This is a genomic window from Anaerococcus sp. NML200537, from assembly GCF_026131715.1.
GTDB lineage: Bacteria > Bacillota > Clostridia > Tissierellales > Peptoniphilaceae > Anaerococcus > Anaerococcus kampingae.
Window position 1 is genome coordinate 1 of the sequence record NZ_JAMXSL010000015.1, and the last position, 46,811, is coordinate 46,811.

Below are 46,811 nucleotides of genomic sequence, written 5' to 3' on the forward strand. Positions count from 1 at the left end.
CTTCTACACTAGTATCTTGTATTTGTAATTTTCTTTTATTAGCAGGTAATCTTTCAATTATCGAATTTTCTTTACTGATATATTATTTTTCCCATAAAAATATTATAAAAATCAAATCTTTAATTATTTAAATTCATATTTGAAATAGCCTTGGCTTGCATTACTAAACCTACCATTATCATAGTAAAATCTACAACTGGTTCTGCCCACCAAACAGCCCCTGCTCCAAATATTCTTGGCAATATAAGTAAGGCTGGAACAAGTAGTATTAACTGTCTTAGCATTACAATCATTCCAGCTTTTTTCCCATCCCCAATCGCTTGAAAAAAAGTTATTGTCATAATCATAATTCCATAAAGAATAAATACTGAATAGAATATTCTGAAATTATTAACTCCGCTTGAAATTATATCCTGACTTACTTTAAATAAACCAAGTAACTGTTTTGAATATACTTGTGCTGGTAACCAAAAAATTGCTGCAAGTACTGTTCCTCCTATAGAAAATATCTTCATAGTTTCCTTTACTCTATTGTATTGTTTTGCTCCAAAGTTTGTGCCAATAATAGGCTGTAACCCCTGACTCATTCCCCAAATTGGTATAAATGAAAACCCATAAAATCTCAAAGTTGCTGACATCAATATTGCATTTGGATCTCCACCATATTTAAAAGCTTGTTTATAAAGTAATGTTTGTTGAACCATGAAAAATACTTGCATGATCATAGCTGATACTCCTACTCCAAACATTTCCTTTGATATATCTTTTTCTTTTTTTATTTTCCCTATTTTTACATTTTCACTTTTATTCTTAAAATAATAAAGAGTAATAACAGCTTGAATTATTTGTGCTGTTACAGTTGCTATAGCTGCTCCCTCAATGGCATAATCACCCATTGCTTTCATTAGTATTGGATCAAGAACTATATTGATAAAGGCACCGAGTCCCATGATACTCATTGCTCTTTTCATAAGCCCTTCACCACGCATAACCATATTGGCTGACTGGGTAAAGTTTACAAAAATTGAGCCTAGAAATATTATTCTTAAATATCTTATACCTAATGCCTTTATTTCTCCTGTTGCTCCAATTAAATCTAAAAAATATGGTCCTAGAAGTATTCCTCCTATGGTTATAATCGTTGAAAAAAAGATAACCCAATAGATAAGATTTCCCATAAGTTTGTCTATAGTATCTTTATCACCTTTTCCCATGGCTCTTGATAAAATCGATGCCGAACCTATCCCTATAAGCGTTGCAATCCCATTATTAAAAAATGTAAGTGGCATGGCTATTGAACAAGCTGCCATGGCATTTTCCCCTATTATCTGTCCTGCAAATATTCCATCCATAAGTGGATATAGGCCTATAACTACCATCCCAATTACTGCTGGTATAGATAATTGAAACATTAAAGACAATGGCTTCTTGGTCAACAACTGTTCTTTCATGTTTTGTTTCATTTTTAATCCCCTCAATATATAAATTCTTCTGCTAATTTCGTTTTTTCTAATAAATTGTTATACAATTTTGATTCTTCTATCAGTTCTTTGTGATTGCCTCGGCTTTCCACATGTCCATTTTCTATGACTATGATTTTATCTACATTTTCAATAGATTTTAATCTATGGGAAATAATAATAACTGTTTTATCCCTTATTAATTTATTCAAACTTTCTTGAATTTTCTTTTCATTGTCCACATCAAGGCTTGCTGATATTTCATCTAATATAAGAATTGGTGCATCCTTTAAAAAAGCTCTTGCAATAGAAAGCCTTTGTCTTTCACCACCAGAAAGCTCTGACCCATTTTCCCCTATAACTGTATCTAATCCATTAGGAAGTTTATTAATAAAATCCATACAATTTGCAAGGGTAGCTGCCTTGATAACTTCTTCATCGCTGGCATCTTTTTTACCTATACGAATATTTTCTAATATAGATGAGTTAAATAAAGTAACATCTTGAAAAACAATAGATATTTTCTTAAATAAAGAATCTGTGGAAATGTTTTTTATATCCTTTCCATCTATTAAAATTTGACCTTTATCATAATCATATAATCTTGATATTAATCTTAATATACTTGTCTTTCCAGAGCCAGAAGCTCCAACTAGAGCCGTTACCTCTCCCTGTTTCGCAGTAAAGCTAATGTCCTTTAAAACCTGATTATCATCATAAGAAAAAGCTACATTTTTAAAGACTATATCAAACATATTCAGTTCTACATCTTTACCCTCTTGAATTTTTGTTTCCTTAATCTCCCTAATCCTTTCAACACTTGGATCTATAGAGAACACTTCTAATAATCCTTCTTTTGATAAATCGAAAATATCTTTTATCTTTATGGCAGACATTAAATACCCTAAGAGATATAAAATGTCAATCTCCCCAGATAGAATAAGGCTAATACCAACATAACTAACTACTGCTATACTTACGAAAGAAAACATAGTAGATAAACCTAATGTTATAATAGAACTCTCTTCCACTTTTAAATGTATTTTTTCACTTTCATCCATCTGTTTATAAAGTGATGTCTTCACTTCATCAGATAAGTTGAAACTATTTATTTCTTGTTGAAGTTCAATAGTTTCTTGGAATTTTTCTGAGTTTTCTCTAAGTACCTTGTGATATTTCTTGTTTCCTTTTACCTGCGACTTTTTAGCAATAGGTATTAGTATAAAACTTAAAATAGTTGGGATCATTACTGCAAGCCCCATCTTAAAATTACCTATCATTAACATAATTCCAATTAGTGGGAAAAATAAAACCATTCCTCCTACTTTAGGTATTGAATGACTCATAGCGTGTTCTACTTTTTCCACATCTGCCATAATCGTTTGAGATATATCTGATAAATTATGTTTTGAGAAGTAGGATAGGGGAAGTTTTGATAGAGTTTCAGCAATATCTATTCTTAAATTAGCACTCTCTTCATAAGTTGTAGTATAAAGATCATCATATTCTTTGGCTAACAAAACATACATTATTACTAATGTAACAACAGAAACGCCAAAATATAAATAAGGGCTTTTAACATTTTTCAAAAGAAGCTCATCTGTTAACATCATTAAAATAAAGGCAGGAACCATATTAATACAGTAAACCAAGAAACTCGATATAGTAGATTTAGTGAGATCTTTAGCTCCTTTATCAGTCAGACAAAAGCGTTTTTTATAAAATTTCCTCATCTTTAACCCTCCATTGATTTGCACTGTCATAAAGCTCTAATAATTCCTTATATTTTCCACCTTTTGAAATAAGTTCTTGATCACAGCCTCTTTCAATTATTTCTCCATTCTCTAAAACTAAAATTTCATCAACAGAACGAATACTACTCATCCTATGGGCAATCATAATTACTGTTTTATCTTTCATAAGGTTTTTAAAGGCCTTTTGAAGCTCATACTCATTGTCTGGATCAATAGAAGCACTAGCTTCATCCATAATTACAATTTTAGATTTCTTGAGCATGGCTCTCGCAATAGCAATTCTCTGTTTTTCTCCTCCTGATAAATAGACTCCTTTTGAGCCGATCATGGTATTCTCCCTTTCAGGAAACTTATTTAAAATAACATTACAACCTGCAAGTTCCATAGCCTTCATAACTTCTTCCCTACTTGCCTTTCTATTAGCAAGAGCAACATTTTCGTAAATAGATGTCTTAAAAAGTTTGCTATCCTGAAAAACAAAAGAAATTGTGTTTATTAGAGCATCCTTACTATAAGATTCTAGGGGTCTCTCTCCAATCTTTATACTACCACTATCTACTTTGTAAAATCCAGATAATAGCTTTACAATAGTCGATTTACCTGAACCTGAATGTCCAACTAATGCATATTTTTTTCCCTCTTGTAATTTAAATGATAAGTTTTCTAATACCTTATTTCCATTGTAGCCGAATGTTACATTATCAAACTCTATATTATAGTTTTTGAAATCACTAATCTCTCCATAATTTAATTTATCTTCATTCATTTTTTTATATAAGTCTTCTAAAGTATCTACAGCATACCTAGCGTTAAAGATGTTCATACTAGCCCACATAATTTTCATAAATGAAACCATCATTACTCCACTTAAAAACAAAATCATGAATAGTTCAACAATAAGCAAATTAGCATTATTAACTTTATTTATGGTAAAAACTAAAGGGATAGACAAAATTGCAATAATTCCAAAAAATATCCATTGATATAGTACATAAGGTTTTTTAGAACTAATTGAGTAATCAAGAGCATACTTAGAATAATCCTTAATCGCCTTATAAAGAGTTTTAAAAGACTCTACAGTAGCTCCGAATATTTTAACAACTTGCATGCCTCTGACATATTCAACTGTTTCACCACTTAAAATTTCTAAGGATTTTTGGTAGTATTCCATGAACTCTCCTCCACCCATCATGTTCTTTAAAATAAGAGCCCCTACTATTGTTAGTATAAGAATAACTATTCCCACTCTACTACTAATAGAAAAGGCAAGTATTAAAGATAAGACTGGAATTAAAAAAGCTTGTGAATTATCTGGTATCATATGTGCTACTGCCGTATGAGTTTTAGCTGCATTATCATCAATAGTTTTTCTTATAATTCCAGATGGATTTAAGTCATAAAAACGAAAACTTGCTCCTGTAAGTCCATCTATCCCTTTCTTTCTCAAATTAGTTTCTAAACGAAATCCGAGCTTATGGGAAAATAAACCTGATAGTAAATATACCAAAGCTCCCAACGTCAAACTCAAAACAGTTTGAATAGACATTGCTCTAGCAACTAATAAATCCTCCTCAACAATTGAACTTCTTAAAAATTTATACAATAATGAATATCCGTACACCATCAGAAACGCAGATAGTGCTGATAAGAAAACTGCTATATATCCATTATGTTTTCCCTCAGGCACATAGGAAAAAAGCCTTTTGTAAATTTTCATATTTACCCCCTTAATAATATTTTGATAAATTTCAAATAAAAAATACGACTTACTTGATAACTTTTATCATAAGTATATTGTAAAATATTTTCGTTTGTTTTACAATATATATAGGTTTATATGTCTAAACGTGTTATTGGAGGTTTGTATGGAAAATTTTGAAAGTTTAATAAATGCTTATGTTTCATCGGAATTAAAAGACGAGAATTATTTTCATCCTCTAGGGAGGTATTATATAGCTAATACGAAATTATATAATGGTTATTACTGGTATTACGAAAGTAGCGACTTTATAATAGACATTCATAATCTTTTCATAAAAGAAGATTTTGTAGAAGATGGCGTTGAATCAATGCAAAATTATGTTACATTAATTTCCAATTTTGTAATGTCTGGAAACGGAGAATGGTTTAATCCCTATCAGTCAATTGAACCTTTTTCTATGTTTGTTATGGATCCAAGCGACAAAAAGAATAGATATCTTATACATAAAAATTCTAGATTGTGTCTTGTAGGTGTAAAATTTAAAAAAAGTTTTTTAGAAAAATACTATCCACCATATTCTTACTCAAATAATGTAGATGATTTAAAAGATATGTTTTTTCAATCTAAAAATTCAATTATTAATCCAATAAGTAAGATTGCTAAAGATATTTTGACTTGTAAACTTGAAGATACTGAAGCTAAACTTTTCTTTGAGGAAAAGGTAAAAGAGTGGTTTTATATAACTGTTGAGGCTAGTGAAGATTCGAAAAATTTTAAGCCTCTTTCAACCGAAGATGAAAAACTTATTGAGAATGTAGAAAGATATATTAGCGATCATTATTCTAACAACATACCTCAATCACTTCTAGAAAAAATCGCTTGTATGAGTGGAACAAAGTTAAAGGAAAGTTTTAAGAAAAAAAACAATTTGAGTATTACAGAATTTACCCAAAGAAAAAGAATGAATATAGCAGAACAATTATTAGTAACCACTGATCTTGAAATAAGACATATAGCTAAAACTGTTGGGTATACTTCAGCTAGCCGATTTAGCGAACTTTACAAAAGATATAAGGGAGTTTATCCTAATGAGGTTAAAATTATGATTAATTTAAATAAATAAATCTAAACCATATTCCTAAAAAGAGGACTAAGACGCCTCAATATGTCTAGTCCTCTTTTTAGAATTTTTAATACTATTAATTAACAATATAAATTTATATCTCATTGAAAATCATAGTGTAAAATATCTTGTGTAAACGTAAAGTTGTTCCTTGGATAGAAAAAGAGGGTCCAATCTTGTAAGATTAAGTTAACACAACTAAATCACATGAATATTGGAGAACCTCATAACAAATTTTAACAAAGAATTGATTGAAGTGCTAGCCCAAGGAGTAGATGTTACAGAAATATTTCGCTGTCAACCGGAAGATGCGATGAATCTTCTTCTAGAAACAGAAAAAAACGTTTTTTAGGATTTGAGCCCTGTGATACCAGTGAATACAACTCTGGGAATTCTAGAAATAGCTACTACACTAGAACCCTTAAAGGCAAATATGGTATATTACATCTTAAGATGCCTATGGATAGGAAGGGGCTCTTTTCTCAAAAACCCCTATCTTTTTTTAACGAGTCAAATTCTACTCTTGAAGATAACATTAAATTGTTCCACCAAAATGGTCTAACAACCAGAGACCTATTAGAAATGATTGAGAAAATGTACGGTCAGCAAACCGTATCAAATAGTTCGAAGTCCACCCTAGAGGAACTATAGCTTTTTAAAAAGAACTCCAGACAGGCCGTTGTCTACTGCTATGTTACCTTTCTCTCCATAAGACGAGATTCGGTTAGCAAAGAAGCTGTTCATGATATTATAGGAATCACAAAAGAAGGCCACAAAGAGGGTCTAAGCTTTGCTATTTATCCCATAGAATCTGCTTCTAACTACAGAGAAATACTCCAAGATCTTAAATCCAGAGGACTAGAAGATATCGTTCTCTTTGTTAGCGATGAATTAACAAAACTAAAGCATACTCTTAACGATGAATGTCCCTTATCAAAACATCGATCCTACTGGATACATATCATAAGAAATATAGCCAATAAAGTAAGAGTCAATAATAAGTCACCCCTACTGGAAGACTTAAACTTCCCTTAGAAAATTTGTTTGATAAATGGGCAGACAAATATCCTAAAGTAAAAGAACAATTTCCCCATGAAACATCTCTGGAAAAGTATGTGTATACCGATGTTTCAAAATACAACACGGCGTTTTCTTCTATGATCCATAAGGAATTTGGGATGGCACTATATGAACTAAGTAAACTGCTAAATAAAACATAAGGAAAGCGCCAAAGCAAAAATTTTTCATCCAATATATGGGATTAAGGTACAAAGCATGTAGCATTATCTAGTTAGGTACAATTTACTTAGTTTCACAAGAGGTTACACAATTTATTTAACACTACCTTGAAAACTCTATGCCTTAATAATTTTAAAGTGTAATACTGAACAATTATTAGTTAACTATAATAAAACAATTAAATTATCTTCTTATTAATGTGAATATTTTTTATAATTTCATTAAGATATCAAGTTAGACATATCTTATTTTTTCTAAATCCAATACACGATTGCAAATTAAACTTGCAAATTCAAAATCATGGGTAGCTATAAAAATAATTTTATCTTTTGAATGTGACTTTAATAATTCTACAGTTTTAATCATATTTTTATAATCAAGCCCACTTGTAGGCTCGTCTAAAATAAAAATTTCTTTGTTACACAATAGTCCACAAACTATGGCAAGTCTTTGCTTTTGTCCCCCAGACAAAGTGTTAGGGTGGCTATTTTTATAATTATATAAGTCAAAATCATTTAGCAGTTCATTAATTAAATCATCTTTTACGTTCTTTATTCCTAATTTACATTCAGCAAAGACACTATCTGCAAATAATTGATAATTTACGTCTTGCATAACCATATAAGATATTTGCTTTCTTGCTTTTTCATCAATTTCTTTAGATTTTAAAATAAACTCACCCTTATAATCAGTATAAAGTCCACAAAGAGTTCTTAAAAAAGTAGTTTTCCCTATGCCGTTAGATCCTAAAACAGCAATAATATCACCCTTGTTTGCAGAAAAACTAAGTCTATCTGTAAGGCATTTATCTTTCCTATAAATTGAAACATTATTTACCTGTAAATAAGACTTACCTATAATTGGTGATTTTTCTTTTATATTTAAACTAGGTTTGTTTCTTGTTCTTAAACCCATAGTCTTAATTTCATCTTCAGATAAACTTAAAAAATCTTTATTGGAAAAAATTTTATCAATTTTCCCATTCTTCATATAAATAATTCTATCAACTAAATCCATTATATAATAGATTCTGTGTTCAGATATAATAACTGTTTTACCACTCTCTTTCAACATGGATAAGTGTTTTTTTAATATATCTATTGTCGGTATGTCCAAATTAGAAGAAGGCTCATCAAGTAAATAAATATCTGGATTTGTTGCATAAACTGATGCAAAAGCAATTTTTTGTTTCTCTCCTCCAGATAAATGAAAAATATTTCTATTTTTTAGTTTATTTATTTCTAATTTCTTGCAGGTTTCATCTAATTTCTCTTCTAAAATTTTTGTTTCTACTCCTTGGTTTTCTAGTCCGAATACAATTTCACTATTTGTATCCACATTAAAGAATTGGGTTCTAGGATTTTGAAAAACACTGCCGACATTTTTTGAAAGTTCAAACATTTGATAGTCAGATAATGATTTATCATTTATTTTTACATCACCATTTAAATCTCCTTCATAATAATATGGTATCAACTTATTTATAAGCCTTGTAATAGAGGTTTTTCCAGAGCCAGAAGAACCACATATTAAAATAAACTCTCCTTTTTTTATTTCTATATTTATATTATCTAGGCTAATATCCTTAGAGTTTCTATATTTGAAACAAACTTCATTTAACTTAATCATAAAAATACCTCAAATATATTGTAAATGCAGTAATTACTACTCCAATTATTAGAGATAAATAATCTAAAATTCCAAAATTAATCCTTATAATTGAAGTTCGTTTATTTGGTGATTCAATTCCCCTCGTGATAGAAGCTATAGTTAATTCATCTGCGGCTTTTGACGCCATAATTATCATAGGAGAATAAATGCATTCTACGGTTAAAGAAGGGTTTTTTATAAACCCCAAAAAAGATGGAGAAATTCCTCTAAACCTCATTGAATCTTTTATATATAGCCAATCTTCTTTTATAGTTGGTATATACCTAAGCATTACTGCTAGGGGGATAGAAATTTTTTTAGAAACACCAACATAATCCATAGCAGATAAAAACTCCCCTACTTTCGTTGTGCTAAGTATTATCATAGAGAGCATACATACCGGATAAATTTTATTAACTAAACCCAAAAATGGCATAAATATGCTTCTAAAAGTATTACTTCCATATCTTACAATTAAAATACTAAGAAAATATACTAATAGATATATTAATATCCCAGTAAAAGCAATTTTGATTTTTCTATTTATAAGACTAAAAATAGCAATTAATGCTACAAAAGCTAATTCATATTCTATTGAGGGCAATATACTAGATATAATTATGCACAAAAATAGTAAAACTATTTTTGTGCATGGATTAATATGTGTATTCAATTCTCCTGAAATCATATAATACCCGCCTTTTCAAATTGCTTTTTCAAAAGTTTAGAACCTATAAAAGCACTAAATAAAGCAACTAAAAAAGTTCCAATCACAATAACATAAATCATCCAATCAGCAGCTGCTGCATTCATAGACTCTATATATGTTATATCTGTCCCCTTCTCTATCATTGCATTTGACCAAGACTTAGGATCCATAAAATATACGACAAAAGTCCCTATATCTCCAAGTGCAAATACTCCAAAAGAAAGGATGTTTGTTTTTTTACTTTTATATGACTTGCTTCCTGCTATAAATTCAGCAATTATCCCCATAACTAAAGTTCCAAGACCCATAGCCCAATGCATGCCAGTTGCAAATCTCAAAATACAAATTATTATTGCCAAAATAGCAATAGTTCCTCTTTTAGCCACTTTCGAGATCAGAAACATAAATATTATTCCTGATAAAAGGGCACTACCCATTGGCTGATAAAAGGTTAATACAGGATTCATTCCAAAAGGCATTCCCCCAATCATATTAAATATAAAATAGAGAGCTGTAAAAACCCCTATAGTAATCAAATCCTTTGTTTTTAGACCATTCATATTATTTTTATTCATTTTTTCCTCCTTTTAAATCATTAATTTTAATTGCATTTTTTTTATACGGTTGAATTATTTTACTTTGTCCAAGCTCTCTAGATAATTCACCCCATGTCTCTATCGCTGAAATCAAGTATTGTTGCTCCACTATATTAGCCTTTTTACTATCTATACAATTTATAAATTCTATAATGGACTTTGAAATAGAATTAACCCAACTTAATTTCATCATACTACTATAAGTTTCTTCGTTATCTTCAGCTATTTCAAATGTTTTTAATTTCGAAAACTCATTGCTTTCTTCTAAATTAAATTTTCCATTTTTATCATGTGGCTTATCCAAACAACTCTCCCATATTATAGGTCCATTTGTACCTGATAATGTCAAATTCCCTGAGTTCGTTATAAACATTATTTTATGCATTAATAACATGTAATTATCTGGATTTTTCGCAGTCATTTGATTTTGCACACTTATACATATAGGAATATCGTTTATATACCCTTCTATAATCTCAAAAGGTGATTCTATATTCTGCGTAGATATATTTCTAAATTCATAAGGTTTTAGTCCTCCCAAAGCTCTTCCCAAAATATCTATAAGAGGAAACAATACATGTACACTGCATTGTGCAGAAATAAATCTAATTTTCGACAACTTATTTAGCTTTTTAGATAAACTCAAAAATGTATCTACACTTTTTAAATTTGGATAAAATGTGTTAAGTTTATAAAAACAAGAATTTTCTCTTGATAATTTCAAAAACTCTATATATTCTTTTAAATGAACTGGTTGTTCCTGAATTACATTTACTCCATTCTTTAACAGTTGCTTAACCAAATCACTGCCTGCCCCACCTATCAATGTTGACCCTATAACAACACAAGCCAAATCTATTTCATTAAGATTCACATCATTTAAGGTTGTATATATTGGTATTTTATACTTTTTAGCATAACTTTGAGACAATTCACTACCTTTTGACAAAATGCCTACTATCTTAAATTTTTCATTCATATTTTCGATAGCTTTTATATAAAACTGTCCAAATCCTACACCACAAACCAATACTCTATATTTGTTTTGCATAACTTATATTTCCCCCCTTTCTTGGCTAACACAAATTTCATCTCTTATTGATTTGCCATTTAATTTAATATCTAAAATAGCTTTTCTGTATAGCAACTCTTCTAAAACATCTTTACTATCCAAAATCTCAAACGCCCACATTGTTTTATTTATGTCATCTCTATCCAACAACTCTTTTACACACATTGCTGTTAAATAACCGTTTATAAGATAAGTATCTCCACATATAACTTCTAAAAACTCCTCATATTCCCCAAACCCATAGTCTAGAATTATAGAACATTGATACTTGTATTGAAGTAAATTATCCTTAGCTTTTCTTTTACTTGATATTTGCTCATTAATGTAATCGGCAACTTGATATACTTTCTCCAAGGAATATTCTTTCTGGATTTCTGAAACACCCTGTCGTAGAATCTTATCATGCTCTGGGTTGAGATACACATTATTCCAATAAACTTCATTATTAGGAAATTTTTCAGAAACATTTAATAACTCTTTAGAAATATATTTTATACATACAGAATTCAAAGGTAAAAAATCAACATTATTTTGTTCTTTTAAATCAACTTCTCTGCTTATTTTTTTCTTTTCTCCTTTATAGATAAAACAATTGGTCTCAATATATCCATCTAATGAACTCATTAAAACATCAATTAATGCATTTAATGTCACTTTCTCATTTCCTCCAGCATACATGTAAATACGTTTTAAGTTTTTTGAATATTTTTCATTGAGCCACTTCAAAACAATTCCAGATAATCCTGGGAAATTTCCAGTACCTATTACAGATTTTGTATTTAAAATTATTTCATCATCCAATAAATTAACGCCAAATAAATCAACATATTTTAAATCAAGTTTTTTTATTGCATAAGCAATTTTAGGGCTTGTAACATATGAAGGTCCTGTCGCATTAACTATCAAGTCGCAATCCTTACAAAAAAGGTACAACTCTTTATCATTCAAAACATCAACGGATACGTGCTCAATATATTTATCTACGAGATCTTTTTTTATATATCTATGTCCACATCTTAACCTATACCCACTTTGCTTCAACTCCTCAAATACTATATTCCCGCAAAAGCCACTAGATCCCAATATACCTATCTTTTTTTTCATTGTTTTTTATCTCCAAAAATATTTTTAAATACTTCACTTGCCATTTTCCCATTTAAACATGTTAAGTGATTCCCTTTTATTTTTTGTAGCTTTATATCCCCTAAAGTTGCATTCTTCCAAAATTTTTCATTATCAATATTATCGAGCGGTAAAAAAGTAAATTTTTCATTATCACAATATAAAACTTTTACATCTCCTACATAATTTTCAGGCTCATATAGCATAGCAGCCTCAAAACTTTGAGAGAATATGTTAAATCTTTGCTTAATATTACTTAAAGTATTTATTTCATTAAGCTTTTCGTTTTCAATGCTATTTAACATCCTATTAAAACGCTCATTTTCATCTAATGTACTAAATTCTACATAACATTCTTTCACATTCTTAAATTTATCAATAGACTCTAAAAATAAATCATCCCTTTGCATTAATTTAAGATTATAATTCTTCGATAAGTATAGTAAGCTCTTTCTCACTTCTTCGTCTGAAACTGAATGACCAGCTTTATTAATATTCGCTCCTATGAGTTGTGCAAATGCCCTTTCTAATAGAAAATTATTTAGTATCATCTTTTTGCATATCATAGTATCTATTGTGGTCACCATATTTACCTTCAAACCTTTTTCTAATAGAACTTTACCAGTTTCAATAGCTATCAACCCACCCGTACAAAATCCTATTAATTCGAATTCTTTTTCTCCCGTCTGCTCTAATAGATTTGCATACTCGTATCCTAATGTTGATATCAAGTTATCTGGAGATATTGATAAAAAACTTTTTTCATCAATATTTCCTAATCCGTATAAATTATACTTATCACAATTTTCATTTATTAATGGTATCAAGCTCGAATATGGTCCCAAGCTTCCTAAACCATCATGAAATAAAACACATGCTGAATTCGTAGTCTTTTTCTCACTCAGTAAAATTATTTTTCCTATACTCTCATTATCTTCTTTTAGTTCTTCTTGCGAGTTAAATATAAAATTACTACACATTTCTCTTAAGGAATCTGATTGAATTAAGCCCAACATTATCTGATCCCAAGGAACTTCTTTAAACTCTGCTAAGTTTTGTTTCATTTTAGAGGCAATCTGTGCTGCTATTAAAGAATCACCTCCTAATTCGAAAAAGTTGTCATTAATGCTCAAACTTTCAACTTTCAATGTTTCTTTCCATATTTGAACTAAATTTTTTTCTAAATTAGTTGCAGGTCCAACTTCCTTCTTATTTATTTCTTTTATTTTTACTCTTTTATTAATTCTTTCCTTTAAATCATCTCTTAGTTTTCTTCTATTAATACAAGCTTCCCTTGTAAGAGGGATTGAATTAATAACATTAAATGTATTAACTCTAATAGGATAAGGCAAGAGTCTTAATATATTATTTAAAATTCTTTTTTTATCTAAATCAATAATACTTTCTCTAAATTTTACAATATATAAACATTGTCCCAAAATATCTCGTTCTCTGCTATTGTCTGGAAAACACTTCACCAAATCACCATTGCAATAATTTATGATTTTATTCATGTCATTCATTGATAAAAACACTTGATCCGTATCTTCTCTAAATCCTTTTATATGGTCTAAGCCTGCATGAAACTCCATTGAAGTTAATAACGCATAACTTCCGGGTAAACCTTCAAGAATTACTAGATGTCCATTTCTAGTAAGCATTCCCTTAAATTGTTCTAATACTTCAGATTCATCATTTGCATTATGAAATACATTATTGCAAATGATTAAATCAAACTCTGAATTATTCATTCCCTGTTCAAAATAATCTTTATTTATATCGTAAATTCCAAAATCTATATTATTATACTTTATAAAATTTTTTTCTGCTTCATTAATAAATGACTGAGAAATATCAGTAAATAAATACTTTATATTATAATTTTTAATTTGCTTCATTAAATCAATAGTGGTTCCTCCAACTCCTCCCCCTACTTCTAAAATCCTGAAATCCTTGTTAGGAAAGCGTTGATTAAAATCATCTATAATATCATTAATATATTTTATCGTTGCTTTATTCATTATGTTACTTATAGGATTGTTTTTATATGCTGCTAAAGCTACATCAAAAGAACCATTTGGGAAAAATAACTCAACTGGATTTATCTTTCCTTGTAGCAATTTAATTAGATTCACTCGTGATTCATAAAAATAATTCATCATTATATCGCTGTATCTAACGTGCAAATCTATCTCTTTCCATTTTTCCCATGCCTTTCCTATATTATCTACTCTACAACTATTTAATTTGTATCCTCTGTTTGCGTTGTATTTAATAATTCCCTCGGAAATAAGTGCATTAAGCCATCTTTTCAATAATCTTTTGTATATATCAACAACCTTTGTTTCATAATATATTTCTTTAATAGAATACCACTTGTTTTTATTAACAAATACTCCTAATTTTAAAAATGTTTGAAAAATATCCTCTATAGCCGTTTCGTTTGATGCCTGCATCCACCTTAAAAAATTATCCAAGTTAAAGTCATCCACATCTTTTATGTTGAACTCCGAAAATTTAATATTTCTGGTATCTTTGGTTGCTTCAGAAAAATTTGGTTGGACAAACACATCTACGCTACAATCATTTTTATTGGGGACAATTGCAGACTTATGAATATCTTTTAAAGAATTAATTTTACTTTCAATTTCATAAACATTAATATCGTTACCCTCTAATTTTACATCACCAGTACTATCATGGGTTACTATTATACTATCTGATGTATACATTCCTCTAAATTTTGTTTTCGCAAGAACATTTTTTTGATCAGTACTGTTATATATGTCACTACTTGACTCATCGTTCGATTTTTTGTTGACGAATATATCACCTACAACCCATTCTGGGCACATAGACAAATGCTGATCCAAAATAGAAACTTCACCGCTCGATAGATTCTTGTTAAATGAAAGCAAATTATCTTCATGATCCATCTTTACATACTCTTTACATAAAATCATATACTGCTCATTATCTTGAATTGTAAAATCATCAATCATAAATATAATTCTAAAACTTTCTAATAACTCTGAAAATTGATTTATTAAGCTCATAGAGTCAATAGCAGTTATAACAATTAAAGTTTTAGAAATTATTGATTTTATTTTTGATTTACGAATATGATTTTTACATAACACTTCAAGTTGATGCATATTGACCTGTATGAATTCTGAGTCCATTATCATTTTATTATATTTTTGTTGTGAAATATTTTTGCACAGGTTTAATGTTGATTGAGATAATAAGCATATTAATAAATTCGTAATTAAAACACGGCTATTGTTATTTTCACAAACTAGTAATTCATCAGCTTTTCTTACTTTCAATAAATCAATTTGTTTTCTGACAAAAGAAAATATGTTTTTAACCTTGATAGGATAAAATCTCATTTCACCTAATTGATCCATCTCCTTTGAAATGAGCGTAGCCTTTGCTATATCAGTTATTTCTAATTTATCTGGTTTTTCATCATCAAAATCTTCTATCTGTTCCAAAGAAATAATTTTTAAATTTTTATAAATCTCTCCATCTAAGCAAAAATCGTCAATACCATTAATTAGAGCAAATTTAATATCATACTTCTTGTTTAGCGACTCTATTTCTAATAAATCTTCCGTTTCATCAATAGGTAATGCTCCCCCTCCTATTGATAATATTGCTAAGATAGCTCCGACTTTTAAAAAAGCATCCGGTGAATTAATTAAAACAGTATCTCCAGCTTTGCATTTATTTATAATTAATAAATCTCTAATATTTCTTACTAGCAAACCTAATTTTTTATACGTATATTTTTGATCATAATTATTCAATATTATTTTAGAAGCCATTTCTTCTAGATATAGATTTCCAATAAAAGATTCAAAATTCATATTGTCATTAAACTCCGATGACAATATATGACTCTGGCCAAATGTTCTTAACACTTCTTTATCTTTGCTAGAGTTTTCTTTACGTCTATTTAGTATAATATCAGAGAATCTTGTAAAAGCTGATTCAATCATACCTTTAGGGAATATATTATCTCTTACATCCCATGTAATCAATATTCCACCCTTGTCTCTCATTACCTGACAATCAAGTATTACTTGTGGGGTCTGTGTTATTTTATAAACCAATTCCCCAAAATTACTTATACTGTTACTTTTAATGTTCTCTTGAATGCCTAAAGCACTTGTAAAAACATATGGATATATTATATTCTGTTTTCTTGATTTTGATACTTCTCTAAGAACTTCAATACCTGAAAAACTTCTATTATCAATATCCTTCCAAAGTTGAAGCTGGATATTTTGTGCATTTTCCACAAATTCATTTTCGTTTAAATTGCTTATTTCTAGTAAATTGATATCAGTAAAATCCCCTACAATAGAACTAATATTAGGATGAATATCATCTCTCTCCGAAATTGTGACATTTATACAAAATCTTTTTTCGCTAGACCAACGGCTTAATACTTCTGCATATGCTGTTAATATAAACGCTGTTAGGGTTATTTTGTTTCTTCTACAAATATCTTGTATTTCTAATTCTCTCTTTTCAGTTATACGAAGATTAAATTGTTTTATTGATACATTTCCTTCACTTGATTTGGTTGTTAATGTTGGTCCTTCAGGTAAATCTTCAATTTTTTTCAACCAATAATCTTTCGCTTTATTATAGTTGATTCGATATTCACTTGTTTTTTTGAAGTTTTCATCGAATACTATAATATCTCTAAATGTTATTCCTTTGTTTTCTAACTTAATATCTTCAAAATATGAGTCCTCAAGATCTCTAATTATAACTCCAATGCTTGTAAAGTCTGCAATCAACATATCCAAAGACAAATGAATTATACTGTAATCATCAAATGATGTTATTTCTATGTCATATAGTGGCCATTTCCCTAACTCATAAGTCTTTGAAGATAATCTCTTTCTAACATTTTCCAAATGTTCGTCATTAAAATGGTATTTTGAACACCTTTTAGTATATCTTATATCTGGAATATTATAATCCTTTAAGATTTTTTGTTTTCCATCATTGTAAATTACAGCATGTAACATTTCATTTGCTATTATTACATCAGTCCAGGATTTCTTAAATTTAGCTATATCAATTACAGGATATTTTATTTCACAATAAATTTTACAGTTTGTTTGTCCATATTTATATAGCTCCCCTTTACCTACTGTATAAGCTAATTGCATATTTGTTAAATCAAATTCTTCATTTAAATTTTCCTTGTCAATTATTACAGGAGAGCAACTTTTTGCAAGAAAATCTATTAACTCATCTCTTATCTTAGAAAGTTCCTCTTGAATTGCTTTATTCATAACACCTTTTGGGGAATTATAGCATAGTTTTCCATTTTCTAAAAATAACCTTATGCCTTGCTTCTGATATTTTAGAATAGTTTTTTCTATCGACATATGCCCTCCTATATAAAACCTATTTCATTATCATTGTTATTGTTTTTATTCCTGTTATTTATTTCCTTAAAGACAGCATTAGAAAAATCTTGGAGCATAGGATTTTCTAATATTACAACCATAGATAAATTAATATTAAATGTTTCGTTTACTAAGTTTGTTAATTGCACAGCATTAAGCGAGTTGCCACCAGATTTGAAAAAATCATCTACCAACTCTAGTTTCTCTACTTTTAATACATTTTCTACAATCCTGACTATCTCATTTTCAAATGTTTGTATACTCTCTTCTGACTCACTATTGAGGTTTTTATCATTCCTGTTGTTTGAAATTGATTTTTTAATAAGGTCTTTTTTCTCAATATGGTTTATTGTCAAATCCATTTCTGTGTCATCATTTGAAATTCTTATTAATTCATCCACTTTTTTGTTGCTTGATTCTAAAAAATCATTTATTAATTCTAAATATGCGTTGAAACATATATCTATCTCCTCATTTATGAATAAATTAGTTACATAATCCCATGTCAATATAAGGTCTTCATCTAATTCTATTACTTGATGATCTAACCATACTTGAGGCGTTTGGCTTATAGAGTAATTTAACTCACCGAGAAAATCTACATTTCTATTTCCTTTCATTCCTAAGCCACTTGTAAATATAATTGGAGCAATCATATCTGTATGTTTCTTCTCTCTTAAATCTCTTAAAAACTCTATTGAACTATATGATGAATGCATCATATCAGAAAGGAGTTGTTCCTGAATTTCCTTTGCATTTTCCAAAATAGTTTTGCTTTTATCAAGTTTTATTTCCAATAAACATAACTGAGTAAAGTCTCCCATAACTTTATGAATTTCAGGATGAATATCTTCCTTTATAAATTGTGTCACATTAACTACAAAATTATTGCTGTTACTATATTTGCATAATATTGTAGAAAATAATGATAAAAGTATAGTTGTTGGTGTTACCTCTACTTCAGTCGCTAATCTTTTAATTTCTATCCAATCGTCTCTCTTTATTCTAGCTTCTTTTCTTTTAAATCTTTGTTCAGAGTTATTTCCATCATTTTTCATAATGGATAATCTTGGCATGATAGGAAATGAGTCCAACCTGTTTATCCAATAATCTTTATCTCGTTCATAATGAAATCTGTCTTCTTGTTTTTTATATAAAACATAGTCTCGAAATGTTGGTTCAATAGTTTCCGAACTAAAATCTCCATCATATTTAAGCTTTATTTCTTTTAAAAACTCAAACATGCTCCAACCATCAAGTATTGCATTATCAATTCCTATAAATATTCGAAATAGAGTTTTAGTAATTTTAGTTACTTTAAAATCAAATGTAGGAAAATTACTCAAATCTATAATTCTATGCGAAAGTGATTCTCTCATTTGCAATAAAATATTTTCTTTAGCATCATCATCCAAAGTGCTTAAATCATTTATATTTAATAAATAGTATGGAACTTCTTTCAGAATTACTTGTTCTCCTGAATTTAATATTATTGTTCTTAAAGCAGGATTATATTCAATGATATCATTTAACGCTTTCTGTAGTTTATTGACATTTATATCCATACTATCGAATTCAAAATAACAATGTGTTGATACATTCCCTAAGTTATACGCCCCCTGTCTACCTATCCAATAAGCCATTTGTACATCAGTAAGTGGAAATGGCTCATATATGTTTTCTTTATCTGGCACTAAAGTTCGTATTTTGCTTCTATTGATAAACATTTTGTTTTTATCTATAAAATCCGACAAAGAAGCTACAGAGGCACTCTGAAAAATGTCTTTTATCGAAATTTCTATCCCCATTTTATTTTTGACTTTCCCGATAATGGATGCTGCTGTTAATGAGTCCCCTCCAACGATAAAATAATTATCATTAACTCCAATATTTTCATTGCATAAACATTCTTTCCAGATATTCAATAATATTTTTTCTGTATCTGATATGTCATTTGTTATTTCTTCTGAAATAACTCTAGAATGCTTGACATCCTTCAGTAAATCTTTTTTAAGCTTCTTTCTATCTGCTTTTCCATTCTTATTCAGTGGGATTTCATCCACATGATAAAAATAAGTTGGAATCATATAATTTGGAACTATTCCCAATAAATAGTCTTTTAGATCTTCAAATGAGATTTTATTACTTTTTAGTTTTTCGATAAAAAAAGTATTGAAATTAGCCTTGGATGACTCATTGACATTGCTTTCATAAAGAATTCTACTAATATCTGTTTTTAAATTAATGTCGTTATTAATACCTATGTTTTCTGGATTCAATATATCAGCTGTAATCAGAGAAAGTAAATTTAATTTATTAATTTCATTTCCTACAAGTAACCCATTTGGTTTCAATTTCTTTAATAGCTTCTTTAATGTCTCTCTTGAATCTCCACTCCTGTGAATTGAATTTAATGCTATTACCACATCAAAATAATCCTCTTCCAATCCATCATTTATTTCTTGATTAATAATAGAATATCTAAATTTACTATTTTCATTAATATCAGATAAGTCTTCTTTTAAAAACACAGAATTGTCTGCATAAACATATTCCTCAACATAATCTTTGTATTTATTAAATAATCTATTTGTCATTTGACTGTTTCTAGTTGAATATTCTATGATTCTTAATTTTCTGTCTGTATTCTTATCTATATAATTATTTAGAGAGTTTACTATACTATCTATAGATTCTTTATAATCTTCTATGGCTTCAGCAAGTCTTACTAAATTAAATTTTTTATCTTCTCTGTAGAAAACTTCTAAAGGATCTCTCCCTGTTTTTAAAATATCTATAAGCTCTGGTGTAATTTCTTTTGTGAATCTTTCAATTTCCTGTACTGATTCCACGTCTATTTTTATTTTAGAAATAGAGCTATCTTCTTTAAATCTTCCATCAACCTTTTTTAAAAGCTTAAAGTTTACTAGTGTATCAATCCATTTGTCCACTATTATTCTATTTGAACTTGACAAGTTTATATCTTTATATATTTCATTTAAAGAGTAACTTTTACTAGTAAAGTCAATCTTTAACCCATTAAATACATTTAAAATGGTTTTCAAAACTAGTTTGTCAATTTCTTTGTTTTGGTATATAGTTTCATCATTTGATGAAGGTATTTTAGGTTTTACCAAAAAAGAAGTATTAAAACCTTGATTTTTTGGCATGTTGTTAACTTCATATGAATTAACATCACTTTTAATAAAGGCTACTAACTTCTTGCTTCCTCCTCTTTCCATTAAATCAACAATTACATTTTCTACCCCAGCATACTTTGCTATAGCTTTCTCAATTTCACCAATTTCAATTCGATGTCCCTTAACTTTAACTTGAGTGTCTTTTCTACCAAGAAATTCTATGGTACCATCGTTCCATATTCTTCCGTTATCCCCTGTTCTGTACCACCTTATATCATCTTCTACAATGAATTTATTATCGGTTAATTCAGTATCTCCTCTGTACCCTTCAGCAACACCTACTCCTCCGATTAATAACTCGCCTTTAACATAATTAGGACAAGTTCTGCCAAAGTCATCTACCACCTTATATACTTGATTCTCTAGAGGCTTTCCATACGGTATCGAAACCCAATTGTTCGGAATTTCTTTAGGTACATTTAGATAGTTTGACCATATAGATGCTTCCGTAGCCCCACCCATGGCTACAACAACAGAGTCATTGCTCATATTATAAAATCTTCCGGGTAGATTTAAAGCAATCCAATCTCCTGATAACATAACAACTCTAAAAGGTAATTTTCTCTTTTTTCCTTCGGCCATTGTAACTAACATGTCAAATAATATTGGAACTGAATCCCAAATAGTAACATTATATCTATCAATTAATTCAAGCCATTCATCTGGATTCCTATAATTGTCTTCACTTGTGGTAATAAATGTACCACCATCATGTAAAAGTCCAAATATATCAAACACAGAAAGGTCAAAATCTATAGAAGACACCATTAAGACAGTATCATTAGTGTTAATGTTATATTTCTTATTCAGGTCTATACAGGTGTTGATAGCACTAGTGTGCATTATTTCAACGCCTTTTGGCACTCCTGTTGTCCCTGATGTCATAATAATGTAAGCACTGTCATATGGACTAACTTGAACAGGACTTTCTAATTTCTTATCGCTATTCATACCTTTATCTAAATCAATAATCTTAACTTCTTCGTTATTCAAAGAACAACTAATTATTGTTTCTTCATCACTTATTATGTGATTTATACCAATTTGATCATATATTTTACTTCTTCTTTCATTAGGCTGTGTAATTCCTATAGGTACATATGCTGCGCCGCTAAATAAAATTCCAAAAATAGCAAAAATTTGTCTGCATCCTCTTGGAAGTGTTATTCCTATATAATCACCCTTTTTTATGCCTTCTGATTGTAAATAAAAAGCAATTTTTAAAGCATTATCATAAAGTTCTCCATAACTTATCTCTTCACCTGTAGAAGAGTCTATAATTGCCACTTTACTTGGATTTAATATAACATTTTTAATAAATCCATCATAAATTCTTTCATCTGGATATTTTAGTGGAATAATAGCTTCAATTTCTTGCCTTCTAATTTCCTTTTGCCTTTGAGATAAAACATCTGTTTTCTTTTCCCAATTTTCTTTTTTAGTTAAGGAAATAAGGAGTTCATAAAAAGCATCAAACATATCATTTAATAATTCTTCTGGGTAAAGTTCTTCCACAGCATCCCAACATAAAATTAACTTTTCATCTGTTACATAAGTCTGAAAATCCAACCAAACACCTGGTGTTTGAGAAATCATATATGAAATTCCCCCAAGTGCTTCTCTTGACTTTTCCGTTTCTAAAGGATAATCAATATTACAAGCAAACACAATAGGAGCCACGTTATTATTGTTACCTATTTCTTTATACATGTCTCTTTGAACTTGGACACCAGAATATGAGCTATGCGAAACATTTTCTAAAAATACTTCACTAACCCTCTCTATAGTTTGTATCAATGTTTCCCCTAGTCTTCTCTCATAATCTAACAATAATAAGTTAGTAAAATCCGCAATCATATTACTTAAATTACTGTTTTCAGTATCCCTATTAAATAAAGGCATATTTATTAAAAACTTTTCTTGATTAGTCCATCGTTCTATTACAAGACCATAGCAGGCTAATAAAACCATTGATGGTGTTACCTTATGCAAAGAGGCTAGCCTTTTTATTTCGCTCCAACTTTCTTCATCTACCACTTTCCTTCTTCTAATAAACTTAGTTTCTTTAACCATTTCAGGTCTAATTTTTAGTGGTAAATTAGGTGCTTCCATAGGAAAGTCATTTTCAATTTTTGTCTTCCAAAAGTCCTTATCCTCTTCTAATTGTAATTGATTGTCTTTATTCTCTTCAATATAATCTTTGAAGGTATAGTCTATAGAATGTTTTTCACCTTCTCCTACATAATTTTTTGTTAATTCTTTAATCATAATGCTTAGACTCATAACATCTGCAACCAACAAATCAATATCTAAAAAGATTTTTGTCTTTCCCTCAGGTAATAAAGCAATTCCAAGACCTGCTACTTCACCTTCTTCGACCTTTAATTTCCTATGAGATATTTTTTCTCTAATTTCATTTAAAGAATTCTTAATTTCTTTATTATCTAGATTCTCTAATTTGTATACACTAATTTCATCTGTGTAAGGAAACTCCATGATTTCCTGAGTGCCATCACTGTTAAATTTTGCTCTCAACATCGGATGATCTTTTTGTAATTTTATCCATGCTTCATTTAATTTTTTAACATTTATATCTTTACCATCAATTTCTAGATAGGCATGACACCCTACGCCTCCCAAAACCTGATCATCTTCTCTACCAACCCAGTAAGCATATTGCACATCTGTTAACGGAAATTTAATACCAACATATTCTTTGTTCTTAACTATTTCCGCTTCTTTTAATATAAATTTATCGTTAATTTTTGCACTCTTAATTAACATTTCCCATTCATTAAAAGTTGGCTTTTCCATTAATTTAGAGAATGATATTCTAATACCTGATTTTCTTAACTTATTAGATATTTTCATTATCATAATAGAACTTAATCCTCTTTCTATAAGATTATCGTCCTTCTCAAAATCATCATTAATTTCCATGCGAATTTGTTCTTTAATGGACTGTATCGCTATGTTTTTTATATCATTTATCTCCATTACTAATTCCTCCTATAAGGCAGATTTTCTAAGTGTTTCCTTACTTATCTTGCCAACGCTTGTCAATGGCCAAGCATCAACCTTTTTAACTAAATCAGGTAATTTGAAATGGGCTACTCCATGCTCTTTTAGAAATGTTCTGATTTCATTTAGAGTAATCTCGTTATCTCCTGCAAGGACAAAAACTCCTATTTTTTCTCCTAAAATTTGATCTGGAATTCCTACAACTTGAACTTCTTCAATTTTATCGTGAGTTAATAGAATTTCTTCTAGCTCTGTAGGGGTTATTTTTTCTCCAGCTCTATTGATCATTTCTTTTAGCCTTCCTACAATTTGAAAATTACCATCTTTAAGCTTTCTAGCTTTATCACCTGTTTTGAAGTAACAATCTTCAGTTATACAGTTCTTATTAATTTCATCTAAATTATAATAACCATAAATTGTATATGGGCCTCTAACTATAAGTTCTCCATACTCCTCTACAGGTAATTCTTTCCCTTCTTCATCAACAATCAATACCTCATCATATTCACTTATTGGTTTACCTTGTGTATTGTATATAGTTTCACTATCATCATCTAAACTTGTAGTTGATATTAAACCTTCAGCAATTCCAAAAATTTGCTGAAGCTTACAAGAAAAACCTCTCTCGATTTTCTTGGCTGTAATTTTGTCTAAAACAGAACCACCAATCTGAATCAATTTTAAAGAGGATATATCATATTCATCCATTTCTAAAAACTCTATACACATATTAGCCATGGCAGGAACTAATCCAGTAATTGTAACTCTCTCTTCTTCAATTAACGGTATTATCTCATCAGGGCTTGTAGTAGGGCAAATCACTATTTTCCCTCCATAAAACAATGTTCCCATTATTCCAGGGCATCCTAAAGGAAAGTTATGAGACATCGGTAAAGCAGCTAAATATACACTTTCTTCAGTTAACCCACACCTTCGTCCCGAATACTCTGCTACATATAAGTAATCACAGTGTCTCCTTGGGATTAATTTCGGTATTCCTGTTGTTCCTCCAGATAACAATAGTAAACCTATGTCTTTATAATCAACATTCACATTTTCTTCAATAGGCGTATTTGCTTTGATTTCTGTTAGAGATCTGAACTCTTCATTATCTCCCTGAATAAAAACTTTTATATCTGTTCTATTTTCTTTAATAACTTCTCTAATCATTTCCGTATAAGAAAATCCTAAATACCTATCTTGTGCGATATATGCCTTTGCTTCTGATAATTCAATTATTCCACTAATCTCCGTCTTTCTATGAGCTGGTAAAGACATAATTGGAATTACTCCTATTTTAAAAAGAGCAAAAGCCACAAAAATCAATTCAGCACTGTTTGGTAGTTGTAATACAACTTTATCACCCTTTTTAAAGCCTTCTTTTAAAAATCCCTTTGCATATCTATTAGAGATACTTTCAATCTCTTTATAAGAATACTCGTTTCCATTTTCATTGATGGCTATTTTTTCACTATATTTATTGGAAACTTTAGTTAAAAAATCACCTAGAGATAAATGATTCCAAACCTCTTTGTCATAGAAGTCTTCTAATTTTTCTTTAATTTTTATATTCATTTTTCCTCCGTTGTGCAAATTGCCCCTATATACCCTGAATTATCTCTAATCATTCTAAGTTGTTTATTGTAGCCTTTACTATCTCTTAACTCAGCCCAATTCTTGCTAATATTTATAACTTCTATCTCCTTAGTATCTCTGATTAGACCAATACCATCACATTTTAAGTAAGCTTCCTTAATCGTCCATAATTCATAAAATTTGCAGAAATCCTTATCTATATATTCAATTTCTGAATCTGTAAAACAATTATTTACTATATCTTTGTACTCAAATCTCTTATTTATCCATTCTATATCTACGCCTATTTCTTCTTGAGAGAATCCAACTATTACAAGACCATCTGTATGGGAAATGTTGAACTTTATTCCTTTATTGTTTTTAACAAATGGTTTTTTGTACTTTCCATTTAATACCTCTATTTTTTCAACATCTTTTCTTAATATAAAGGAAAAAACTTTATTTACTACGCTTCGAGATACAATATAATTTATCCTTGCTACCTCTGATTTAAATCCTTGAGCATGTTTAATTTCTTCCTTTTTTAAAAATTTTTCTGTATAATATTTATCCTTAAATTCAGATGTGTTAATTGTTAATAAAGCTACTTCATTATCAAAAAACCTATCAACAATACAGTCGATTTCATCAAATTTAAACACTTGTAAAATTTTTGTATCCATTCTAATCGTTGATATATTTTCTCAATTCTTTAATTACATCTTCTTCAGAAGTGTTTATAAACATATGTTCTCCATCGATGTACTCATATGTGAAATTCTTTGTCGTATATTCACTCCACTTAGTCATCTCTTCTAAACTCATTTCCTTATCAATTGTTCCCATCAAGCCTAATATATCGCTATCAACTTTTTTATATTCTTCATCTTGATAGTCCTCATCTATGATAAAATCTGCTCTTAAAGTAGGTAAAAAAATACTAATTAAATCCTTGTTATCTAATATTTCATCAGGAGTTCCACCATATCTTCTCAATCCTTCTATAAATCCATCATCATCTAAATGGTAGATAGGATTTGGCTCTTTATAACATGGCGCCCTACCCGCTGAAATAATTAAGCCTTCAGGGTTTGGAAGCCCACTCTCTTTTATTTTCAATGCTAATTCATAAACTATCTTAGTCCCCATGCTGTGTCCAAATAAATAATACGGTGATGTAAAGTCAAAAACTGTTTTCATAGCTTTAAATAGTTCTTCAACTAATTCTCTGATATCCTTAATAGCTTTTTCTGAAAACCTATTTTCTCTACCTGGATATTGAGCAAAATACACCCCGCTATTTTTAAAATGTCTTCCCCAATTTTTAAAAGAAGAAGCTCCTCCTCCAGCATAGGGAAATATAAAAATTGTATTCCTACTCTCTTGTATTTCTATTTCATTGCCATGTACAAACCACTTACTCAAATTATTACCTCCTGAAAAATATTAAATATCAGTATCCGTTAGTTTAAGCTAACTTAATAATAGCATATATTGATACCGTTTTTCAATATCTTTTGATATTTTTGATAAAAATATATTTTACTATTTACAAAATCTAATTATAGTTTTCAAACTAGATACATCTATTGTTTGTTTTCCATCGCTCCAAGCATTTTCTGGATTTAAGTGAGATTCTATTATGATTCCGTCAGCACCTGCTGAAATTGAAGCTTTAGATAGGGGACCTATTAGTTCCCTCTTTCCTGTTGCATGACTTGGATCTGCGATTATTGGCAAATGTGTAATATTTTTTAAGAAAGATATGGCAGCTATATCCATTGTGTTTCTTGTATAATTTTCGTAAGTCCTAATTCCTCTCTCACATAAAATAACTTTTCCATTGCCACCAAGCATAATATACTCAGCACTTAATAAAAATTCTTTTATCGTTGCACTTAACCCTCTTTTAAGTAAAATAGGCTTATCTACCTTCCCTAATTCTTTTAATAGAGAGTAATTGTACATATTCCTAGCACCTACTTGTAAAATATCAACCTTATCTATCATATAGTCCAGTTCCCTGATATCCATTATTTCCGTTACTACAGGTATCTCAAGCTCTTTACCAATCTTATTAAGAATGTCTATTCCCTTTCTACCTAAGCCCTGAAAATCGTAAGGAGATGTTCTTGGTTTAAAGGCGCCTCCTCTTAATATACCTGCTCCTGCTTTTTTTATACCTATTGCTATCTTTCTTACTATTTCTTCTGACTCAACAGAACAAGGTCCTGAAATAATAACAGGTTCTTCTCCTCCAATTTCGATCCCTTTTACATCAATTATGGTTTTCTCTTTATATCTTTTTGTTACTAAATATCCATTCTCAATAGAAATATCTTTTGTATTTAGAAAAGCTTCTTCCTCATTTTCTATCTTTGAACATAAAGTATTATCAAAAATATTAATGATATAATAATCTTTAATATCATAATCTTGAAATAGAATATCTTCTTTTTTTAAGTATTCCACACATGCTTTAAAGTCTTTTTTTCCCTTCAAAATGTATTGCATTTTATCACCCCTTTTCTACTTTTTAATTAGGGATTCAATGGCTTGTAAATAACCTTCAAACCCCTTACCGTAGATTGTCATCTCAGCATGTTCTGAAATAAATGACTTTTTCCTATAATCCTCTCTATCCATTATGTCTGTTAAATGAACTTCTACCGTTCTTATTCCTACAGCTTTTAAGGCATCTAAAATAGCTATGCTGGTATGAGTATAGGCGCCTGGATTAATCACTATTCCATAATATCTACCATAAGATTTTTGAATTATGTCTATTATCTCTCCTTCATGATTAGATTGGAAAGTATCCACTTCAATATTTATCTTATTTGCATATTCTTTGATCTCCCTACACAAATCCTCATATGTTTTTACTCCATAGATTTCCGGCTCTCTAATTCCCAACATATTAAGGTTTGGACCATTAATAACTAAAATTTTTTTCATAAACTTTTACTATCTCCTCTACTGTTTCTAGAAGACTTTTATTATTTTTAACCCTATAATCTGAAAGTTTTTTATAAATAGGATTTCTTTTCTCATAGATATTATTCAATCTATCTATTCCTCCTTGCGAAAGAGGACGTCCCTTGGTGTCAAGTTGATCTAAATCTCTCTCTATATAAATAACTTGTGAATTGTATTTTAGATATCTCCAGTTTTCTCTATCCTCAATGACCCCTCCACCAGTAGAAAACACTTTTGAAAAAGATAATAGCTCTTCCCTTACTACTTCATTTTCAAGTTCTCGAAAAAAACGTATCCCATTTTTTTCAATTATTTTTTGAATAGTCATTTTATGAAGATTTTCTATACAATTGTCAATATCAACGAATTCCCTGTTGATTCTATGTGCTAACTCTCTTCCTATTACAGTTTTTCCACTACCTGGCATGCCAATCAATACGATATTTAATAATCTTTTTCTTATCTTTCTTTCTACCTCATCTATTAAGCTATCATCTATTTTCTTACTCAAGAATATTTCCGCAGCTTTTTTCCCTTGAGCAACTAGCATTGAAAGACCTGAGTTTGCCTTACACCCTAGTTCATTTGCTTCTATCATCAGCCTCGTGTTTAAAGGATTATAATTTAAATCAATGACATGCTTTAATTTAATCAGTTTTTTTATTTCTACAGGAAAGCTTTCATCAACAAGTGAATAAACTCCTATTGGTGTACAATTTATAAGTATCTCTGTGTCTTTAATAAGTTCTTCAATATTATGGTTTTTTATATCTTCTCTAGAAATTATTTTTATTGATTGACATTCTAAATCTTCTAGGACTACCTTACTCATCCTTGCTGTAGCTCCTGATCCAATGATAGAAAACGGACTTTCTTTCTTTATGGATTTTATCTTCTTAATCATGTGTAAAAAACCATAATAATCTGTATTATATCCATACAAACTGCCATTTTTATTTACTATCGTATTTACACAACCTGTCTTTCTTGCACTTTCATCTAGCTTATCACAATATTCTTTTGCCATTATCTTATATGGATTTGTAATGTTTAAGCCTTTAAATTTCTTTCCACTTAAAATTAATCTTATATCTTCTTCACTACATTCTACTAATTCATATTCACAGTCCCCAAAATACTTGTGTATCATTGGAGAAAAACTATAAATTAGTTTTTTCCCTAGTAATCCATATTCCATACTTGCTCCTCTAACTTGCTATCTATAATAAATAGTCTAATACTACTAAAGACACTATCGCCTCAACTACTACAACACCTCTTATTGCTATACAAGGATCATGCCTTCCTTTTATTTTTATCCTAGTATTGCTCATTGTTTGTATATTCACTGTTTCTTGTTCCTTCCCAATAGATGGAGTTGGTTTAAAGGCTACCTTTAAATTTATAGGCATTCCACTGCTTATTCCACCAATTATTCCACCAGCATGGTTAGTCTTGGTCTTTATTTCTTTTCTTTCATCAATATAGAAGTTATCATTGTTCTCTGAACCTAATTTCAAAGCACCCTCAAATCCAGATCCGAATTCTATTCCTTTAACTCCCGGTATGGCAAAAGACATCTTAGCAATATTATTTTCTAAACCATCAAATACAGGGTTTCCTACCCCAGGTGGTAAGCCAAATACAGAACACTCTACTATACCTCCTGTAGAATCCTTTTCTTTTACTAACTCCTGTAGGACCTTATCAATTTTTTCCATATTTTCCTCATTAATTATGGAATATCTATTATTCTCAGACTTCTCTACAGCCTTCTGTATGTTTTCTATATCATTATGTCTTGTGTCTTGAATTTCTCTAATTCTATCTAGGTGAGCAGATACGAGAATATTCTTGCTTTCAAGGATTTGCTTAGCGATACCTCCAAAAGCAGTTAAAATTGCTGTTAGCCTTGCCGAGAAATGCCCACCACCAATTAAATCTATATGCTCTCCAAATTTTTTCTTAGCTGAAAAATCAATATGTGAAGGTCTTGGAGTATAGGCTAAGGTTTTATAATCCTCCGGTCTAATATTATTATTCTCAATAATAACTGCCAGTGGATCTCCCATAATAATAAAATCCTTTATCCCTGATAAAAATTTTATTTCATCTCTTTCTTTTCTTTGAGTTACATATTTCCCAGAACCTGGTTTTCTTCTTGCCATAAATTTGTCTAGTTTTTCCATATCAACTTTTTGTCCATGGGGTAATCCATCTATTACTCCCCCAATAGCCAAACCGTGAGATTCTCCAAAAAGGCTTATTTTTATGTTTTCTCCTATACTAACTGATGACATCAAAGATCCCTCCTACTTTTTTAAAGTCCTCAAAAAAATTAGGATATGATTTTTTTACCGCTCCTGCATTTACTATCGAAACAGGTTCTTTACATCTAATAGATGCCATGGTTACTGACATAACAATTCTATGGTCATTAAAAGAATTCACAATTCCACCATCTAAAATTTCCTTCCCTTGAATAATCAGTCCATCCTCTCTTTTTTTTACGTCTGCCCCTAAACTTTTTAACATCTGAAATGTACTTTCTATTCGATTGCTTTCTTTAAGTTTTAGTCTTTCTCCACCTTTTAAAATACTTTGTCCTTTTGATAATGCAGCCACTACTGATAAAATTGGAAATAAATCAGGTGTTTCGGAAAAATCTACTTCAAAGGAGTTTAAATGGCTTCTATTAGAACTTATAAAATCATCAGAACAGGTGAGAATTGCTCCAGCCTTTTTAAGAATTTGAACTATCTTTTTATCCCCTTGACTAGATTCTAAATTTAAACCAGACATCTTTATTGAGTCTCCTAAACAACCTCCTACAAGAAAGAATGCTGCATTAGACCAATCCCCTTCGATTTGATATTCTTTAGGTGGGAGTATCTTGTCTCTCCCCCCATATATTTCAAATACACCCTCTTCTAACTCATTAACTATTATTCCAAAATCTCTTAATACTTTTATTGTTATATTTACATAAGCCCTAGATTCTAATTTAGTAGTAAGATATATTGAACTTCTTTGATCTAGTAGTGAAGAAAGCAAAAGCAAGCCACTGACATATTGAGAGCTAATATCACCACTAATTTTAAAAAAATCAGTGGTCACATTTCCTGAGATGTTAATTGGAAATCCCTTTTCCTTGAAATATAACCCTGATTCTTCTAACGTTTCGATTAATTCTCTAATCGGTCTTTTTCTAAGACCCTCAGAACAATCTACTGTTGCCTCTTTTGAAAATGTACTTACAAGTGGTAAAAGTAATCTAAGTGTTGTTCCACTCTCTTTACAGTGTAATTCAACTTTAGATTTCTTTATGTTTCCAAGGCTTGTAATTCTAATTGAATCTCCTTCCACCTTAGTTTTAGCTCCTAATTTTTCAATACAAGTAAGTGTAGCTTCTATATCTTCTGATATTGTATTTACCTGTTCTAATATGATTTCTCTGTCTTTTGCTATTCCACTTAATATAATTGCTCGATGTAACAGCGACTTTGATGGTATCGACTTCATCTTTCCCTTAATTTCATTCGGCTTAATTTTTACATTCATTCGATAACCACCTTTCATAAGCAATGTTTTAACACTTCTAATAGGTTAGACTTATCTACAATATCAATTCTGCAATCACCTATTAATTTTGGATATATAATATTTATCTTGTCTCCATTGCTTTTCTTGTCTTTTAAAATTTCGCTGTAAAGTTCCTCTGCACTATAACTACAATGTGTTGGTAGATGATATTTTCTAAGTATTTCTTCTACTTTTTTATAGGTTCTCTCATCTGTTTTTCCCATATTGTAATATCCTCTAGTTATCATTGCCATTCCAATTGCAACACCATAGCCATGTGGTAAGGTATAGTCGCTTAGTTTTTCTAAGGCATGACCTATTGTATGACCAAAATTTAAAAGTTGTCTTTCTTTTGTTTCTTTTAAATCCCTCTCGACAATTTCCTTTTTAATTTCAATGCTTCTTTTTACAATCTTCTTTATTATTTCTTCATTGTTTAAATCGCTTTCTATAATTAATTCGAATAGTTTTCTATCTTTTATAATCGAAGCTTTAATTGTTTCAGACAGTCCATTTAGAAATTCTTTTTGAGGAAGGTTTTTTAAGTAAGTAAAATCTATAAACACAGCTCTAGGATTATAAAAACTTCCGATTAAATTTTTCCCGTCTTCTGTATTGATTGCCGTTTTTGATCCAATGGATGAATCAACCATAGCTAAAAGACTAGTAGGTATTTGAATATAATCTATGCCCCTCATATAAGTAGAGGCCACAAATCCAGCTAAATCACCAACTACCCCACCACCTAATGCAATAATTAAATCATGCCTATCCGCTTTTATTGAGGTCAAATATCTTATTATTTTATAGTATGTTTCTATATTTTTGGACTTTTCCCCTGCTTCTATAACATACTTATAAAGCTTATAATTTTTTAAATTAAAACTGTTGCCTATAAAATGGTCCACATTGCTATCTGTTATTACTATAATGTTCTTGTACTGTTTTTTGCTTGAAATAAATTCATTTAAGTTTTTTAAAGCTACGCAATCTAAATATATTTTGTATTTAGATTGCGTAGTGTTAATAAATATATCCATCTCTTAATCTTCTATATAAACTAACTTGTCTAAAATGCTTCCTGCTTTTTCTTTAGTTTCTTCTAATTCTCTTTCTGCTTTTGATAATTTTACAATTCCAGCACCTACTCGAATCCATGTTTCTTTGTCTGTTTGAAATGCAGTTCTTAAAGCTAATGCCACATCCATTGTTCCATTTTGATCATAAGTTAGTACGCCTCCGCTATATAATCCTCTTTCGTCTTTTTCTAACCTATCTATAGCATCTATACACTCTGCTTTGGGTATTCCAGATGCGGTAACTGCCGGGAAAAGAGCAGTAAATGCATGCCATTCATTGAATTCTTCTTTAAGCGTCCCTTTCAACCTTGATGCTAGATGCTGAACTGAACCCCTCTCCAAAACCTCCATGAATTTAACTACCGATATACTATCCTTTATACAAACTTTTTCTAATTCTTCAAAAGCTAACTTAACAGAAACAGCATGTTCAGCAATCTCTTTAGGATCTTTTAATAATTCACACTTTAATTCCTTATTCTTTATAGGATCATCTGTTAATGCTCTGGTTCCAGCTAGAGGAAATGTGTATACTTTTTTTTCTTCATCCACCTCGACAACTGTTTCTGGACTAAAACCTATAACTTCAACATCACCAATTTTCAGACAATATGAACGTGCAGGGGTATTGTATTTTCTCCCTAATAAAAAACTATCTTTTAGCAAGATTTTTTTCTCTAACTTAATTTTTCTGGACAAAATAACCTTATCATACTTACCATTATTAATTTCTTCTATTCCTTTAGAAACAATCTCTTTGTAGTATTCACTATCTATTGATTTTAGCTTTTCTAAAGCAACTGGCGAAGTATTTTTTTTCAACTCTTCTTTAGTAGAATTTATTGCACATTTCTCCACTGCTGAAATTATTTCGTCGATATTATCAACAGATTTTACTTCTATTGAGCTTTCTAAAATTCTAATGTCAGTTCTTGGAATAAACATCTTTAACAAAACTTCCTTATCACTCACATTTTTCAAAAATGTATGCTTTGCATAATTAAAATCAGCGATTCCATACATTCTCCAGTCAGTAAAGTTTATATTTTCGAAAACCTTCTTCATGTCTTCACTTAGATCACTTACCTTATGTTCTACAGTATCGCCATTTTCAGTTATTAGGATTTTGTCTGTATACACTTCAATTCCAATATATTCTCCTATAGCAACTGATATTTCATTGAGATTTTCATACACCACATAAGGTTGAATTTCATTAGCTATATCTTCTATTATTTTTATCGCTAACACAAATGAATTCAGATTGTCATTATCTGAAGTATCTATAGTGGCCTTACCATAAGTTTCTCTGTTTATTTTAGGCATATTATCCTCCTTTATTAAGTTAGTCTTGACTAACTTAATTTTAACATATATATTTATAAAAATCAATATGTCACTTCAAATAATTTTAAAATTTGTAAAAAAGTATAAATTTCTACATAAAAAAACAATTCTAATTAAATCAACTTAGATTTACCTAATAATTTAATTAAAACTGCCTACCTGAAAATATTTGCTTATTTTTTACTGCTTTCTTCTATAAATGCTCTAATCTTTTTAAATGTTTCATTTGATATTACATGTTCAACACTACACGCTTCTTCATTTGCTTGTTTAGGTTCAACGCCTAATTCTAAAAATAGATTATAAAAATAAATATGTTTATTATATAATTCTTTACCTATTTTTTCTCCTTTTTCCGTTAGCTTTATTGACATAGATTCCCTGTACGCATACCCCTCATCTATTAAATTATTTATAGCCACACTAACTGATGGTTTGCTTAACTTCGTATAGTTAACAATGTCTTTATTATAAACATTCTCTTTTTCTCTCAATAAAACATAAATTACTTCAATATAGTGTTCCTTAGAAAAAACTTTTCTGTGAAGCTTACCTCCCAAAATCATACCCCTTTTCTTTTTTATATTTTAATGTATACCCCATTAAGATAATTATAAAATATATTCTCTAACATTACAAATATATTAAAATCCTTTAACACTTGTTCAGCAAGCACAGTAAGTGCATATGCACTTACTAAAAATGAAATAAGAATACTACTATTATATCGCTTATTTTTTTCCATTTTACTTGTTGGGGAATATCCCCAAACCCCTAAATTTATAATGATTAAATTAAGCAACAAACTCTTATAATAGCCCCAACACAAACTTGAATATTATCTCAAAAAGTGATAAAATATAAATACTAAAAAATTAAATCAGGAGATTTCCAGACGAAATATATAGAATAAATTAAACCTGTAAGTCAAGTTATCCTACTTGAATTTACAGGTTTTTCTTTTTTATTTCGATTAATAAATTTATTAAGGAGGTCAAATTATGACAAGTAGATTTAGAAATAACGGAATTTATTTAATGTTATCTGACGAGGAGTTAGAATTGCTAAATGAAAAACATAAAGCATCTAAGTGCAAAACTCTTAGGCAATTTATTATGAAATGTATTTTAGAAAAAGATATTTATGTATTAGATATGGATGTCTTTCGTGAAATGTCAACAAATATAAGTCGTACTTCAAATAATATAAATCAAATTGCTAAAAGGGTAAATACTACATCAATTATATATAAAGATGATGTAGAAGATTTAAAAAGCTTATTAGAAAATCAAGCAAAAGATATTTTCTCTATGCGTAAAAAAATATACTCTCTTACTAATTCTAATAGCATAAATACTGAGAAAGAATAATGGCAATTACTAAAATTCATCCTATAAAATCCACTTTAAAAGTAGCACTTGATTACATTATGAATAGTGATAAAACAGATGAAAAAATTCTAATTTCCTCCCTAAACTGTAACCCTATAACTGCTCATTTAGAATTTGAACAAACAAAAATAGAATGTAATTCTAAAGCAAAAGTTTTAGCAAGACATTTAATTCAATCTTTTTTTCCTGGAGAAACTACTGCTGAAGAGGCTCATCAAATAGGTATAGAACTATGCGATAAAATCTTAAAAGGAAAGTATGAATATGTTCTTACTACCCATATAGATAAGGGACATATTCACAATCATATACTATTTAATAATGTTTCTTTTGAAACTGGTAAAGCATATCAAAGTAACAAAAAAACTTACCACCAAATTAGAAATCATAGTGATGATTTATGTAGAAAATATAAGCTCTCTGTTATAGATGAAGATTATGTAGAATTTAAAGAAAAGTATAAAACCAATGGTAAATCCTACAAAGAATATATTGAATTTAATAAAGGAAAATCTTGGAAACATAAACTTCAAATTTCTATTGATCATGCTATTAATAAAGCAAATAGCTATGAGAATTTCTTAAAGCTTATGGAAGAATATGGCTATGAAATTAAACTTGGAAAATATCTTTCTTTCAGACATAAAAAACAAGGAGAAAAGGGGCGATTCATTCGTGCGAAGGAAACTACTCTTGGAAAAGATTATACAAAAGAGAAAATAAAAGAAAGAATTGAAAATAAGGTAAATGAAGATTACAAAAATAGTGAAATATATTATGCTAAGAAATCTTATAAGAAATTTGATAATATAATAGATATAGAAGGCAATGAAAAGGTTAAATCTTCCAAAGGTTATGAAATATGGGCAAGAAAACATAACATGAATACTATGGCAAATACCTTAAATCAGCTTAGAAAATATGGTCTATCATCTAGTATGGATTTAGAAAATAAACTTCAAGATGAGGCTGTTAATAGGCAAAAAATTTTAAATAAAATTAAGGATATAGAGAAAGTTATGAGCGAAATTTACACAGCTATTGAAGACATTAACACTATAAAAATAAATAAGGTTATCTATAAAACCTATAAAGAAAATCCAAATGATAAAAATTTTTATAGTGAATATAAGCCTCAAATTATCGCATATGAAAAAGCAATAAATACTTTAGAAAAGTGTCAATATAAAAATCCAAGTATAAAAGAGTTGTCAAAATTATATGATGAATACAAAAATAAAAAAGATATTCTTATGGATGACTACGCCAACGAGAATATCTTGATAAATGAATTGACTCAATTAAGAAAGAATACTGATAAGTATATTTATAATGAATTGTATAAGTAATTGGATCTATAAAAAAATGATAGGATAGTGTGGAAACTTTTCCACAGCCCCTTTCAAATATGAGCTCTCATTTTGCCTTTGCCAATAAAAATCGAGTAGGACTAAATATAACCCTCTCACACCATCGTACGTGCCATTCGACATACAAGTAGTTCAATGCAAATAATAATCAGAACAGCTTTAAAGTCCTCTCTTTTTGAGGATTTCTTTGTTTATATAGTACAATCCTGTTATGTTAGTTACAACTTAATAATAGTCGCCAAACCCCTAGGACTGTTTTCCATCTACAGTGGGACATTTAATTTTCTTTTAAACTTTTATAATGAATTCTCGTGTTCCCTAGCCTTCCAACTCTCTTTTCTTTTTCAGAATCCAAATCCTAAATATTTTAGCTTTGTTGGTTTAATAACTTTGAATTTTGTTGCATTTACTTTTAATCTTAACTTCTTTTCTATACATTTGGTTACTAAAACCATTACTCTGTTTGCCACTACACTGTTTGCTACTGTTAGTATACTTTCATCTAAACATCAAACCAACCTTAATATCATATTCCTGTTCGTCAAGTCATGTCGTTCCTCTCTTCCACATATCTCCATGTGAATTTCAGGATCGCTATGAAATTCGTCGACAACTACGCTATTTAGGAACTTTCACCCCAGTATTGGAACTTGCCCGTTATACAAAAAATTTTGATACTAATAATTTAGTTAATATCAAAATTTTAAATACCATTATATTTTAAAAAAACAATTAATACTAAACTTATAAAAATAGCACTAATAAAAGCTATCCAAAAAATAAATTTATCTACTTTAAACTTAGATTTAAATTTTTTTAAAGCTAAATTATATATTCCCACGCCCAATACACCACCTAATGTATTATTAATTATATCAGTTATATCAAATACTCCAATTGACAATGCGTACTGTAAAAACTCTATAGCTAAACTAAAGAAAAATACAAAAAGAATACTTTTTAAATTGTTTTTACGAAATAAAATAGATCTAATCATAATTCCCAAAGGTAAAAAAATGAGTATATTTGATACCATCTCATCAAAAATAACTTTAATATTAACTGTATTGTCATAATAAAATGGTAGTAAATTTATTTGTCGCTCAATCAATAAATTATTGATTGAAAATGTCATTTTAAATACTACAATAAAGATTAACCAAATTATATAGTATACAGTTAGCACTTTCATCCCAACTGAAATATATTGATTTTTCAATTTCATAATTAATTCCCCTTCAATCTATTAAAGTCACTTAAATTCCTTATTATACATTAACTTATATCTATTACAGTTTTCAATTAAATCATCGTGACTCCCATCACCTACTATTTTTCCATTATCCATCACAATAATTCTATCAGAATTCATCGCACATCTTATCCTATGGGTGATATATATAATAATCTTATCATTCAAATTATTTAAAATATTATCAAATATGATTTTTTCAGAAATTATGTCTAATGACGAGCTTGGTTCATCAAATAACAATAGACTTGATTTTCTATACATAGTTCGTGCTATTGCAATTTTTTGCCATTGTCCGCCTGAAAGTTCCTGCCCATTTTCAAACCAATTACCTACTACTTTATTAATATTATATTTACCATCATTTTTTAAAAATTTTGCATCAGCACTATTTAATGCTGTTAGAATCGAAAAGTCGTCTTCATTTCTATCAATTTGCCCTAATATAATATTCTCTTTTATTGTCCCCTCATATTTCAAATAATCTTGAAATAATGAACTAATCTGTGTTCTATAAGATTCTATTTCAATATCATCAAATTTCATCCCATTAATTAAAAACACACCTGAATCTGGACTATACAAACCAGCTAAAATTTTTAGAAGTGTACTTTTTCCCGAACCATTTTCCCCAATTATTGCAATGGATTCTCCTTTTTTTATCTTTAAAGAAATGTCTTGCAAAGCTAAACTATTATCATCATAAGAAAAGTTTATATTAGATAACGATATTACATTAATGTCTTTTATTGATCTTAGTATAGTTTTTGTCTCTTCTTTTAAATCGTCAGTTTTAAATTCAAGAAACTCTTTAAGTAAATTTATATATAAATTTGAATTAATAATATTGTATACACTGGTTCCTGTTTCATTAAGAGAACCTTGAAATATAACAATTGTGCTTATGTACACCATAGCAGTTCCAATTAAAAATTCTCCATTATACGTTTTAAATGCAAGTTCTTTAAAAATATATAAATTAATAAGAACTTGAAAAAAATTTATAACAATTATTAATAAAGCTTTCAATTTTTCAATGCTATTATTTTGATTAATAATAGTATCTGTAATTTCTTTATACTTACTAATAAAATAATTTTTTAACCTAAAAGTTTTTATCTCCTTAAAAGCAATATCGTGAGTTAATAAAAAAGAATAATACCAACTTTTCCTCTCTAAAGTACTTCTTCTATTTCTTATATTAAATTCTAATTTACCTATTCTTATTTCTCCAAACACTGATATTATGGTAACTGCAAACAAAAGAATAACCAAAAAATAATTCCATTTAATTAATACATACATAGCTATAATAGTTTGCGTTAAATTAAAAATCAAATTAATAACTGACATCAATATTTCATATGGCTTTAATGTAGCATCTTGCTCTATTCTGTTCAAAATATCGTAAGTTTTATTATCTTCAAGTTTTTTTAAAGGCAAATCAGCACATTTTCCCATTACTTTCCTCATAGAAGAATAAGTAACTTCATTACTTAACCTTTGTAAATAGTAGTTTTTAATATTATCTACTATTACAGATATAAATTGTAAAGATAAATATATAAGTATAAGTATTATAATATTATCAAATCTAGTGGAATGAATTTGAATTATATTAATTATTGTTTGTCCTAATTTAAGAACTAAAAACGGAAAAACACCACTTACAATTGACAATATTATAGTAATCGCAAAAGAATTTTTATCTACTTCATAAATCATCTTGAATGCTATTTTTATACATTCAAGATGATTTATTTTATCCTTACCCATATATTTATCCTCTACTTCCCATTAAAATATTTATTGCTCTATTTTGTTATATGATTTTATACTTAGCAATAAATACAGAGCAATATTAATTAAAGCCATTATTACTAGAAACTTTGGAATCCATAAAATTTTACCTGGCAACTTAACAAATTCAAATTTTTGATACTGTTCAATTAAGCTATTTTCTGTAGTACCTAATCCCAAAGACGGCAAAAAATAAAATATTGATTTAAACAAAGTTTTTCCATACAATAATGATGGAATAAAAAATAAAACACTCGATATGGCTGATGAAACCATAGAAACTTTTGAATTTATAGCGACAAATATTGACATCATTGAACTTGCAATAGTAAATAATATACTTAACAAAAATACACTTAATATAACTTTACCTATAGTTAAATTAGATATTGACAGTTGATTAAATAGTAACATTTGAAAAGATGAGTCTAAACCACTAGTGTAAATATATTTAATAGCGCCATAATAAATAGATATATTTAATATCAAATAAAGCGATATAATACTTGCTAAGGCAAGTATCTTGCTGCAAATATATTTATTTCTTCCATTTCTAGTTGTTCTAAAAATTGAATCTAGGTAATTTTCTTTATCTTCAACAATGCATTGTGATGAAATCAATATACATATTAATGATAATACTGTTACAAATATATTTACGAAAAATAGTGTATCTTCACTAAAATACCCTGCATAATAATATGGTTTATTAACCTCTTCATATTTTTTTAGAGCAAATTCTGTTATCTTGTCGTTGTTATATTTCTGTTCTATGTCTTTTTTCAACGCATCATTACAACTTTGATAAAAATTTAAATCTTTTTCTGTATCAAGTTCGTTTACATCAAGTAAACTTCCAGATTTTGTAATTGTATATGGGTATGTTATTACTCTTAATATAGGATCAAATTTCGATATATTTTTTTTGGCATCCTCTGATAAATTTTCTCTACTGTTTACATTTTCATTATTTAATATTTCTTTATAAGATTTTACTACTTTAGTTATTTTTTCTTCTGTCAAATAACCTATAGAATCTTTACTATCCTCATTAAAGTGTTCTATAGCCTCTTTACCAAAATAAGTAATTGTATCTCCAGAACTTATATCATCATATTGTATACTTACATAAGTAATAAATGATATCAAAAAAGTAAAAACTAAACCCATGCCCAAAAAGACTCTTACCGATTTTTTAAATAAAAATCTTTTAAGTTCCTGTATATATATATTCATAATCTATAAACTATACCTCCCTTACAGCTTTGACAAAGCAAACTAGTCTTATTATTTATAATTATTATAGAAGCCCACAAAATATAGACTAAAATTTCTATATAGTGTGAGCCTCTATGATTCATCATTAATATGATGCTCTTGGAGTTTTTAAAGCGCGAACTCTGTTACCAGTTCTATATTCTCCTTTACCGCCACAACCACAGCCACAATGAATACAACTATCATTGTTGCCACGATATCCAGCAAAACCTGTTGAACACATGCATGCTTGTGGTTGAGCTCCACTGCCCGGATGTCTTCCTATAGGATTTATAAATTTCACATTCTCACCTCCTTCTCAATTATTTAAATATATATATACATATATACTTATCTAATTCATATCATTTTTACTGAAACTCAATTTCGTTAAATTCCTTGAGTACATCTGGATTTTCTTCCAATATCTCATGATATTTTATCAAGCTATCTAATAAATATTTTCTTTCACTTCTACAAGAATTATGTCTATAAGAAAAATGTGTGCCATATTGATCATAGCAATTTACATAACATAAAGTACATAAATTAATAGCCCAACAGTCTTTGCAATATTTGCTAGATTCTTTAATAAAATCATCAAAATATAATTCTTTTATTCTTTTTTCATCAAACCCTTTATGTACATTTCCTATCTCTGGAATATCTCCTACCTTTTCACAAATTTTGAAATTTCCGTCTACTGTAACATATATTCGTCTTTCTCCAGGGACACAACAACCATTCATCCCATATTTTTTAACAGGCTTTTCAGATAATAATCTTTTGTGTATAATCATCATAGCCTTATCTACATCAGCATCTGTAAATATTTCATTAGTATTATCTTTATTCCTTATTTTATTTTTTTCATCCCACGATAAAATTGGATCATAATAATCTTTTAAAATCATTCTTTCTTCATAAGATTGTGGTCTTGTATATATGCTTTCATGTGGTCCATAATCTATGGAAGATGTTAATATGTTTATATTCTTAGGCAACCAATCGCATTCATTTAAATAAACTTGTATCTTATCATACTTATCCTCATAATCAGGTCCTTCGATTACCATGTTTAAGGTAATGTTTTCTTTATTATTATATTTTTCTGCTGATCTCAATAAAATTTTTAATCCATTAATAGTTTTTTCAAAACTTCCTTCCCCAGAAACAAACAATCTATTTTTGTTATGAAGCTCTTTATATCCATCTAAACTTACTATAATATTGAATTTATTCTTCATAATATAATCAGCAATTTCTTCATTCATTAAAGTAGCATTTGTTGTCATAGAATAAGTCATTTTATCAAATAACTTATTCGCATAATCTGTTGTTTTCTTTATAAGATCATAGTTTATTAAAGGTTCTCCACCATAAAATCCAATATGACGTTCATCAGAATTTTGTGAATGAGCTTTTAAAAAATCAACAGCTTTTTTTGCTACTTCCCAGTCCATATTCTTATGACCAAAAGCTCTGTATTCAGGATGAGATTCATTATAGATACAATATTTACATCTTAAATTACATTTCTCTGTAACCTCTAAGGTAACATTTTGTATCTTATTATCTATTATCTCATCAATTTGTTCATAAGTTTTTCCAGTCAAACAATTAAATTTAGTTGCTGAGAGTATACTTTCTTTATTAATCGCATCTTTTATTTCACTTATAGCCTCACAAAATTCTTGTTCAGACATATCAAGTTTTATAAAATCCAAGAAATTTTCGCTCTCTAAAAATTTAGTTAAGACTTTATACACGTTTTCGTTTATTTGTGCTACCTTACCAGTACCACTATCATAATAATAAAAATTACGTTTTGTCTTAAATGTTTTGCCTAATCTTCCTGGATATTCTTCCTTGCATAACTCTTTGTACTTATTTTCTAACTTTTCTTTTTCTAGGGTTATTAAGTCCATAATTACCTCCAATTTTTGAATACATCATTACTACTAAACTTGGTAAAATAATAATATATATTACAGCTGATATCATTATAAGACTTGATGAACTCATCCAATTTCCAAAAACATTTACAAAATTAAAATCAGCTATTTGATTTTGTAATGAATTGAGTAGTCCTACTCCTGAAGATGGAAAAATATAGTTTATAGCACTAATCATACCAATAGGAGAAATTATTGTTGGAAATACTGCTAATAAAATTGATTTCATTATGGATTCAACTTTTCTTTTACTTAATACAGAAATAATTAGTGTAGCAAGAATGGTTGAAATCAATATGATACTATTACAAATAAGCATATATTTATTAAACTGTCCAAAGTTCCAATTATGCAAACTTAAAGCACTAAACATCATCTGAACAGAAGTCTTTTTATACTCTGTTCCAAAAGCATAGTCTAATATAGAGCCTTGTATGAAGTTTCCTAAGAGCAAAGTTAATACCGAAATCGTAAGTATTGCTAGGATTTTATAGATGGCAAACTTTCTTCTGCCATATTTAGTTGTTTTAAATATATAATCTAAATCATTCTCACTATCTGACGAGAATATTGGAGCTGCTACTACAACCATTAAAATTATTATTATCGTATTATAAAATCCTCTATAATCATTTGCATCTGTACTATAATATCCATAATATTCATATGGAGTCTTTATTTTACTCAGTGCTTTTTCAGATTTTTCTATAATTTGATTCTGAGCTTTATTAGGATATTCATTTTCAATTACTTTATTTAGATAATCAAATACTTTATTGTAAAAATATTTGGTATCATTGATATCTATGCTTAAAACTGGAGGAAGGTTATTACTTTGAGAATCAGTGAATACTTCATTTACTTTCTTACTTATATGTTCTATAGGCATAAGCTCCTTTGTATTAATTTCAGGTTTTAATTCAGACCTATCAGTAACATTATATTTTCTTAGTATTTCTCTATATTTTTTTGTGCCATTATAAATTAAATCTTCTGTTATCTTTCCTGAATAAGGCTCTTTAGCTTTTTTAATATATTCTATTGCTTCTTTTCCTTTTAAATTTTTTACTTGATCTCCTTCTCCATAGGTAATTTTTGTAAAATTAATTGGAGCTATGGAAAGCAATATAGCAAGTAGTAATGAAAACAATATTATAATTTGATTTGATCTTATTGATAAAATCCTCTTTATCTCATTTAAGTAAATTTTCATTTTAATTCACCTTAAAACTTCTATCTTCTGGAAAGACCCATAAATAGAAGTCTTCTAGATGAGCTTTTGTTAATTTAGAATTATTTAAAACATCATCTTTATCTGATATGTATCTAATGAGTACGTTTCCATCATCTTGTTGTTTTACATTAACAACATTCAATTGTGTTTCTTTTTCTGCATATTCTCTATTTGATATAGATGCTTCGTATACCTTATTCTTAATTTTAGATATCAGTTCATCAGTTGTTCCAGAATATACAAATTTACCATCTTTCATAATTAAATTTGATGTTGATATATATTCAATATCAGAGACTATATGAGTCGAAAGGAGAACTATTCTATCTTTAGATATTTCGGTAATAAAATTTCTCAGCTTAATTCTTTCCCCAGGATCAAGCCCCGCTGTTGGTTCATCTAAAATTAATATTTTAGGATCATTTAAAATAGCTTGACATATTCCTACTCTCCTTCTCATTCCTCCTGAAAGCTTTACTACTTTTTTGTACTTGACATCAGATAAGTTTAATACTTCTAGGAGTTTATCAATCATTTCTTCTGTTTTGCTCTTGTCTATACCTTTTAAAGCAGCTACATATTGTAAAAATGAATTTACAGTAAACTCTGGAGCACAAATAAATTCTTGAGGTAAAAACCCTAACAAATTCCTATATTCTTCTCCTAATTTGTTGATTCTTTCCCCATTATATAAAATTTCGCCTTGACTCGGTGTACTAATTCCAGTGATCATTTTTATTAAAGTTGTTTTCCCAGCACCATTTGCACCTAAGAGTCCCCAAACACCTGGACATAACGTAGCTGATGCATTATCAACCGCTAATTTATCTTTAAATTTCTTACTTACGTTTTTAATCTCTAATTCCACTAAACTACCTCCCTTATCTTTTATGCTTCCTTATTAAAAAGTAAAAAATACATCTTCATGTTAGTGATAAAAATTTTACTCCTCTATGATTTTATTTTAATTGATACAATAAAAAAGTGTTTTAATATTCTATTGATTAATTCTTAAGATTTCATTAATTTTTAAAAAATAAAAAAACACCTTAATTATGTAGTTTTATACATAATTAAGGTGTAATCCTCATTTATTTTTTAATCTTACAATGACAATAACTTCATTATTAGAACTTTCTACCTCTATCTTACCCTCATGTAATTCAATAATTTCTTTTGCGATAGGTAAACCTAAGCCAGATCCCACTTTTTTTGAATTTCTTGCTAGATTTAATCTAGTAAATTTGTTAAACATATTTCTTATCTGCGCTTCTTCTAGTGTATCGGCCTTGTTAATAATTTTTAATATTACACACTTATACGTTTGATATATTTTAACTTTTATCTCTGTATTTGCATAAGAATATAAGATTGCATTTTTTAAAATATTCTCTAAGGCTCTTTTCATTTTATTTGGATCGACATTTACAAATATTGAGCCTTCACTTGAGATATTTATCTTATGATTATTCTCTTTCATCATAGGATAAAGCTCATCTCTTAATTGTATTAAAAAATATTCTAAATCAATTTTTTCTTTATGAATACTAAATTCACCATTATTTAATCTAGCAATTTCAAAAAATTGGTTTATAAGATCTTCTAATCCTAATGCTGTTTCTAATAATTGTCTAATATATTTCTCTCTTTGCTTATTAGGCAAGTCTTTCATTTCATCAAGCATTGATAAATATCCAATGATAGATGTCAAAGGAGTTCTTAAGTCATGTGCTAAGTAGGTGATTAAATCATTATCTTCATTTTCTCTTTTTTTAAGCGTATATTCTATCTCTTTTTGTTTAAATTTTAATCTATTTATGGAATCTTCTAAAGTTTTATAAGGAGTCGGGAAACTAACAATATTCTCATCCAAATCGTCTATTTTTTTGCATAAGTCAATATAATCT

At 28.9% G+C, this 46,811-nt stretch carries 32 protein-coding genes and 1 pseudogene; 4 read left to right on the forward strand and 29 right to left on the reverse strand.

The features are described 5' to 3' along the window. Positions 1-119: 119 nt before the first annotated feature. Genes NH288_RS05665 through NH288_RS05675 form a run of 3 tightly spaced genes read right to left on the reverse strand, consistent with a single transcriptional unit; the run spans position 120 to position 4,931 of the window. A complete protein-coding gene (locus NH288_RS05665; protein WP_265213797.1) occupies positions 120-1,463 on the reverse strand; it encodes an MATE family efflux transporter in 1,344 nt (447 codons plus the stop codon). 11 nt (positions 1,464-1,474) lie between these two features. Next, a complete protein-coding gene (locus tag NH288_RS05670) occupies positions 1,475-3,193 on the reverse strand; it encodes an ABC transporter ATP-binding protein (protein WP_265213799.1) in 1,719 nt (572 codons plus the stop codon). Beyond that, on the reverse strand, positions 3,177-4,931 hold the full coding sequence (locus NH288_RS05675) for an ABC transporter ATP-binding protein (protein ID WP_265213800.1): 1,755 nt from the start codon (positions 4,929-4,931) through the stop codon (positions 3,177-3,179). The genes NH288_RS05670 and NH288_RS05675 overlap by 17 nt, the downstream gene beginning before the upstream one ends. A 148-nt stretch (positions 4,932-5,079) precedes the next feature. Between NH288_RS05675 and NH288_RS05680 the strand changes: the two genes are divergently transcribed. Both NH288_RS05680 and NH288_RS11405 read left to right on the forward strand, forming a co-directional pair. Further along, positions 5,080-6,039: a helix-turn-helix transcriptional regulator gene (locus NH288_RS05680; protein WP_265213802.1), complete on the forward strand. Its 960-nt coding sequence runs from the start codon at positions 5,080-5,082 to the stop codon at positions 6,037-6,039. Between the two features lie 294 nt (positions 6,040-6,333). Then, positions 6,334-7,074 (forward strand): annotated as a pseudogene (locus NH288_RS11405) (transposase). A 438-nt stretch (positions 7,075-7,512) separates the two neighbouring features. Here NH288_RS11405 and NH288_RS05685 read toward each other — a convergent pair. From NH288_RS05685 to NH288_RS05770, 18 genes are all read right to left on the reverse strand, one after another. Further along, a complete protein-coding gene (locus tag NH288_RS05685; protein ID WP_265213804.1) occupies positions 7,513-8,907 on the reverse strand; it encodes an ABC transporter ATP-binding protein in 1,395 nt (464 codons plus the stop codon). After that, complete coding sequence (locus NH288_RS05690) at positions 8,900-9,616, reverse strand: energy-coupling factor transporter transmembrane component T (RefSeq protein ID WP_004837820.1); 717 nt, start codon at positions 9,614-9,616, stop codon at positions 8,900-8,902. Before NH288_RS05690 ends, NH288_RS05685 begins: the two co-directional genes overlap by 8 nt. Beyond that, a complete protein-coding gene (locus tag NH288_RS05695; RefSeq protein ID WP_002842343.1) occupies positions 9,613-10,212 on the reverse strand; it encodes an MptD family putative ECF transporter S component in 600 nt (199 codons plus the stop codon). The genes NH288_RS05690 and NH288_RS05695 overlap by 4 nt, the downstream gene beginning before the upstream one ends. Beyond that, entirely contained in the window at positions 10,205-11,284 is a 1,080-nt protein-coding gene (locus NH288_RS05700; RefSeq protein ID WP_265213808.1) for a Gfo/Idh/MocA family oxidoreductase, read from the reverse strand. Before NH288_RS05700 ends, NH288_RS05695 begins: the two co-directional genes overlap by 8 nt. Positions 11,285-11,287: 3 nt before the next feature. After that, on the reverse strand, positions 11,288-12,409 hold the full coding sequence (locus NH288_RS05705) for a saccharopine dehydrogenase (RefSeq protein ID WP_002842334.1): 1,122 nt from the start codon (positions 12,407-12,409) through the stop codon (positions 11,288-11,290). After that, the gene (locus NH288_RS05710) at positions 12,406-17,841 is read right to left on the reverse strand and encodes a condensation domain-containing protein (RefSeq protein WP_265213811.1); all 5,436 of its coding nucleotides are present in this window, start codon (positions 17,839-17,841) and stop codon (positions 12,406-12,408) included. Before NH288_RS05710 ends, NH288_RS05705 begins: the two co-directional genes overlap by 4 nt. Positions 17,842-17,849: 8 nt before the next feature. Continuing rightward, a complete protein-coding gene (locus NH288_RS05715) occupies positions 17,850-24,059 on the reverse strand; it encodes a non-ribosomal peptide synthetase (RefSeq protein WP_265213813.1) in 6,210 nt (2,069 codons plus the stop codon). Between the two features lie 12 nt (positions 24,060-24,071). Continuing rightward, positions 24,072-25,658: a (2,3-dihydroxybenzoyl)adenylate synthase gene (locus NH288_RS05720; protein ID WP_265213815.1), complete on the reverse strand. Its 1,587-nt coding sequence runs from the start codon at positions 25,656-25,658 to the stop codon at positions 24,072-24,074. Next, the gene (locus NH288_RS05725) at positions 25,655-26,341 is read right to left on the reverse strand and encodes a 4'-phosphopantetheinyl transferase family protein (protein WP_002842315.1); all 687 of its coding nucleotides are present in this window, start codon (positions 26,339-26,341) and stop codon (positions 25,655-25,657) included. Before NH288_RS05725 ends, NH288_RS05720 begins: the two co-directional genes overlap by 4 nt. Position 26,342: 1 nt before the next feature. Next, positions 26,343-27,083, reverse strand: coding sequence for a thioesterase II family protein (locus NH288_RS05730; protein ID WP_265213818.1), 741 nt, complete (start codon positions 27,081-27,083; stop codon positions 26,343-26,345). Positions 27,084-27,203: 120 nt separating this feature from the next. Next, positions 27,204-28,172: a 3-deoxy-7-phosphoheptulonate synthase gene (gene aroF, locus NH288_RS05735; protein WP_265213820.1), complete on the reverse strand. Its 969-nt coding sequence runs from the start codon at positions 28,170-28,172 to the stop codon at positions 27,204-27,206. A 15-nt stretch (positions 28,173-28,187) separates the two neighbouring features. Further along, positions 28,188-28,616 carry a type II 3-dehydroquinate dehydratase gene (gene aroQ, locus NH288_RS05740; RefSeq protein ID WP_004837826.1) on the reverse strand — a complete coding sequence of 143 codons (429 nt, stop codon included), beginning with the start codon at positions 28,614-28,616 and terminating at the stop codon, positions 28,188-28,190. Then, entirely contained in the window at positions 28,594-29,835 is a 1,242-nt protein-coding gene (locus tag NH288_RS05745) for a shikimate kinase (protein WP_265213822.1), read from the reverse strand. The genes aroQ and NH288_RS05745 overlap by 23 nt, the downstream gene beginning before the upstream one ends. Positions 29,836-29,857: 22 nt before the next feature. Then, the gene (gene aroC / locus NH288_RS05750) at positions 29,858-30,937 is read right to left on the reverse strand and encodes a chorismate synthase (RefSeq protein ID WP_106460517.1); all 1,080 of its coding nucleotides are present in this window, start codon (positions 30,935-30,937) and stop codon (positions 29,858-29,860) included. After that, positions 30,924-32,198 carry a 3-phosphoshikimate 1-carboxyvinyltransferase gene (aroA, locus tag NH288_RS05755; protein ID WP_002842317.1) on the reverse strand — a complete coding sequence of 425 codons (1,275 nt, stop codon included), beginning with the start codon at positions 32,196-32,198 and terminating at the stop codon, positions 30,924-30,926. Before aroA ends, aroC begins: the two co-directional genes overlap by 14 nt. 14 nt (positions 32,199-32,212) lie before the next feature. Beyond that, on the reverse strand, positions 32,213-33,259 hold the full coding sequence (gene aroB / locus NH288_RS05760) for a 3-dehydroquinate synthase (RefSeq protein WP_265213827.1): 1,047 nt from the start codon (positions 33,257-33,259) through the stop codon (positions 32,213-32,215). A 3-nt stretch (positions 33,260-33,262) separates the two neighbouring features. Next, on the reverse strand, positions 33,263-34,624 hold the full coding sequence (locus NH288_RS05765) for a salicylate synthase (RefSeq protein ID WP_094202811.1): 1,362 nt from the start codon (positions 34,622-34,624) through the stop codon (positions 33,263-33,265). A 194-nt stretch (positions 34,625-34,818) separates the two neighbouring features. After that, positions 34,819-35,211, reverse strand: a complete 393-nt coding sequence (locus tag NH288_RS05770) for a metal-dependent transcriptional regulator (protein WP_265213831.1) — start codon at positions 35,209-35,211, stop codon at positions 34,819-34,821. Between the two features lie 435 nt (positions 35,212-35,646). On the opposite strand from NH288_RS05770, the gene NH288_RS05775 reads away from it, so the two are divergent. Together NH288_RS05775 and NH288_RS05780 are read left to right on the forward strand one after the other, a co-directional pair. Then, positions 35,647-36,015, forward strand: a complete 369-nt coding sequence (locus NH288_RS05775) for a plasmid mobilization protein (RefSeq protein WP_033647464.1) — start codon at positions 35,647-35,649, stop codon at positions 36,013-36,015. After that, positions 36,015-37,385 (forward strand): relaxase/mobilization nuclease domain-containing protein, encoded by a 1,371-nt coding sequence (locus NH288_RS05780; protein WP_265213833.1) that lies wholly within the window; start codon positions 36,015-36,017, stop codon positions 37,383-37,385. The genes NH288_RS05775 and NH288_RS05780 overlap by 1 nt, the downstream gene beginning before the upstream one ends. A 724-nt stretch (positions 37,386-38,109) precedes the next feature. Here the strand turns inward: NH288_RS05780 and NH288_RS05785 are convergent. From NH288_RS05785 to NH288_RS05820, 8 genes are all read right to left on the reverse strand, one after another. Beyond that, positions 38,110-38,631: a VanZ family protein gene (locus NH288_RS05785; protein WP_004812176.1), complete on the reverse strand. Its 522-nt coding sequence runs from the start codon at positions 38,629-38,631 to the stop codon at positions 38,110-38,112. A 27-nt stretch (positions 38,632-38,658) separates the two neighbouring features. Then, positions 38,659-40,434 carry an ABC transporter ATP-binding protein gene (locus tag NH288_RS05790; RefSeq protein ID WP_265213834.1) on the reverse strand — a complete coding sequence of 592 codons (1,776 nt, stop codon included), beginning with the start codon at positions 40,432-40,434 and terminating at the stop codon, positions 38,659-38,661. A gap of 30 nt (positions 40,435-40,464) precedes the next feature. After that, the gene (locus tag NH288_RS05795; protein WP_265213836.1) at positions 40,465-41,694 is read right to left on the reverse strand and encodes an ABC transporter permease; all 1,230 of its coding nucleotides are present in this window, start codon (positions 41,692-41,694) and stop codon (positions 40,465-40,467) included. A 127-nt stretch (positions 41,695-41,821) separates the two neighbouring features. Further along, positions 41,822-42,019, reverse strand: a complete 198-nt coding sequence (locus NH288_RS05800; RefSeq protein ID WP_022620838.1) for an Apre_1838 family putative sactipeptide bacteriocin — start codon at positions 42,017-42,019, stop codon at positions 41,822-41,824. A 67-nt stretch (positions 42,020-42,086) separates the two neighbouring features. Next, on the reverse strand, positions 42,087-43,643 hold the full coding sequence (locus NH288_RS05805; RefSeq protein ID WP_265213837.1) for a radical SAM protein: 1,557 nt from the start codon (positions 43,641-43,643) through the stop codon (positions 42,087-42,089). Further along, positions 43,603-44,883 (reverse strand): ABC transporter permease, encoded by a 1,281-nt coding sequence (locus tag NH288_RS05810; RefSeq protein ID WP_265213838.1) that lies wholly within the window; start codon positions 44,881-44,883, stop codon positions 43,603-43,605. Before NH288_RS05810 ends, NH288_RS05805 begins: the two co-directional genes overlap by 41 nt. A gap of 1 nt (position 44,884) precedes the next feature. Beyond that, entirely contained in the window at positions 44,885-45,772 is an 888-nt protein-coding gene (locus NH288_RS05815; RefSeq protein ID WP_265213840.1) for an ABC transporter ATP-binding protein, read from the reverse strand. 219 nt (positions 45,773-45,991) lie between these two features. Beyond that, the coding region (locus NH288_RS05820) for a sensor histidine kinase (RefSeq protein WP_265213842.1) at positions 45,992-46,811 on the reverse strand (820 nt) is incomplete at its 5' end.

Bases quoted from the DNA above. Each gene is read 5' to 3' on its own strand.
- NH288_RS05780 (WP_265213833.1), top strand. From the start codon at position 36,015: ATGGCAATTACTAAAATTCATCCTATAAAATCCACTTTAAAAGTAGCA.
- NH288_RS05670 (WP_265213799.1), bottom strand. From the start codon at position 3,193: ATGAGGAAATTTTATAAAAAACGCTTTTGTCTGACTGATAAAGGAGCT.
- NH288_RS05765 (WP_094202811.1), bottom strand. From the start codon at position 34,624: ATGCCTAAAATAAACAGAGAAACTTATGGTAAGGCCACTATAGATACT.
- NH288_RS05810 (WP_265213838.1), bottom strand. From the start codon at position 44,883: ATGAAAATTTACTTAAATGAGATAAAGAGGATTTTATCAATAAGATCA.
- NH288_RS05745 (WP_265213822.1), bottom strand. From the start codon at position 29,835: ATGGAATATGGATTACTAGGGAAAAAACTAATTTATAGTTTTTCTCCA.
- NH288_RS05775 (WP_033647464.1), top strand. From the start codon at position 35,647: ATGACAAGTAGATTTAGAAATAACGGAATTTATTTAATGTTATCTGAC.
- NH288_RS05785 (WP_004812176.1), bottom strand. From the start codon at position 38,631: ATGAAATTGAAAAATCAATATATTTCAGTTGGGATGAAAGTGCTAACT.
- NH288_RS05675 (WP_265213800.1), bottom strand. From the start codon at position 4,931: ATGAAAATTTACAAAAGGCTTTTTTCCTATGTGCCTGAGGGAAAACAT.
- NH288_RS05790 (WP_265213834.1), bottom strand. From the start codon at position 40,434: ATGGGTAAGGATAAAATAAATCATCTTGAATGTATAAAAATAGCATTC.
- NH288_RS05685 (WP_265213804.1), bottom strand. From the start codon at position 8,907: ATGATTAAGTTAAATGAAGTTTGTTTCAAATATAGAAACTCTAAGGAT.
- aroQ (WP_004837826.1), bottom strand. From the start codon at position 28,616: ATGAAAAAAATTTTAGTTATTAATGGTCCAAACCTTAATATGTTGGGA.
- NH288_RS05680 (WP_265213802.1), top strand. From the start codon at position 5,080: ATGGAAAATTTTGAAAGTTTAATAAATGCTTATGTTTCATCGGAATTA.
- aroA (WP_002842317.1), bottom strand. From the start codon at position 32,198: ATGAATGTAAAAATTAAGCCGAATGAAATTAAGGGAAAGATGAAGTCG.
- NH288_RS05700 (WP_265213808.1), bottom strand. From the start codon at position 11,284: ATGCAAAACAAATATAGAGTATTGGTTTGTGGTGTAGGATTTGGACAG.
- NH288_RS05725 (WP_002842315.1), bottom strand. From the start codon at position 26,341: ATGGATACAAAAATTTTACAAGTGTTTAAATTTGATGAAATCGACTGT.
- aroB (WP_265213827.1), bottom strand. From the start codon at position 33,259: ATGGATATATTTATTAACACTACGCAATCTAAATACAAAATATATTTA.
- aroF (WP_265213820.1), bottom strand. From the start codon at position 28,172: ATGCAATACATTTTGAAGGGAAAAAAAGACTTTAAAGCATGTGTGGAA.
- NH288_RS05805 (WP_265213837.1), bottom strand. From the start codon at position 43,643: ATGGACTTAATAACCCTAGAAAAAGAAAAGTTAGAAAATAAGTACAAA.
- NH288_RS05705 (WP_002842334.1), bottom strand. From the start codon at position 12,409: ATGAAAAAAAAGATAGGTATATTGGGATCTAGTGGCTTTTGCGGGAAT.
- aroC (WP_106460517.1), bottom strand. From the start codon at position 30,937: ATGTCATCAGTTAGTATAGGAGAAAACATAAAAATAAGCCTTTTTGGA.
- NH288_RS05665 (WP_265213797.1), bottom strand. From the start codon at position 1,463: ATGAAACAAAACATGAAAGAACAGTTGTTGACCAAGAAGCCATTGTCT.
- NH288_RS05795 (WP_265213836.1), bottom strand. From the start codon at position 41,694: ATGAATATATATATACAGGAACTTAAAAGATTTTTATTTAAAAAATCG.
- NH288_RS05770 (WP_265213831.1), bottom strand. From the start codon at position 35,211: ATGATTTTGGGAGGTAAGCTTCACAGAAAAGTTTTTTCTAAGGAACAC.
- NH288_RS05715 (WP_265213813.1), bottom strand. From the start codon at position 24,059: ATGGAGATAAATGATATAAAAAACATAGCGATACAGTCCATTAAAGAA.
- NH288_RS05720 (WP_265213815.1), bottom strand. From the start codon at position 25,658: ATGAATATAAAAATTAAAGAAAAATTAGAAGACTTCTATGACAAAGAG.
- NH288_RS05695 (WP_002842343.1), bottom strand. From the start codon at position 10,212: ATGAATAAAAATAATATGAATGGTCTAAAAACAAAGGATTTGATTACT.
- NH288_RS05710 (WP_265213811.1), bottom strand. From the start codon at position 17,841: ATGTCGATAGAAAAAACTATTCTAAAATATCAGAAGCAAGGCATAAGG.
- NH288_RS05690 (WP_004837820.1), bottom strand. From the start codon at position 9,616: ATGATTTCAGGAGAATTGAATACACATATTAATCCATGCACAAAAATA.